Source organism: Bradyrhizobium valentinum (genome assembly GCF_001440405.1).
In the GTDB taxonomy this organism is placed as follows: domain Bacteria; phylum Pseudomonadota; class Alphaproteobacteria; order Rhizobiales; family Xanthobacteraceae; genus Bradyrhizobium; species Bradyrhizobium valentinum.
Window position 1 is genome coordinate 1 of record NZ_LLXX01000182.1, and the last position, 57,671, is coordinate 57,671.

Below are 57,671 nucleotides of genomic sequence, written 5' to 3' on the forward strand. Positions count from 1 at the left end.
GCCGGTCTCCTCCAGCACGGGAGAGAACTGATCGAGCAGCGTCCGTTGCGTCAGCATCAGCGCCGAACCGCTGTCACGCAGCATGTGCGCCAGCCGCTCCGGCGGGTAATCCGGATCGAGCGGCAGATACGCCGCGCCCGCCTTCAACACCGCCAGCAGCGCAACCATCATCTCGACACTGCGGTCGAGCGCCAGCCCGACTACCACATCGGTTCCGACACCACGATCACGCAGCCGCCGCGCCAGCCGATTGGACTGAGCGTTCAGCGCGGCGTAGCTCAGCTTCTCCTCGCCGAACACCAGCGCGACCGCGTCAGGTGATTGACCGGCCTGCGTCTCGAACTGCGCGATGAATGAGCGATCTCGTCGATATCGAGACTGCGTTCGATTCCACGTCTCCAGCAAAAGCTGGCGCTCGTCGTCAGGCAAAACATCCAACTGCCGCACCGGAGAACGAGGCGCGCGCTCCAGGGCCTCGGCCAGTTGATCGAGCGCCTGCTCCATCAAGGCGCACACGCGATCAGGTGAAACCGGGTGCACCACTTGCACCGTCAACCCGAGTGCCTGACCGTAGTCCTCGATCGCCAGCATCAGGGGATAGTTGGTCCGCTCTTCACCACCCAGCCACTCGATGCCGCTCAAACCTGCGCTGTTCTCATCTGCGGTCGAGTTATCCGGCATCGCATTGTGACGGTAGTTCAGGATCGAACTGAATAAAGGCGCCGGCGCCGCGACACCACTGCATCGTTGCGCGAGCGCCAGCGAAGCATGCTCATGCGCCATCAGTTCGGCCAGCTGGGCATGCGCATGGCGAACGCTGTCTTCGATCGCGGTGTCATCAAGATCGAGCCGCAACGGCAATGTATTGATGAACAATCCCATAGTGCGATCGCCACCAGCGCCGGCATGCATGCGGCCGAACAGGACGGTGCCGAACACGACGCGCTCGCGACCGCTGCTTCGGGCCACCACCTGGCCCCACGCGAGGTGGCAGAGGCTGGCAAGGCTTACGCCGATGTGCCGCGCTACAACGCGGAGCCGCGCGTTAAGCTGTTCCGGCAGCGTTCGCCGGGCTTCCGCCACGCCGCCACCATCACCGTGCACCCGGTCCAGGCCAAACGGCGTGGTCGGCTCATCGATGTCAGACAGCATGCTTCGGAAAAAGCGCTCGTGCTCCGCCGTCGCTGCCGATGCGCGCGACTGCGCCACCAGGCTTCGGAACGGATATGAAGCCGCCAGCTCGTGACCGCGCCCGGACAATATCTTTCGGACCTCGTCGTGCATCACCTCCAGGGTGGAGTGATCGCCGATCAAATGATGCAGCAATACCAGCAGCAGCCAGCGCTCCTTGCCGGGATCGTGGGCGACCGCAAATCGCAATAGCGGCGCCTGGCCGAGATCGATCCGGTTGCGGCGCGGGTCGAAACGCCGCGCGAGCTGTTCATGCGCCGGGCTGTCACGATCCAGCACGATTTCGGTAACGACCAAGGAAGCCCGCCGCCAAACCACCTGCGCCGGAGTGGACAGGCCATCCCACGCAATGGACGTGCGGAGAATGTCGTGACGATCGATCACGCGCTGGACGGCGGCGAGATAGCGGTCGAGCAAGTCGCGGCTTGCAAACGCCATCTGGCCGACCAGCAAATAGGGATCACCCTGCGCCGACAACAGATGGTGAAACAGGATACCATCCTGAAGCGGCGACAGCCCGTAGATGTCCTGGATGTTGGCAACGCCACCGGGCACCCTGGCCACGATGCTATCGATGTCGGATTGCTTCAATGCAATCAGCGGCAACAGCTCGGGCACAATCGCCGTCGTTTGCGGCGTGATCAGATTGGCCGGAACATCGGCTTCTTCGCCGCCACTGAGGCTGACAGCGAAATCTGCCAGCACGGGCTTTGCGAACAGCGAGCGCACATCCGCGCGGAGCGAATGCCGCTGCAGCCGTTCCAGCATGCGAACCGCGAGCAGCGAATGGCCACCCAGCTCAAAAAAATGATCGTTGCGTCCAATCCGATCGATCCCCAGCAACTCGGTCCAGACCTTCGCAACGACCTCCTCGATCTCGCCCCGGGGCGGCTCAAAGCTACGTCGTGCGAAGGCATCATCCTCTGGCGCAGACAATGCCTTGCGATCGACCTTGCCGTTCGGCGTCAGCGGCAATGCATCCAGGCGCACGAAAGCTGACGGCACCATGTATTCCGGCAAGCGTGCACGGAGGTGGCTGCGCATCGCAGCCGCGAATTCACTGGCATCGAGTCTCGCGTTGTCGTCCTTCGCGGCCACATACGCGACCAGCCGCGGGTCGCCACCGTCCTGACGCACCAGCACCACTGCATCGGCCACGCCGGAATGCTCATTGAGACGGAATTCAATCTCGCCGAGTTCGATGCGGAAGCCGCGGATTTTGACCTGATGATCATTGCGACCGAGGAATTCGATATTGCCATCCGGCAGGTAACGTCCGAGATCGCCGGTGCGATACATGCGTGCGACAGCGTCGCCATTGAAGGGATCGCACACGAAGCGCTCCGCGGTCAGATCGGCGCGATTGAGATACCCGCGAGCGACCCCTGCCCCGCCAATGTAGATTTCGCCGACCGCCCCGCGCGGAACGGGCGCGCCGAACCTGTCGAGCAGATAGATCCGAGTATTGGGAAGCGGCCGGCCGATCGGGACGACATCGCCATCAAAGCCCGCCTGCCGCAGCCAGGTGGTGGCGCAGACCGTTGCTTCCGTCGGCCCGTAGCCGTTGAAGACGGCCACGCCCGAAGGCAGCCCCTTAACTAGTTCGGCCTTGGGTAATTCACCAGCGAGGACCAGCACCCGCAGCGAAGCCAGCCTGTCGAGATCGGTGCGTCCCTGCAACATGGCCGGCGGCAAGGTCGCGTGCGTGATGGCGTTGTCCGCGAGATAGCCGAGCAGTTCCGATGTATTGCGGTGCTGTTGCGGACCGATGAGAAACAGCTCAGCCCCCGAGCACAGGGCCATGACGATTTCCCAGGTACTGGCGTCGAAGCTGAACGACGCAAACTGCACAACGCGGCTGCGTGGGGAGACTTCAAACAGCGCTCTCTGGGCCAGCGCCAGATTCACCAGGCCGCGATGCTCGACCATCACCCCCTTCGGCCTGCCGGTAGAGCCGGAGGTGTAGATGATGTAGGCGAGATGCCGTGATGTAAGGCCCGCGACGAGATCACCCGGATCTGATGTCGCCAGACTGGCGATGACCGACGCGCTTGCCTCCAGATCGACAAGCTCGCACGTCGTATTCGCGAATGTCGCGCGTGCGACATTATTGGCGATCAACAATCCCGGTTTTGCGTCATCGACGATCTCGCGCAACCGCTCCGCCGGATAGGCCGGATCCAGTGGCAGATAAGCGCCACCTGCCTTGAGCACGGCCAGCAGGCTGACGACCATAGCGACGCCGCGCTCCAGGCAGATTGCGACCGGCTGGTCCGGACCGACGCCCAAAGCGATCAGGTGCCATGCGAGCTGGTTGGCCTTCGCATCAAGTTCGCCATAACTCAGGCGAGCGCCCTCATGAACCAATGCGATGGCTTCGGGCGCTGTACGGACCTGTTCTGCAAACAGCTCGTGGATGCAGCGCTCGGACGGGAACGGCACAGCCGTCTCGTTCCATGTGTCCAGAAGCAGCTTGCGTTCTTCGACGCCTGTCACATCGATCCGGTCGACGATTTGATCCGCGTCGGTGACCATGGCCCGCAACATGGCGAGCAGGTAGCCCCGGTGACGCTTGATCGTCGTTTCGTCAAACAGCGCCGTTGCATAGTTCAAGGCGCCGACGATGCGGCCACCGGCCTCGCCTAAATTGAGCTCGAGGTCGAACTTGACCTGCTGCAGCGGGATATCGGTAATCTCGGCCCGGAGGCCGGGCAGCTCAAGCGTTGCCGTTTCGTTGCTCTGCCAGGCGAACACGACCTGAAAGACCGGCGTATGGTCCAGTCGCCGCGGTGGCTGAATGATCTCGACGAGTTGCTCGAACGGCAGATCTTGATGATCCTGAGCCTTGAGCGCCGCACCGCGTGTGCGGCTGAGCAGCTCCGCCACATCAGGCTCTTCCGACAGGTCCACGCGGAGCGCCAGCATATTGACGAAGAAGCCGACCAGACCCTCGGTTTCACGCCTGTTGCGGTTGGCCGTCGGTGTACCGATCACAAGATCGGTCTGGCCCGAAAGTTTTGACAACACCGCCGCCCATGCCGCCAGCACCGTCATGAATGCCGTCGCGCGATGCGATTGGCTGAGCCGCCTGATGCCGAGCGCAAGATCGGCGTCGATCTCGATCGGCAACGATGCGCCGGCGAGAGACCTAACCGTCGGCCGCGGCCGGTCTGTCGGCAGTTCGAGCACCGCGGGCGCGTCGGCGAGCGCCTGCCGCCAATAGTCGACCTGCCGCTGCAATCGTTCGCCCGCCAGCCACTGCCGTTGCCAGGCGGCGTAGTCCGGGTACTGAATTGCCAGCGGTGGCAGCGGATCGTCCTGGCCGGCCACAAATGTCCGGTATAACGCACCTAGCTCGCGCACAAGCACACTCATCGACCAGCCATCGGATACGATGTGATGCTGGGTGAGCAGGAACAGATAATTCCTCTCCGCGACCCGGATCAGGCGGCCGCGGATCAATGGCCCCGTGGTGAGATCGAACGGCGTACCGGCCTCCTCGCGGCACAAGCGCGCGAGTTCCTGTTCAGCATCTTCCCGTAGCCGCAAATCATGTTCGAGCACCGGCAGGTGTTCGTCGGCAGGCAACAATTCAACGCTCGGCTGCCCATCGACCACGCGAAAGATGCTGCGCAGCGCTTCGTGACGCGCAAACAACCGGTTCAGGCTACGACGCCATGCACCGACGTCGAGATTGCCCGATAGGCGAAGTGCGCCACGGATGTGATAGTTGGAATTGACGCCATCAAGCTGCGCCAGCAGCCAAAGACGCTGCTGTGCAAAGGACAATTCCAGCGGCTCGTCGCGGAGGACCGCCGGAATCGAGGCGGGTCCGCTCCTGTTGGCGTTTCGGCCGCGGTCCCTGGCCAACGACAGGAGCTTTCTCACCTCCGCTGGATCCAGATCCTGCAAATTTGGCTTTGATGAAGCCATCATGTTCACCGCCCCGCCGCGATCAGATCCTGGAGTTCTTCTGCATCGAACTCCTGCTCGATCAGCCTGATCGACACGACGCGCGCGAATGACGCGAGTTCGGGATGAACGAACAGATCTGAAACCGGAATGGACACGCCGATCTCCTGCGACACCCGGCTGAGCACCCGTACGGCAAGCAGTGAATGTCCGCCAAGCTCGAAGAAGTGATCGTTGCGCCCGACTTGGCCGACACTCAGCAGCTCGGCCCAGATCTTCGCCAGCGCAATCTCGATTTCGTCCTCGGGCGTCTCGTAGCCACGGCGGGCCTGCGCGTCCTCGTGCGGTGACGGCAACGCCCGCCGGTCGATCTTGCCGTTGGGGGTGAGCGGCAATTGCTCGAGCACCACGACCGTCGATGGCACCATGTAATCCGGCAGAACGACCGATAGCGCATCTCGCAAGGCGCGGCCGTCGAGTGTCGGCTCACCACTGGCATAGGCAATCAACTGGCACCCGGTCCTGCTCTCGCGCGCCACCACGGCCGCGGCGCGCACGCCGCGCTGCTCGAGCAGGCGCGCCTCGATCTCTCCCAACTCGATGCGGAAGCCGCGGATCTTCACCTGCTGATCCGCGCGGGCGACATATTCGATCACGCCATCCGCCCGCCACCGCGCGAGATCGCCGGTACGGTAGAGGCGATCGCCGTTGCCGCTGAACGGATCCGGGATAAACCGTTCCGCCGTCAGTGCGCCCCGCCTCAGATAGCCCCGAGCCAGCCCAACACCGCCGATGAACAGTTCGCCGGTGACACCAACCGGCACCATGTTGAGGTCAGCATCGAGGATGTGAGCGGACCTGACACCAACGGGTCGTCCGATCGGCGCGGGCTGCCCCGGCACCAACGCGGCGTCGTCGACCAGCCACGCCGTCGGCGCGATCACCGTCTCGGTCGGGCCGTAGGCGTTAACCAGAAGATCGACATCGGCGGCCTGGCGAAGCGCCTGGATTCCGGTATCCGACCAGGCTTCGCCGCCCACAATGCAGGCCCTGATCGAGAGCCTGCGTCCGCTCTGCCGCAGCGCCGCACTCAATTGATCCGTATAGGCCGGCGGCAGAAAGATCGTCGAGACCGAATTTCTCTCAATCTCGCCGACGAGGTCGTCGATCAGCAGACCTGGCTTCGACGGCAGGACGAGCGCTCCGCCCGTCATCAGCGGCACCAGCCATCGCTCGTGGGCGATGTCGAAATTGATCGAGGCCGACTGAAATTCCCGGTCGCGCGACGTCATGCGGTACAGCCGGCCGATCGCCTCGCAATGCATGGCGAGCGGCCCGTGCGTTACAGCCACGCCCTTCGGCATTCCGGTCGATCCCGACGTGTAGATCACGTAGGCAAGGCTGTCCGGATGGATTTCGACATTCAGGTTGCCGGTGTCTTCGCCAACGATCTGCTGCGGTTCGTCGATGCACCAGGCCTCGGCCCCGGTCTCGCGCAGCACCGGTGCGAGCGGTTCGAGCAGCGCGCTTTGCGTCAATACCAGGGTCGCCGCGCTGTCGCGCAGCATGTGGGCGAGCCGCTCGGCCGGATAGTCCGGATCGAGCGGGAGATAGGCGCCGCCTGCTTTCAGCACAGCCAGCAGCGCCACCATCATTTCCGGGCTGCGCGCCAAGGCGATGCCGATCAGGCGATCCGGACCGACGTCCCAGAGACGAAGCCGTCGCGCAAGCTGGTTCGCCCGGGCGTTCAACTCGCCATAGCTGATGCGCTGGTCACCCCACACAATCGCAACGGCAGAAGGCGCCTGCGCGGCTTGCGCCTCGATATACGTGACGACGCCGCCATGGGAAGCAGGCGACGAAGGCGCTGCACCGCTCCAGTCCAGGATTCGCCGGGCTTCGTCATCGGCGGCTGATCCGAGAGCGCCGAGCGGACGGTCCGCATTGGCTGTAATCCGCTCCAGCATTCCGTGCAGCAGATGCCGAAGACGCAGTACTGCTGCCTCGTCGAACCGGGCCCGGTCGTAATTGAACTCCAGGTCGAGCCCGTCGCTTCCGGCGAACACGGCAACCCCCAACGCATAGTTCGTCGGCGTCACATGGTCCACGCGTCCCAGGCGCGGGCCGCTCTCGCCGGCCCGCCGCAGCGCTTCGTCGATCGGATAGTTTTCGAACACCAGAATGCTGTCGAACAGCGTCTGCCCGGCTTGGCCAGCGAGGCGCTGGATTTCGTAGAGCGGCGTCCAGCCATGCTCGCGCAAAGCCAGGTTCTGCTCCTGCAACTGACGCAGCCACTCGCCGACACCCGCTTGCGGATTTGGCGCGTCGACGATCGGCAATGTGTTGATGAAGAGCCCCACCATCTCCTCGGAGCCCGCCAGTTCCTCCGGCCGGCCCGATACGGTCACCCCGAAACAGACGGCGGCCTGCCCCGAATGCCGCCGCAGCAACTGCGCCCACGCGCCCTGTATGAGCGTATTGAGCGTCACCCGCTCGCGCTTCGCAAAGACCATCATCCGTTCGGTCAGCTCCGCATTCACCGCAAGCGCAATGCTGGCGTGCCCGTTGGCCTCCGATGCCTTGTCGTTCGCTACCAGCGCATTCGCCAGCAGGGTCGGCGCCTCCACCCCTGCCAACGCATCGCGCCAGAATTTGTCGGCCGCTGCGTGATCGCGGCCCTGCAGCCATGCGATGTAGTCGCGATAGCTGCCCTGCACCGCGGGCAGCGCGCCACCGTTAACATGCTGCAGCACCTCTGCAACCAAGCGGGCCGAACTCCAGCCGTCGACAAAAATGTGGTGATGGGTCCAGATCAACCAGTGACGCTTGTCGTCGAGCCGGATCAAGCGCACCCGCTGCAACGGCGGCTGCGAGACATCAAAGCCGGACTCGCGTTCCCGCCGGGATACTTCCGCCCGCGCGGCATCCAGTTCCGCGCGTCCGCTGTTGCGTTCGAGCGCTGCCGTCCGGTTGCACCAATCCTCTTCGACGAACGGTACCTTCACATGACGGTGCACCACCTGCTGCGCTGTGCCCGACAGATTCTGCCAGACAAAGCCGGTCCGCAACGCGGCGTGCCGGTCACTCACCGCCTGCCACGCCATACGAAGCTCTTCGGCATCGAAGCCGAACAGCTCGAGCCCGACCTGGTTCACATAGGCGTCGTTGTCGCCATCGCGGAGCGCGTGGAACAGCATGCCCTGCTGCATCGGCGAAAGTGGATAGATGTCCTCGATGCCGCGGAGATCCAACGTCGTTCCCAGCCGATCGAGATCAACCTGACCGAGCCCGGACAGCGCAACGTCCGACGGCGTGAGACCAAATGCTCCGCTGCAGCAATGCGCCACCAAGCCGTGCAGGGCCGCCTCGTAAAGCCCTGCCAGCCGCTCGATCGCCTCGCGTCGATAGCGCTTGCGTCCATATCCGAAGGACAATTGCAGACGCCCTTCACGCACCAGACCGTTGATGTTCAGCCGCCCACGCAAGGGAGCGGTGGCGCTGCGAGACGGACCTGCGCTCTCGGGCGCAAAGGCGAAGCGCTGGGAAGCGCCAACGCTGCCATCGAACCGGCCGAGATAGTTGAAAACAATCTGCGGCTCGGCCAGTTGCGCCAGCGCATGGCGCTGATCCTCGGAGCCGAGATAGCGCAACACGCCATAGCCAAGCCCGCGGTTGGGGATCGCGCGAAGCTTTTCCTTGACCGCCTTGATGAGAGACGCGTCGTCGCCCGCGCCGCCCTGTAGCCGCACCGGGAAGGCCGTCGTGAACCAGCCCACGGTGCGAGAGATATCCGCCCCGGGAAATATGTCCTCGCGGCCGTGGCCTTCGAGCTCGATCGTCACATCGTTGCATCGGCTCCAGCGCGAGACGGCGCGCGCCAGGCTCGCCAGCAAGAGATCGTTGACCTGCGTCCGATAGGCGGAAGGCGCCTCTTCAAGCAGCCTCGACGTCAATTGGGCATCGAATACCAGCGACACATCCTCGACGTCACCGACGAGATCGACGCCGCCATGGTCGTGGTCGTGTGGCAGGCTCGGGCCCGCCCCGCAATCGAGCCAGAAGGGCAGTTCGTCCGCGAGCGACGGGGTCGTCGCGTAAGAATGCAACCGCGCGCCCCAGGACGCAAAGGATTCGCTCTTTGGCGGTAGCGTGACGGCGGTGCCGCCTTCCTTCAACTGATCGTAAGCCGAGACCAGGTCTTCCAGCAGGATGCGCCAGGATACGCCATCGACAATCAAATGATGGATCGCGACCAGCAGCCGCTGGCTGCCATCCGCAAGGTCCATCCCGACCGCACGCAGTAAAGGCCCGGAAGATAGCGACAGGCTTTGCTGTGCGGCAGAGGCAAGCGCGGTAACCTCCGTGGCGTCGGCGACATCGGTACGAATCCACAGCAGTTCTGACAGCGCCGGCGGACCGCCCCGCTCTGCCCGCCACGCGCCGTCCACCTGCTTGAACCGCAGGCGCAGCGCATCGTGGTGCTCCACGATTGCGTTAAGCGCGCCTCGCAGTGTCTCCCAGTCCATCCGCGTTTGCGGGACCAGCAGCACAGCCTGGTTCCAGTGATTCCGATTGCCGATATCCTCCCCGAAAAAGCGAGCCTGGATCGGCAGCAAATGACGCATGCCGGTAGCCGGATCGCCGCCGGCCGACGTCTTCGTGTCCGGCTCCTCTTTCCTTGCCGCGGGTGCTGCTGTGATAGCGGCAACGGTAGCCAACCCGGCGATGCTTTGCTGTCCGAACACCTGCTTCGGCGTCAGGCGAATGCCGCGCTTGCGCAAACGGGCGATGATTTGCAGGCTGAGAATGGAATCGCCGCCGAGCTCGAAGAAGTTGTCGTTGCGGCCGATGCACTCGCGGCCGAGCACCTCACGCCACACCGCGGCGATAGCCTCCTCGGCGTCGCCCACAGGCGCGGCATAGCTCGACGCAACCGCCTGTTCGGCGAGCGCCGGCAACGCCTTGCGGTCGATCTTGCCATTGGGTGTGAGGGGCAGTCGCTCCAACATAATAATGTGTGACGGCACCATATATTCCGGTACCACCGCAGCCAGTTGCTGCTTGATCAGGTCCGGTTTCGGCGTGGCGTCGTTGCCGGGCAGACAGTAAGCTACGAGTTCCTGCCGCTCGGCGCTCGCACCGATCGCGCGCGCGACAACCACCGCGTCATCGATCCCCCGCAGCGCCTTGATGGCGCGCCCGACTTCGCCGAGCTCGATGCGATAGCCACGTAGCTTGATCTGGTCGTCGGCGCGGCCAAGGAATAGCAGTCGGCCTGCCCGATCGCAGCGAACACGATCACCGGTCCGGTACAGCCGCTCTCCGGCCGACCCGAACGGATCAGGAATAAAGCGCTCGGCGGTCAAGCCGGCCGCGCCACGATACCCCCGCGCGACACCGGCGCCCCCGATATAGAGTTCGCCCGTGACGCCGATCGGGACTTCGTTGAGCGCATCATCCAGAACGTAGACGCGTAGATTAGCAAGCGGCAGGCCAATCGGAACCGGTCCCGCCTCGCTTGTGGGCTCGCATTCATAGGTCACCGCACCAACCGTCGTTTCCGTCGGCCCGTAGTGATTCAAAATTCGACATTGCGGCCGCAACTGCCGGATCCCGTCCAATAGTGCGGCGTCGCAGGCCTCGCCACCCAGGATGAGCGCATCGCGTGGCAGGAGATCGGCCGAGCGCGATGCCTGCAGCAGGCCGCGCAGATGGCTGGGCACGATCTTGAGAATGCCGACGTCGCCGTCCCGCATGGCCTTTGCGAACGCATCCGCATCGAACACGGTTTCCGGAGACAGCAGATGCAGCGTCACGCCGGAGGCGAGCGCGCCGAACAGGACAGTGTGCCCGAGATCGGCTGCCACGGTCGAGACCATCGCCATGTTCGATAATGGCTGCGGCTGCAGGCGTTGCAACAAGGCCTGCACGTAATTGGCCAATGCGCCGTGCGAGACGGCGACGCCCTTGGGCGCCCCGGTCGATCCGGAGGTGTATATGACGTAAGCGGTCTGCGCCGGGTGGATGGAATTGTCGGGCGACGCACTCGACGTTTGCTCGTGCGCCGCTTCGGCGTCAGCATCGAGCACAAGGCAATCGAGTGCAAGCGCTTCCGCCAACTTCTCGCCCGCGGCCAGCACGATATCGATGCCGCCATCCTCCAGGATGCGCTTGATGCGCTTCAGCGGCCATTTCGGATCGAGCGGCACATAGGCACCGCCGGCCTTCAGCACCCCAAGCAGCGCAACGACAAAAGCCGGCGAGCGCTCGATCCACAGCGCAACCGGAGCCTCGCGTGTCACGCCCTTGCCTGCGAGCATATGGGCAATGCGGTTTGACCTTTGCTCGAGGTCTGCAAAGGTCAATGTCTCATTGCCGCAACGGATGGCAATCGCTGCCTGCCTACCGACTGTCACCGCGCGATAAAGACTGACCACATCGGTGAATCCAAACACGGCGGTCTGGCTCGGCACGACCTGCCGGTTCGCATCGTCAATGACGAAGTCCGATATCCGCCGCTCCGCATTATCAGCGATCTGGCGCAGCATCGAACCGAATTGTGCCGCCAGCCGCGCGATCGTCGGGGAGTCGAAGAGATCGGTGGCGTAGTTGAAGGTCGCCTTCATGCCGCCCGCGCCATCGACGATATCAAGCGCGAGGTCAAAATGCGAACCGGCGAGGTCCATGATATCGATCTCGGCGGTGAGCCCTTCGACACCATCGAACCCGCGTGGCGCCGTCATGTAGTTGAACTTGGCCTGGAACAGCGGATTGTGACCGCCGCTTCGTTCGGGCCGCAGGCCGTCGACCAGCATTTCGAAGGGCAGATCCTGGTGCGACAGCGCATCGATCACCGCTTCCTTGACCTGTCGGAGCAGATCCGGGAAGGTCGCTTCATTTGCGATCTCCGCACGCAGCACCAGCGTGTTGACGAAACATCCGATCAGCCGTTCGAGCTGCGCATGCCGACGTCCCGCGACTGGCACGCCGACGCGCAAATCGCTCTGTCCGGAATAGCGAAAGAGCAGCGCCTGGTACGCGCCGAGCAGCAGCATGAAGACGCTTGCACGATGTTTCGCAGCAACCTCCCGCAGCCGCGCGGCAAGCGCAGCGTCGATCGCAAGGCCGATCGTATCCCCGGCATGACTTTGCGTTGCCGGACGCAGCCGATCATGGGGCAGAGCCAGCACCGGATGCGCATCGCCCAGCTTTGCGCGCCAATACGCGAACTGCCGGTCTCCCTCACCGCCCGCGAGCCAGTTTCGGTGCCAGGCTCCGAAATCCGCATACTGAATCATCGGTATCGGCGGCGCACCCGCGCTCTGCCCGATGCCGCCCCGATAGAGCCCAGCCAGCTCTTCGAGCATCACATCGAGTGACCAGCCATCGACGACGATGTGATGGGCGAGCAGCAGCAGTTCGTGCGCGTCATCTGCGAACTGAAGCAAAACTGCCCGGAACAGCGGCCCGTTCACGAGGTCGAAGGGCCTCGCGAGTTCGGATCGCCTGAGCTCAGCGGCATGCTCAGCGCGGTCACGCGCGGAATATGAACGGAGATCCTGGTGCCTGATACCAACGCTCACGGCGTCGTGAATGATCTGCCTTGCGCGACCGTCGGCGGCGACGAACGTGGTGCGCAGCGCCTCGTGGCGCCGGACGACCTCTCCGATCGCGCGCGACAAGGCGGCATGATCCAGCTTTCCTTTCAGGCGGATCGTGCTGGCAACGGTATAGGCCGTCCCAGTGGGGTCGATATTCCAGAGGAACCACAGCCGTTCCTGCGCATGCGACAAGGTCGCGCGATCGGTCGCCGGTGCCCGCGGAATCGGCGGCAGCGCCCGCTCCGCGCCGGTCTGCGCCAGGCCATCGACATGGCTCGCGAACGCTGTGAGCGTCGGCGCGTCGAAGAAGCTGCGCAGTTCCAGCTCGACGCCGAAGCGCTCGCGGAGCGCGGCTGTGACCTGTCCGGCCGCGATCGAGTTTCCGCCCAGCACGAAGAACTCGTCCTCGCGATGCACGGCCCTGACGCCGAGCGCATCGCGCCAGATCGATGCCACCGTACGCTCGGTATCGCTAACCGGAGCCGTCAATACGGCCCCGTCGCGGCGGCGCCCTCTTTCGAAGACCATAAAACTGTCGAGCGTATTGTCAGCCCAGCGCGCGGCGCAGGCCGAACGCTGCAGTTTTCCGCTGGTTGTCAGCGGCATCGCTTGCGGATTCAACAGGACGATCACGGCCGGATATTCCTGCGCCTGCCGCAGCACCGCCTCGCCGATCGCATGGGCGAGCGCTTCGGGATCGCTGCGCTTGAGAACAGTGCGGCTGAACTCCGCCGCCACGCCAATGCTTTCCCGCCCGTCCATCTCAACCGCAAAGGCGGCAACCCGCCCGCTGCGGACCAGCCCGACATCGGCCTCAATCGCCTGTTCGACGTCCGTCGGATAGACGTTCTGCCCGCGAACGATCAGGAGATCCTTGAGCCGGCCGGTGACGACGAGCGCACCGTCCCGGATAAAGCCAATGTCTCCGGTACGCAGCCAGCGCACGTCGTCGCGCTCGACGAAGGCCTTTTGCGTGGCCTCGGCGTTGTTCCAGTATCCAAGCGCAACGCTGGGACCGGCGACCCAGATCTCGCCGATTTCGTCCACCTCGGCCTCCGCCGATCCATCGGTCCACATGATGCGCGTGGCATGATCGGCGACCGTTTGGCCGCACGCCACCAGGTCGGTGCCTTCGTCCGCGGTTGCAACGCGGCCTGCGGCAAGCGCCGGCGTGTCGAGCGTGTAGCAGACGGTCTCAGCGGTGATTTCACCTGCCGTCACCAACAACGTCGCCTCGGCCAGGCCGTAGCAGGCGGTTAGCGCACGCCGGTCGAACCCGGCCCGTTCGAAGCGTTCGCCGAATCTCCTCAGTGTGCTCTTGCGGACAAATTCCGAGCCGGAGAATGCGAACTTCCAGCGGCTCAGGTCGAGCCGACCGATCGTTTCATCGGAAATGCGGTCGGTGCACAGTGCGTAAGCGAAATCAGGTCCGCCGCTCAACGTTCCGCCGTGACGATCGATCGCCTCAAGCCAGCGTCGCGGCCGCTCGAGAAAATTGCGTGGTGACATCAGGACGGCGGTAAATCCAGTGAACAGCGGATTGAGCAATCCACCGATCAATCCCATGTCGTGATAGAGCGGCAGCCAGCTTACGAAAACATCGTCAAGCGTTCCGCCGGCCGCGGCCTGGATGGCTTTCTCATTGGCCGTCAGATTTCCGTGCGAGACGCAGACGCCTTTCGGCTGCGACGTCGATCCCGACGTGTACTGCAGGAAGGCGATCGCATCCGCCGCAGGCCTCGTCTCTCGCCATTCCGCAGCGAGGTCGGGCGGGATCGTATCCACCGCAATAATTTGGGCGTTGGCCAGTTCGGGAAACGCTGCTTCCACAAGAGAACGCTGGGCCGTTTCCACCAGGATGAAGCGCGGCGCTGCGTCGCGCAGAATGCCGTTAAGACGTGCCGCATAGCGCTCGGGGCCGCCTTCCGGCGGATACGCCGGAACCGCGATCACGCCCGAATACAGGCACGCGTAGAAGGCGACGGCATAGTTGATCCCGCTCGGCAGCAGGATGACCGCCCGCTCGCCCGCACCGCCCAACCGCTGCAACCGGGCCGCAACGGACCTTACCCGGGCGTCGAGCGCGGCGAATGTCAACTCGTCGGCGACATCGTCCCCTTCCAGGAAGCGCAACGCCGCTTTGTTCGGACGGAGCGTGGCGTGTTCGCGCAATCGTTCGACAAGGCTGTCTCTATACATCTTTTCGAAATCCTGTCCGGACGCCAATCGAAACCCCTCACCTTCCAGGTGACAGACGCCGATCAACTCTGCCGATGGGCTTCCGCCATCGCGACGATCACCTTGCGCGGCCCCTTGAACGGTGCGCGCGCATGTGCGGTGAGCATGTTATCGAGCATCACCACGTCGCCGGCCTGCCAGGGGAAGCTGATCTTATGCTTTTCGAGAACGCTGCGAACCGTGGACAACGTTTCATCGTCGATCGGCGAACCGTCGCCGTAGAGGACGTTGCGCGGCAGATCGACCTCGTCACCGACCACATCGAGCAGGCTCTCGCGCACCTCCGGCTCGAGATTGGAGACATGAAACAAATGGGCCTGATTGAACCAGACCCATTCTCCCGTCACCGGGTGGCGCGCCGTGCCCTGGCAGATCTGGCGCGTGCGAAGCTCGCCGTCTTCCTTCCACTCGCATTCGATGTCATGCGCGGCGCAGTAGGCCTCGACCTCCGACCTGGAGTCGGTACCGAACACCTGCTGCCAATCGACGTCGAGACCGTTGCCGTAGTTCCGCACATACATCACGCCCTTCTCGGCGAAACGCTCGCGTATCGCCGGCGGCATGTCGCGATGGATGGCGCGGCTGTCGGCAATCGGCGTCTCGCCGCCCTCCAGCGCCGGCTGCATGCAATAGAACCAGATCTTCATCGGCCAATCGCGCGTATAGGCCTGCTCGTTGTGCAGCGGGATATGCTGGTGCGGCGGATATTCGGTGGACGTGTAGACCCCGGAGGTGACCTGCGAGCGCGGCGTCGATCCAAACTCGTAGGTGAGCAGCGGATGACCGAAATCGGCTGCGAACGCGCGGAACGCGTCAGGACCGTCGAGTGAGAAATCGCGAAAGACGATGCCGCCACAATCCGTCAGATGCCGGTCGATGGTGTCGCGCAGCGTGGGAAGCGCTTCGCCAAGCGGCTGCCCAACTGTGCCGGCCTTGAGCAACAACGGAAGGCGCTGGCCCTCAATGAGTGGCTGGACGGAGAACACGCTCATGATCCTCGCTCCGATGCAAACCAATCGATCGCCCCGATTGCCGGGCCATGGCCGCTCCGATCAAGTCGATCAGTTCAGCCTGCTGGGTGTGAATGAAGAAGTGATGCCCCGGCAACATGTGAAGCGTGAATGATGCCGAGGTCTCCTGCCGCCAGGCCTGGAGCGATTCACGGCCGGTGTCGTCGTCGACACCGCCAAAGACGTGCACGGGGTACGGCAACGGATGCCGCGGCCGGTAGACATAAGCGCCGCACATCAGGAAGTCGGCACGGAGCACCGGAAGCGCCGATCGCATCAACTCTGCATTCAACAACGCTTCGTCCGGCGTGCCCTGAAGATCGCGCAATTCCCTGAGCAACTCTTCGTCGCTCAATGGCAGGCGCCATTTGCTGCCATCGCGAACGGCTGGGGCCTCCGCCCCTGAGGCAAAGAGCATGGCCGGTGCTGGCGCGCCGCGATCGAGCAGGCTATGCGCGAGCTCGAACGCGATCAGCGCACCAAGGCTGTGCCCGAACAATGCGTACGGCGCGTCAAGTTGCGCGCCAAGCTCGCGAGCGAGCTGCGATGCGAGCGCGCCGGGATCGGTCGCGAGCGGCTCGTTCATGCGCGCGCCGCGCCCGGGCCACTCCACCGGGTAGACATCGATCCATGACGGCAGCAGCCTGCGCCACCGCGCATAGAACATGGCGCTGCCGCCGGAGTAAGGCAGACAAAGAAGCCGCATCGGAAGACAAGGCTCCGTTTGCTAGGCCGACTGCTGCGGCGCTGTTTCGTCCATGAATTTTCGGAGCGTCAGCGGGCGCATGTCGGTCCACACCTGTTCGATGTGATCGAGGCATTCCTTCTTGCTGCCGCTCTTGCCTACCGCTTTCCAGCCGTTCGGAATTTCCTTGAACGTCGGCCAGATGGAGTATTGCTCTTCGTGATTGATAACGACGGTGAAGGTGACGTCGTCTCTGTCGAACACCATCATTGGCTCGGCCCCTTCTTAGAAAACGAAAGCAATGGCGTTTGAGTAGGTCAGAAGCAAATGATGGTCAAAGCAATATCGGCGCCGAAGTTTTTAATAGCTCCAAGGTGGCGATACCGTGACACAATGCAACCTCCGCGCTTGCGGGCAACATGCATGACAAGTCACTGATTTGCAAAACGATACGCAGTTTCTTGCAATTCTAGTTTGTGAGGTCGGAACAATTTTCGAGATTCGAAAATCGCAGCAGTGTTCGGAAGATTCTTTTCATCACATTGTCATCAGTTTCGATAAGCGAACCTTTGCTGACAATGCAGGTCAAAGAAAAACCGCCGCGGACGAGATCCGCGGCGGCGCGTATTGCAGGCGACCAGATTGGCGCTGCGTTCAGAAGTTGAACGTCGTCGACAAGAGATAGGTGCGCGGGGCGGCAAGCGTGATCACACCGCTGTAGGCCGACGCCCAATAGGCTTCGTTGAAGACGTTCTCGATATTGGCGCGGATCACGATCGGCTTGCCGTTCCAGGGCGACGTAAAGGTATACCGCGCTCCGATGTCGACCCGCGTCCACTCAGGCAGCGTGAGGGTATTTCCGACGTTGGCATATTGAGAAGAGGTATAGATCACCCTACCGGAGAGTGTAAGGCCACGCACGAACGGGGTATCCCACTCCGCGCCGATATTAGCTGTGACTGCTGGAACGCCGGGCGCCTTCTTGCCGTCGTTGGTCCCATTTTGAGTCTGTTCCTGTACACCATCGATTAGGGCCAGGCCCCCAAGAAGGCGGATGTCGGGCGTGATCTCGCCGAACACATTGACCTCGGCGCCGCGATTGCGCTGCCTGCCGTTGAGTAGTTGGGAATTCCCGGTCGCCCCCGCGACCGTAATGATGCTCGGCTGCGTGATTTCAAACAGACTCAACGTCGTGGTAAAGCGGCCAGTATCTATTTTCACGCCGGTCTCTGCCTGTGTTGTTCTGCTGGGTGGAAACACCGTGCCGACGTTGATGAAGTTTCCAGTCACCACATGCGGCGTCTGAAAACCTTCGATGTAGTTTGCATAAAGCGAGATATTTTCAACCGGCTTCACCACGATAGCGTAGGCAGGAGTTACCGCCGAAGCCTCTCTCTCCGGCCTGCTGTTACCGGGCGCGAAATAATTCGTAACCTGGCTTCCCGCCGTCTGATGACGAACGCCAACCGTCAACTGAACGCGCTTGTTCCAGAACGACATCGTATCAGAAACGCCGACGCTTTCGAGATTGACGTTGGTTAGTTGATTGGCCGCAATAGTATTGAGAGTGGGGCTCGGAATATTGGTCGGCTCGTTGTAGAGGTTCCAGAAGATCAAGTTGTTGGCAGGCAGGGCCGTACGAGCCCAAACCTGCTGCCTATAGGTTCGATCGTTAATAGAGTAATTGACGTTCACCGCGTGATTGATGGGGCCGGTATCAACTGTTGCACGGACGCCGGCCTCACCTGCGAGCGTCTCATACGTCTCCTTGCCGCGTATTGGTTGTGACGACAGGCCTCCCAACTGGAATACGCTGCCGGGTGGGGCAGTCATGTTCGTAAGGATGGGTGAAGGGTAGGTATAATTGATATTACTATCATGATAACCAAACGCGGCATAGGCCGTCACCCAGTCGGTAACATCAACCTCGCCTTTTACGGTCGAGAAGAAGTCCGTCGGCGCGTAATACGCCCACGGCACCTGAAAATTCGTTCCGGGTTTCGGTGGCGGAGGAATGATGGTTGCCGTCGGGCCGAGCGTAAAGAAGCGCAGCGGCGGCTTCAGAACGTCAGCCTGATAGCCGACGTCGACGGCCAGACGTGCATTCTCGCCGAGATAATCAAGCGCCAGGACCGCATTTCCAAACTCGTCGGTCTGACGATTCCAAGGAGTATTGCCGTTAGAGTAAGTGCTGTTTAGTCGGACGCCCCACTCCTTGCGTTCGCCGTACCGCCGACTGACGTCGATGTGCTCGCCAAATTGCGATTTGGACACGTAAAATCCCGTCAGTCGCGTAATATCAACGTCGGGAGCATGCTTGGTGATAAGGTTGATGCTGCCGCCAACGGCACCGCCGCTCGCTACACCCTGGCCGCCAGTGGTCATGCCGTTGAGCACGGCGCTCGGGCCCTTCAATACCTCGACGCGCTCGATGAAGTTTGCCCCGATGGAATAGTACGGCGCGATTCCGTAAAGACCGTTCAGCCCAAAATCGCCGCTGTCATAATAGAAGCCGCGGATGAACAGACTATCGGCGCCGCCACCCGCCGCCTGCACCACTCTCACAGAAGGATCGTTCGCCAGCACGTCACGGATCGTTCGAGCCTGCTGATTCGCGATCAACTCCGCCGTGTAGCTGGTCTGGTTGAACGGGGTATCCATCACGCCGCGATTGCCGAGAATGCCCAAGCTCCCGCCCGTCGCCACCTGTCCGCCAGCATAGGGCGCGGGCGGCGCGCCGACCGTTCCAGTCGAAGGCGTCACATACGGAACCGGCTCCACCCGACGCGGCGCCGGCGCGGCGACGCGCCGCTGCACGCGCGACGTGGACGTTTGCGTTCTCCGTGCTGCTGCAGGGCGCGCTCGTTGCTGGGTTGGAGCATCGACGGTGACGGGCGGCAAATTCTGCGCAAACGCCTTCTGAGCGCCACTCGAAAAATCCAGCGAAAGCGCGAGATAGCTCACCGCTCCCAGCGAAACAGCGCGCACAACATTTCTCGCAGCGACTTGATATGTCATACTTCCACCCCAAAGCCCACAAGCAGGTCTGGGTGCTCGTTCTAACTTCCGAAGTGGAAACAGCGAGTAGAAGCCATCTAAGGTGATGGTGTGCGCGCGCAACAGATTGCGTCAGTGGCGATAGAGCAACACCACGCACTTTCTAATTGTTCAGAATTGTAGCACCAGGATTTTTAAGCGTTCAAACACGCGCTCAAGCGAATCAGTTTCGTTTCGCGAGATTCCACGCGCCACGACGTTTTGAATCTTTCTAGTTTTTATCCGTTCTAATCTTCTGCATGAGCATCAAGCGCGGCAACAGATGGAATCATCATTGCGCCCTTGCACGCGTTCAAATCTTTTCAATCCAGCAGATTGCGCAGAGCCCGCATGAAAACTTTCGCACCAATTTCAATGAGTTCATCGGGAAAATCATAGTTCGGCTCGTGCAAGCCGGGATGCTGCTCCCCTGCGCCAAGGAAGAACATCGCGGCCCTGGATCGGGCGTTGAATCGTCCAAAATCCTCCGAACCCCGCATCGGAAGGCCTTGCGTAGAATGACGCACACCTTCTGCATCGAGCGCGGCTTTCAGATGGGCAACGGCCTCCGCATTGTTCAAGCAGTGACTGAACACGTCGCGGTAGGTGATTCCGACCTGCAGCCCTTCGCTCGCCGCCACGCGTTGTACCAGATCTTCCGCCTGCAATTGAATCCGTTCCATCGTCGAATCGGTCAGCGTCCTCAGCGTCACCCAAAGCTCGGCCTGACCGGGCGAGATGCCGAACGCCGGCTCGCCGAGCCTTGCATGGGTGACCGTCACCATCGAGAACGCTTCATCCAGCGCGCCGCCCCGTCCCAATGCGGTGATTTCGTTTAGCAACGTTGCTATGGCTCGTTGCGGCGAAACACCGAACTCAGGGCTGGAGGCGTGTGCGGTTCGTCCGGTCAAAGCGATCTGCATCCCGCGCGACGCGCAATTGACCAAACCTTCGGCAATTGAAGCGTGCCCGAGCGGAAGTCCCGGCAAGTTATGCAACGAGAAAACAAAATCGGGCCGCACCTCTTCGAACTTCGCATCGGCAAGCACCGCTGCCGCGCCGAAGCCGTCCTCTTCAGCCGGCTGGAACAGGAGCACAGCCCGCCCCCGCTTTGGGCGTTGCCGCCCCAAGCCGCGCGCGATCGCTGCCAGAATTGTCATGTGACCGTCATGACCGCAGAGATGCGCTTTTCCTAGCATGAGTGACCGGTACGCCAGTTCCGAGGTCTCCTGTATAGGCAATCCATCCAGCTCGGCCCGAAGCATGATGGTCAGGCCGGGCGTGTCCCCTTCATAGATTCCGAGCACGCCATGACCGCCAAGCCCCGTAACGACCTTGTCGGCGCCGGATGCATGAAGAAGCGCCTGCACGGCTTGCGCGGTCTTCTCCTCCTGTCCTGACAACTCAGGCTTGCTGTGGAGCTCGCGGCGCCACGCAATCAGTTCAGTCCATTCGTGCTCGGCCAGGAACATGAGATCGCTCATACATTCGGGTAAATGGGCCAGACTTCGGCTCGACGGATTGGTCAGGGAGCTCGACGACCTGAAGAACGCCGTGAAACGTGCGACCGAGGAAGCCCGCGCCTTGTTCTAACGGCGCAGCTTGTATCCCGCGGCATCGCGGTCCCATGCATCGGCTGTCCTTCCGGCCTCGCGCAGCGCGACCTTCCGGATCTTGCCGTTCTCGGTCAACGGCATTTCGGCGACGATCCGGACAAAGCGCGGGACCGCGAAATAGGCCATGTTACCCTCGCAATGCCTGACGATCTCGACGGGGTCGAGCGCGTGGCCGGGCTCGAGTTGAACGGCGGCCGCAACTTCATCCTCGCCGAGTTCGGACGGCAGCGGATAGACGGCGCAGGCAGCGATTGCCGGATGCTTCAGCAGCACCTGCTCCACCTCCCAGGATGAAACATTCTCGCCGCGCCGCCGGATCGAATCCTTCATCCGGTCGACAAAGCGGTAGTGGCCGTCTGCGTCGCGCACCACCCGATCGCCGGTGTGAAACCAGAGATCTCGCCAGGCTTCGGCCGTCTTATCAGGCATTCCAAAATAGCCCGTCGAGAATGCCAGCGGCTCGCGCGAGCGTAGCAGCAGCTCGCCGGCCTCACCGTCAGGGAGAGGCGCGTCGTCGGGGCCGACGATGCTGGCCTCCACGCCCTCCACGAGATGGCCCATGGTGCCGGGACTATCGGACGGGACCGTGCTCGCAAACACGAAGTTCGTTTCGGTCGAACCGTAACCATCGAGCAACGGCACGCCGAAGCGCTCGAGAAACGGACCGTGAAACTGGCCGGGCACTCCGCCGCCGAGCGCGACGCGCAGAAAATGCGCGGTGTCGTTCGCCGACGGCGGCTGCGCCAGCAGCATCACGGCCATCGCACCAAGGAGATAGCTGACCGTTGCCTGATGCCGGCGCGCCGCCACCCAGAAACCGGAGGCAGAGAATTTCGGCTCGAGCACGTAGGTGCAGCCGTTGAGGAGCGCCTGATAGAACGCGTTCAGAGCATTGGTGTGGAATAGCGGGAGTGTCGTGAACAGGACATCGCCCTCAAGGATACCGAGCGCACGCGCCGAATAGACGCCCCACCAGAACATCTGCGCCTGCGGGCAGCAGACGCCCTTGGCAGGACCTGTCGTGCCCGACGTATAGAGGATCGCGACCGTGTCGTCCGGCCGCACGGACCCGGGCGAGGCTCCCTCGCCAAGCGCAGGCAGCGGCGAGATCGATTCCCGCTCGACCGGAGACGCCGCGCCCTCTCCGATCGTCCAGATAATGTCCGGCAGCGTAACGTCGCGTTCCAGCGTTTCGATCGCCGGCATGAAGCCTGACTCGATTACCAGCAGCTTCGGCGTGGAGTTGCGCAGGATGTGGCTGAGCTGGATGCCGCGCAGAGCCGTGTTGATCGGCACGGTCACGGCGCCCATCCAGGCGCAGCCGAGATAGACTTCCAAAAACTCAGGCCGGTTCGAGCACATCAGCGCGACGCGGTCACCGGCACGGATTCCCGCCTGCATCAAACGGCCGGCTGATGCCGCCGCGATCGCGGCCGTCTCGGCATAGCTCCATCGTGTTTCGCCGAAGACAAACAGCGTGCGATCGCGGTATTGCGCGGCCTGCCGCGTCAGAATAGTCGGGAGAACCCGGTCCGCCGGCGGGAAACGTTCAGCCGCCTGCGACCAGATCGGCGTACCCCGCCGGTGCCTGGCCGCGCTGCTCTCACCTATCTGCATACACGCCTCCTGAAGCTCGCCGGGCTGGTCTGCGATAGATCGCACTTGGCCGAGGAGATAGTTTAGGCTTAAAGTATTCACGAAAGCTGCCACCGCAGCAAGGGCTGCGCGCGGGTTCCGGCTGCTATCCCTTGCGGCGGCTGGAGGCATGAACAGGAGCTGTGTCCGCAATGAGCCTCGACACTCCGTATCGATCGCCATCAGATGCCTTCGCGGCCACGGCCGCAAGGCGGCCGGACGCGCCGTTCCTGCTCGCCCCTGCAAGCGCGCAACTTCCCTACGCGCCGGAGGGATTCAACATCGCCTACGGGGCGCTCAAGAGCGAGGTTGACCGGCTGCGCGCGGAATACGCATCCGCAGGCTATGGACGCGGGGTGCGGGTTGCCCTGCTGCTCGAAAATCGCCCGGTCTTCTTCCTGCATTGGCTCGCGCTCAATGCCCTCGGGGTTTCGATCGTTCCGATCAACCCCGATGTTCGCTCCGACGAATTGTCCTTCCAGCTCGAGCTGTCGCAGGCTGAGCTGCTGGTGGCGACGCCGGATCGCATTCACATGACCAAGGATGCCGTGCTCAGGCGCGCCCGCCTGATCGATACCGACAGCCGAATCCCGCCATGCCACGCGGACGTCGCCGCCCAAGATTCCGATTTCAACGGCGAATGCGCGCTGCTGTTCACCTCAGGCAGCACCGGCAAGCCGAAGGGCTGCATGTTGTCAAACCGCTATTTCCTTCAGGTCGCCGACTGGTACCTCGCGCAGGGTGGCGTGGCCGAACTGCAGCCGGAGCGCGAGATCAACCTGACGCCGTTGCCGATGTTTCACATGAACGCGCTCGGCTGCAGCGCGGTCGGCATGATGGTGCTCGGCGGCGCGGTGGTTCCGCTCGATCGCTTTCATGCCAACCGCTGGTGGCAGTGCGTGGCCGACAGTGGCGCCACCGTCGTACATTGCCTGGGCGTTATCCCCGCCATTCTGCTTCAACTGCCGGTAACCGAGGTTGAAAGGCAGCATCGCGTGCGTTTCGCCTTCGCGCCCGGCGTCGACGTCCGCCACCGCGCCACGTTCGAGGAGCGTTACCGCATCCCGATCGTCGAGGCCTGGGCCATGACCGAGACCGGAGGTGCGGCGGCAACAACCACCGCGCGCGAACCGGCGGGGTTTGGCGCACGCTGCGTCGGGCGGCCATCTGAAGGCATGGAGTATCGCCTCGTTGACGATCAGGGCGTCGGCGTCGCGCCTGGCAAACCCGGCGAATTGCTGGTGCGCGCGAAAGGCAAAGATGCCCGCGCCGGATTCTTCAGCGGTTACCTAAAAGACGAGGAAGCCACCGAAGCGGCATGGCAGGACGGCTGGTTCCACACCGGAGACCTCGTCTTCGCCGATGAGGACGGGCTTCTTTATTTCTTCGATCGCAAGAAGACCATCGTGCGGCGCAGCGGCGAGAATATCGGCGTGCTCGAGGTCGAAAGCGCGCTTTACATGGATACGCGCATCGGCGGCTGCGCGGTGACGCCCGTTCCCGACGACATCCGCGGCGAGGAAGTTTTTGCCTTCATCGTGCCGAACGCCGGGGTCGATGACGCCGCTGCGCTCGCGGCCTCGATCGTCAAGACCTGCGCCGAACGGCTCGCCTATCACAAGGTGCCGGGCTACATCGCCATCGTCGACGAACTGCCGCTGTCGTCGACGCGCAAGCTTGCCCGGGGCGAGATCAAGGCGCTTGCGGCCACTTCCGTCACCGGCAACCGCGCGATCGACATGCGCGCGATCAAGGCGAAGCTGCGCCACGCCTGAGCCGCGGGCGCCGGCGCTCTAGAGCGTTTTCAAGCGAAGTGGATACCGGTTCGCGTCAAGAAAACGCGTCAAAACAAAGGATCTAGAGGCTGGTTCTGATGCAATCAGAACCGGGCTCTAGGGCAGCAGCTTGTATTTTCCGTTTTCGATCTGAACCAGGATGCGCGCGCGGCTGTCGACGCCATGACGGTCGGCCGGCGTATACGTGTAGATGCCGTGCGCGCCGACGACATCCTTGGTCGTGAACAAAGCCTCGCGCAGCGCGTTGCGGAACGCCGGCGTTCCCGATGCCGCGCCGGATGCCTTTGCGCGTTTGGCAGCATCCGTGAATACCAGCCAGCCATCGAACGCATAGGGCGAAAACGCGTCGGCCGGCGCCTCGCCATTGGCCTTCTCATAGGCCGCGCGGAACGCAAGCGCGACCTTGCGGATCGGATTGCTCTCGGGAAGCTGTTCGGCCGCCGTCACCGGCCCGGTCGGACAGATGATGCCCTCGGCGGATTTGCCGGCAAGCCGCAGGAAGTCCGCGCTGATCATGCCGTGGTTGCCGTAAAGCGGGCCCTTATAGCCACGCTCGGCCAACGCGATCACTGGCAGTGCGCCTGGCGTTCCGGTGCCGCCCAGCATGATCGCATCGGGGCGCGCGGAAATCGCGCGCAGCAGCTGCGCGGTCACTGAGTTGTCGGAGCGCGCATAGCGTTCGTTCGCGATCACCTTGATGCCAGCCGGATCAGCGCTTTGCAGCAGCGAGTTGTACATCAGGTCGCCGAAGGCGTCGGAGAAGCCGATGAACGCCACCGTCTTCACGTTGCGGTTCTTCATGTGATCGACGATACCCTGAACGAGAAGCGGCGTCGGCTGCGGCGTTTGCACCACCCACGGCCCGCCCTCCCCGGCCGGCACGGGTGCGATCGGCGAGACCGCCACCATCGGCACCTTCATCTCGATGGCCGCGGTGGCCATCGCCAGCGTCTGTGGTGCGCCTGACGTGCCGATCAGGAAGTCGACCTTTTCCTGCTCGACCAGCTTGCGGGCGTTGCGTGTCGACGCAGCCGGGTCCGAGCCGTCATCGAGCTGGATGACGCGGACTTTCTCGCCATCGATCTCGCCGACATAGGCCTGGCCCGCGGCCAATCCCTTGGCGTTCGGCACGCCGATCGAGGACACCGGTCCGCTCAGGCCGGTGACGAAGCCGACGAGGATGTCGGCACGCGCCGGCGCCAGGGCGCCGAGCAGGAGCGCGACGCCGATCAATGTGGCTTTCTTGTTTTTCATGATCTCACTCAATGTGGGAGAAGAGGCTCAACCTTGCCCTGGTACCAGCGCAAGCACACGCAGCGGACTGCCGGAGCCATTCTGGATCTTGAGCGGCGCAGCGAAGATCACTGCGCCGGTCGGCGGAAGCTGATCGAGATTGCACAGGCATTGCAGGCCGTAACGTCCGCCACCGTGAAGGAAATGGTGCGCCGGATAGGGCGGATCGAGATGACCGGCTTGGCCGGCATCCGTTCCGATCGTTTCGGTGCCGAAGCCGATAACGCTGCGCTCCTCGACGAGCCAGCGCATCACGGCGGCATCCGGCCCGGGCGTATGCGCGCCGTCATCCTTCAGGTTGGCGTAGTCGCGCCAGCCCTTCTTCGACCAGTCGGTGCGCAGCAGCACCCAGTGCCGTTCCGGAATCCGCCCGTGGTTTTTTTCCCAGGCCTCAATGACCGGAATCGTCAAAAGGAAATCCGCATCCTGCGCGGCCTGCGCCGAGCAATCGATGACGCAGGCCGGCGCGATCATATCGCGCACCGGCAGCGTATCGACCGCGTTGTTCGGCAGGTCCTTGCCGGTGAACCAGTGGATCGGTGCGTCGAAATGCGTACCGGTATGCTCACCGAACGTCAGGTTGTTCCAGTACCAGGCAGGACCACTCGCGTCGTAGCGCGAAATCTGCTGGATGCGCACCGGCGCGGCCTGGCCAAACTCGGGCGGCAGCACAATGACGGGGAAATCCGGGCTGAGCGTGAAGGTCAGATCGACGACGCGCACTGCGCCGGATGCGACTGCGCCGGCAAATTGCATGAGACCATTGCTGTCCATTGCACCTCTCCCGTTTTCAACAAACCCGCCTATGCCCCAAGCTCGCGCTCGACCGCCTTGGGATTGGCGATAAGGCGCTGGCGAATGTCCTCGGCGACGTCGCCCACGAACACGTCTTCGAGCCCGCGCTTGAGTGCAGATACGATCGCGGCCGCGACCGCGCGGGGCGCGACCTTCGGCGGCGGCACCGTCTGGAACCACTCGATGTCGAGTGGCCCCGTAAACACGTTCACCACCTTGACGCCGCCGGGCCGAAGCTCCGCCCGAAGCGAGTGGGACAATGAAAGACAGGCGGCCTGCGACGCCGAATACGCGCCGAACACCGGCCAGTTCGCCAGCGCATAGACCGACAGGATATTGACCCAGGCAGCCGCACTGTTGACGCCGTCAGATCCCCGCATCCGCATCGCCGGCCCGAACGCCTGCGCCAGATGCACGAAGCCGAGATAGGCCTGGTCGATCTCGTCGCGCACGATGCTGGTGCCTTGGCGATCGAGCAGCCCGCCGGCGCGAACATGCTCGGTGGTGTTGACGAGGATATCGACCTTGCCGCCGATATCGGCCGCCAGATCGGCGACGGACTTCTCGTCACCGATATCGAGCGGTACGATCTCGACGCCCTCCATCGCCCGCAGCGTATCCTCGCCCTGGAATGGCTTCCACGGCTCGGCGACGCCGACGAACACGATCGACGCGCCGGCTGCCTTCAGCGCGGTCACTGTCTCCTGGCCAACGATGCTCCGCCCGTTCGTCACCAGAACGCGCCGGAATTTCGGATCGGCCGTCATCTCACGCCACTGCCTGTCGTCCGTCATGTTGGGGGTCTCACGTTCGGGATGCGCGAAGGCTACCGCCTGCCCGCTCTTGTCCAGTTGAAACGACATCACGACCGGACCGCCCTCTTCGCAGTCCGCATGCAGGTGCGCCACCAGCCTTGGCCCGCATTCCATCGCGACCAGGCCGACGCGCCATGGCGCGCGCTCGCGGAAGTACACGTCGGCCGGGACGTGCAGCGTGGTTTCGCACAACAGCTTGCTGCGCCGCGGCGCGTCCGCAAAGACGAGATCGGCGGAAAGACACGTAGGGCACGCATCCCGCGCCGGATAACAGAAGGTCCCGCAGGCGCCGCAGCGCTGCAGCATGAAGCGGCCTTCGGCGGCGGCCCGCGTAAATCCGTGCGACGCGCGGCTGCGCGCGCGTGGCGGCGACGTCGGCAGCCGCGTCCGCTTTAGCGGATTCTTTCGGCGCGGCTTTACGATCGGTTCGATCATGCGCCTGGTCCCGCGAGGATCGCCGCGCCCGAGGCGAGGCCGCGATCATAGTTGATCATTCCAAAGCCCGACGCCAACCCGATGCGCGCATCCCTAACCTGCGTCGGACCGGCCAGCCCGAGGACCTGGCGCAGCGCCTCGACCACGCCGAGATAGGCGCCGCCAGCGCCCGCCTGCCCGACCGAGAGCTGGCCGCCGGAGGTGTTGTGCGGGAACGTGCCATCGATTGTGAGATCATGCTGCCGTACGAAGTCGGGCCCTTCGCCCTTCTGGCAGAAGCCAAGATCCTCGAACTGCATCATCGAGATGACGGGATAATCATCGTACGTCTCGACGAAATCGAGATCATCGGGCTTGACGCCAGCCATCGCGTAGAGCTCATCGATATCCATTGCCCATCCGCCCCGCACCTGAACGGGATCGTCGCCGAACGCATTGTGGCGCTCGATCGTGGCGAGAATTTTGGCCGCAGGCAGATTCAGCGATGCGGCGACATCCTCGCTCATTACGAGGAACGCCTCCGCACCGGCACACGGCATCACACAGTCGAACAGATGGATCGGGTCGGCGATCGGCCGCGCCGACATATACTGCTCGATCGTCAGCGGCGATTTCATCAAGGCATTGGGATTGCGCAGCGCGTTGCTGCGCTGGGTAACAGCGATCTTGCCGAAGTCCTCGCGCCGCGCGCCGAACGTCCGCATGTAATTGCGCGCGATCAGCGCAAAGCTCGCATTGGCGCCGCCGGCCCCATAGGGATAGACCGCATCCTGATTGAAGCGCGAGAAACTTTCGAGCGTAGCGCGGAAGGAATCGACGTGGTTGGTATCGCCGGCGACGCAAGCCACGATGCGGGCATCGCCCGCCTGCACCGCACGCGCGGCACGGCGCAGCGCGGCAATGGCGCTCGCGCCCCCGAGCGGAATGGTGTCGATCCATCGCACGCATAGGCCGAAATGCTGGGTGAGACCAATCCCGCTATCGAGCCCCGCCGTGAAGCTCGACACACAGAACCCGTCGATATCGCGCGGCATGATCCCGGCACCATCCACCAGCGCCTTCAGCGCGCGACCGATCCACCACTGCGCGCTCTCGATCGAGTAGCGCACATAGGGTATCGTCACCGGCACCGCCATCACGACCCGGTCATAAGGTGTTCGGATGGAGCTCTGCATCGGACTGCCGGGTTCCTGTGGGCCGTTCAGAGCACGGTCAATTTGACGTCGATATTGCCGCGCGTTGCGTTGGAATAAGGGCAGCGCTCGTGAGCGCCGGCAACGACTTCCTCGGCGGCGGATTTCGCTACGCCGGGAAGCTGAACCTTGAGTTCGACGGTGAGTGCATACCCAACCGCGACCGGCCCCATGCCGACCTTGGCAGTGACAGTCGGCTCCTCCGATGGCGTGATCTTGCGCGTGCGTGCGACGAGTTTTACTGCGCCGAGAAAGCACGCCGCATAGCCGGCGGCAAAAAGCTGTTCCGGATTGGTTCCGGGCCCGCCAGGACCGCCCAGCGATTTCGGCAGCGACAGCGACACCGACAAAAGACCGTCGTCGCTCGCGGCCTTGCCGTCGCGCCCGCCGGTCGCCGTCACTTCGGCTTCATACAGAATCTTGTCTGGCTGCAGCATGTCTTGTCCTCAGGGTTTGTCGGCTTGCGTGCGCGCCACCAGCGCACGGAAATCCTGGCGGGCTCGGTCGTTGGCCAGCGCGAAGCTCGGCCCCCGGCTCGGCTCAGTGCCGTTGAGGCGCTGCAACTGCACCCACATCTCGGCGCTCTTCAGCGCAACCGCCGCGCAGTTCACCACCGGCGCATAACCGATCTTGAAGCCGTGCTCGCTCGCAATGAGCAGACCCGGCAGCACGCCGGCCGGAATGATGACGTCAGCGCCGCGATCGACGAGCGGCTGCGCGCAGGCCGCAAAGTCTCTCAGCATGCGCGCCCTCGCCGTCGTATCGCCTGCAAATGCGGCGCTGAAATCCTCGGGACGGCAGCCCATGCCGGTGACGTGCACCACGCGGCCGGAAAGTCCGTAACGATCGGCCTGCTCGTAATGCCAGACCTCGAACGCTGAATCGAGTGTGACCAGGCCGAGGCGTCGCCCGAGCTGCGAGGCCGCAAGCAGCGTGGCCTCGCCGGCGCCGATCACCGGAATCGTAAGCGCCGAACGCAGTTCGTACAATCCGGGATCCTGGAAGTGGCCCATGACATAGGCGTCGAAACCGTTCTCCTGAGCCGCGAGCCCGTTATCGACCGCCTGGATTGCACAACGGAATTCGCTGAGGCGACCGAAGTCGCGGTCGGCCGGCGTGATGCCCTCGACGTGGACGCTGGTGCCGGGCGCCGCGATCTCGTTCAGATAGGCCGCAAGCCGCGCCATGTAGGGCGCGCTCGTAGCCCGGTCGACGAAGCTCTGCCAGAAGATGCGCACAGCGGACATCCTGTTCACAGGCGAAGCGTGCCGATCTTTGAGCCTCCGCAGAAGGCTGACGACACGCACAAGCCGTTCGTAGTGAGGGCGCGCCGAAGCGTAACGCCATTCCATCGACCGAAATATTTCAACCACAAAATAATTTTGACGTCAATTGAACCGCGCGTCGCTCCCCGCTGCACACGACAAGATCGCATTGCCGAAAGCACAGGCAAATTGCGCCTCACCCTTTTGCACAGGCGAATTCAGCTTTCGCGGCCGCACGCGCCGCCGCAAACTTTTCCGCAGGGCGCGAAACTGGCGTATTGACGTTCCGCCGACAAATACTTTAGGCTTTAAACAATTGGCAGGCACCGGAGCCTGTGCAGGCGCATGTCGCACTGGTAGTTGCGTTGATAAAGGCTCATCAATCGTGGCTGAGATTATCGACCTTGGAACAGCACGGGCTCCAGGCAGATTCGCATTCGCCGCGATTGGGCCGTGCGTTGCATCTGCCGTTTCAGCTCCTGGCCACCTGCGCAGCGACGAAGTCGCGGACGAGGCCGGCGAAGGCCTCCGGCATCTGATCGGGAAGCGGCACCATGCCTCCTGATAGCTCGCGCAAGATACCGCCCTCGATCGCTCCAGCGACTTTTGGAGCCACCGGATGAACATGCGGATCGCCCGTCGGAGCAATGACCAGCGTGGGACAATGGATGTTTCCCAGACGGTCTTCCATCCGATAGCGATTCACCACCCGATGGCCTTCCGCCGCCATCTCGCCGGCCCGCAGCGCATCGATCATGAAGCGCTGCAGCAAATCGATATCATCAGCGGGATAGAACGGCTGCCGGCGCGCCCAGAGCTCGGTCAGATGGGAGCCGTCAGCACGTGCCTCCACATCGTCGATGACGCGCATGCCCTCATGTTTGGCCCGGCGCGCCGCATCGACAAAGGGACAGGCCGAGAGCACCAGCGCGCTTACCCGCGAAGGCGACGAAGCGGCCATTTCGACCGCGATCACCGCGCCGGTGTGATGACCGGCGATCGCGGCGCGCGGCTCCTCCAGCGCATCGAGCAGCGCGAACGCCCCTTGTGCCCACAGTTCGATCGAAGGATCGCCGGCGGGGGAATCGGAATCCCCAAAACCGAGCGTGTCCATCGCGATCGCGCGGAAATCGCGGCCGAGCAGCGGCAGCACGTCGCGATATTCGTCCCACGAGCGCGGCGTCTGATGCAGCAGGAGAACGGGAAAACCGGTTCCCGCCATGGCGACATGGATGCGCCCAAGACGCGTCGTAACAAAGCGGCGCTCGACGTCGGAACCGGCTCTGGTGGCGCTCATTTCATCACTCCATGCGGACGCGAGCACCATGCCCGCGCGGGCTTTCGGCGGCAATTGCGGCATCGATCGTGCTGGTCCGACCTCGATCCATGCTGACATCTCGCTCAGGTCGCGGCTGTTTTCAACCAAGGGGAATGCAATGCGCAAGATGTTGAGTTTGACTGCACTCATCGGCAGCCTCGTGGCGGCCTCGACCGCGCAGGCCGACATTACGGTCGGATTCGTAACGTCCCTCAGTGGACCCGGCTCCTCGATCGGCATCCCGTACGGGCGCGGCATCCAGGCCGCCATGGAATACAAGAGCGAAGTCAACGGTGAGAAAATCCGCCTGATCCAGCTCGACGACGGCTCCGATCCCTCGGCCGCAACCCGCAACGCGCGCAAGCTGATCGAGGAAGAGAAGGTCGATCTCCTGATCGGCACCGCAACCGCCCCATCGACCATCGCGATGATGGCGGTCGCGACCGAACTGAAGGTGCCAATGATCGCCGTCTCCCCGGTGATCGGACAGCCCAACCCGGCGGACCAGTGGGGCATTTCCGTTCCGCAGCCGGCCTCGCTGCTGGTCAAGGTCGTGGCCGACCGCATGAAGCGCGATGCGATGAAGAACATCGGCTATATCGGCTTCTCCGACGCCTGGGGCGATCTCGTCTACAACGGCGCCAAGGCGGTGGAAGCCGAGGACGGCATCAAGGTACTGACCAATGAGCGCTATGCGCGCGTCGATACGTCGGTCACAGGCCAGATCCTCAAGGTCCTTGCGGTGCGCCCCGATGCCGTACTGATCGGCGGATCGGGCACGCAGGGCGCGCTGCCGCTGCTCGCGCTCGGCGAACGTGGCTTCAAGGGCAAGACCTACGGCACGGTCGCGCTGGTCAATCCCGATTTCGTGCGCGTCGGCGGCAAGTCCGCAGAAGGCATTCAGGTTTCGGCCGGCCCGGTCATCGTGGCCGAGCAGCTTCCCGACAGCCATTTCGCCAAGAAGCTCGCGCTCGAATTCCGCACCGCCTTCCAGAAGGCCAACAACCTCCCGACCACGGACGGCTTCTCGGCCTACTCCTTCGACGGCTGGATGATCTTCACGTCAGCCGCGGCGCGCGCGCTGAAGACCGCGAAACCCGGCAGCACCGAATTCCGCAAGTCGCTGCGCGACGAGATCCTCAACACCAAGGAGCTATCGGGCGTGCACGCGGTCTACAACTTCAAGGCCGGCGCCTATCACGGCGTCGACGAGCGCGCGCTGGTGATCGTCCGCCTGAACAACGGCGCCTGGACCTACCAACCCTGAGCGAACCCAAAGGGTAACATGGAAGGACGACTGAGGGCATGACGGCAGACATCGCAGCGATCCTTGCGATCGACGGAATAGCGACCGGGGCGGTCTACGCCCTGGTCGCGATCGGGACCGTGCTGATCTTCACTGTGACACGGGTGATCTTCATTCCGTTCGGCGACATCGCCGCCTTCACGGCGCTGACGCTGGCAGCACTCGATGCCAAACAGCTTCCCGGCACAGCGGGGCTGGTTGTCGTGCTGGCATGCATGGCCTGCGTGATGGAAGTCGCCTCGCTGGCGCGTGCTCGCGAGCTTCGCGCCGTGCCGAAGGCCGTCCTCGGCTATCTCGTGTTGCCCCTGATCGTCGTCGGGATCGTCTGGCTGACGATGCGCTTCAATCCGCCGATGCCGGTCAGGATCGTGCTGGCGCTGCTTTTGATCATGCCGATCTCGCCGCTCCTGGACCGCATCGTGTTCCGCCCGATCGCGGATGCCTCGGTTCTGCTGTTGCTGACCGTCTCGGTCGCGCTTCATTTCGCGCTAGTCGGGCTTGGCCTGTTGTTCTTCGGCCCCGAAGGCGTCCGGACCGAACCGCTGACGTCGATGGCGATCGAGATCGCCGGCGTGCACGTTTCCGGACAGACGGTGCTGATCCTCACCGCGGCGCTGGTGTTCAGCGGCCTATTGTTTCTGTTCTTCGACTTCACGCTGATCGGCAAGGCGCTGCGCGCGACCGCGCTGAACCGGACCGGCGCCCGGCTGATGGGCATCAGGCCCGCGCGCGCCGGAACCGTCGCCTATCTCCTGGGATCGCTGATGGCGGGCGTCTCCGGCATCCTGATCGCTCCGGTCAACACGATCTTCTACGATTCCGGATTCCTGCTCGGCCTAAAAGCTTTCGTCGGCGCCATCGTGGGCGGCATGGCCAGCTATCCCGGCGCGGCGCTCGGCGCGTTCGGCGTCGGCATTATCGAGAGCTTCGCTTCGTTCCAGAGCAGCACCTTGAAGGACGTCATCGTGTTCTCGCTGCTGATCCCCATCCTGCTCTGGCGCTCGCTCGCCTCGCAGCATTCCGAAGAGGAAGTCGAGGAATGACACCGCAGCAGATCCGTCTCATCATTGCCGCGGCGATCGCCTGCCTGGTGGCGGCTCCCTTCGTGCTCAATCCGTTCAGCATTACATTGCTGAACTACATCGGCATCTACGCGCTTGCGGCCATCGGGCTGGCGCTGCTGACCGGGGTCGGCGGCATCGTATCGTTCGGCCAGGCGGCCTTCGTCGGCGTCGCGGCTTACGCGACGGCGTGGGTGACGGCACTGAACGGCTACTCGCCGTGGCTCGGACTGGTGCTCGCCGTCATCCTGACCTGCAGCATCGCCGCGATCCTGGGCTTCGTGACGCTGCGCCTGCAGGGCCACTTCCTGTCGCTGAGCACGGTCGCCTGGGGACTGGCGATCGCGTTCCTGTTCGGCAATATCGATGGCCTCGGTCAGCACAACGGCATCTCGGGAATTCCGCCGATCTCGATCGGCCCGGTCGCCCTGGTCGAGAGCCGGCAGATCTATTTCCTGATCTGGGCCATCGTCGCGGCGGTCCTGCTTGTCTGCTACAACCTGCTCGACTCGCGGATCGGCCGCGCGATGCGCGCGCTCCGCGGCGGCAATACCCTGGTCGAAAGCCTCGGCATCAGCGCGTTCCAGATCAAGCTGGTGACCTTCGTCATCGCCGCCTTCCTCGGCGCGCTATCCGGATGGCTCTATGCCCATCTCGGCCGTTTCGTCAGTCCCGGGCCGTTCGAAGCCGGCATGGGCATCGAATATCTGATGATGGCGATGGTCGGCGGCGCCGGCAGCATTTTGGGCGGCGTGGTTGGTGCTGCGATCGTCACGCTTCTGAAGAATTCCGTGCAGGACTACCTGCCGCTGATCGCCAAGGGCGCCTCGGGCCAACTTGAGATCGTGGCGTTCTCGGCGTTGTTCATTCTGTTCCTGCAACGGGCCCGTCAGGGCATCGTCCCGTTCCTCGCAGGTTTTCTCCCGGACCTCAAGCTGTCCCGCCCGCAACCGGCGGCCCCGTTGCCGCGCCGCGAGCAACCGCCGCCAGGCACGCTGCTTCTTAAAGTGAGCGAGGCGCAGCGGCGATTTGGCGGCCTGGTCGCCGTCAACAATGTCAGCTTCGACGTGAAGTCCGGCGAAATCCTCGGCCTGATCGGGCCGAACGGCGCCGGCAAGACCACGATGTTCAACCTGCTCACGGGCGCGCTGCGCGCCAACAGCGGCGAGATCGCGTTCGCGGGACGGTCGATTACCCGCGACCAGCAATTCCACATCGCTCGCGCCGGGATCTCCCGCACCTTCCAGCACGTCAAGCTGCGCCCGCGCATGACGCTGCTCGACAATGTTCTGCTCGGCACCTATTCGCGCACCAGTACCGGCCTGCTCGCTGGCGCCCTGCGCCTCAACCAGGCAGAAGAGGCCAGCGCGCGCTACGAGGCGCTGCAGCAGCTCGAACGGGTCGGGCTCGGCGACAAGCCGTTCGAGCTCGCCGGCAACCTGCCGCTCGGTAATCAGCGCGTGCTCGAGATCGCCCGCGCGCTCGCGGCCGATCCGACGCTGCTCGTGCTCGATGAGCCGGCGGCCGGCCTGCGTCGCCAGGAAAAGCTCAGGCTTGCCGAACTGTTGCGGTCGCTGCGCGCCGATCACCTGACCATTCTCCTCGTCGAACACGACATGGAGTTCGTGATGTCGCTGGTCGACCGCATCGTCGTGCTCGATTTCGGCTCAAAACTCTGCGAAGGCGAACCGGCGGCGATACGTAGCGACGCCCGCGTCCAAGAGGCTTACCTTGGAGGTGTCGCGTGACGCAGATGTTCTCGATCGAGAATGTGTCGGTCGCCTACGGCAAGGTGGAAGCTGTGCGGAACGTCTCGCTTTCCGTCGAGCAGGGGCAGATCGTTACCGTGATCGGGCCGAACGGCGCTGGCAAGACGACCCTCCTGATGGCGGCGATCGGGCTGCTGAAGTCCACGGGGCGCATGGTCTTTCAGGGGACCGATCTTGCGCGGATCGATGTCGAGGGCCGCGTCGAACGCGGTCTCTGCCTCGTGCCCGAAAAGCGCGAGCTATTCGCCGACATGTCAGTCGCCGACAATCTGTTGCTGGGCACCTACAGCCTGCGCGATCGCTCGACCACGCGGAAGAGCCTAGACGATGTGTTCGACCGTTTCCCGCGGCTGAAAGAACGCAGCAGGCAGGCCGCCGGCACGCTGTCGGGCGGCGAGCGGCAAATGCTGGCGCTGGGCCGCGCGCTGATGGCGAAGCCGAAACTCCTCGTGCTCGATGAACCCAGCCTCGGCCTTGCGCCGCTCATCGTCCGAGAAATCTTCCGCACCATCGCCTCGCTGCGGAGCCTCGGCGTTTCGGTCCTTCTCGTCGAGCAGAACGCCCGGGCCGCGCTGGAGACCGCAGATTTCGGCTATGTGCTGGAGACCGGCGAGATCATCCAGTCCGGGCCGGCGGACACGCTGATCCACGATCCGAAACTGATCGCGGCCTATCTCGGCGGGCATTAGAGCGACCAAGCGCGGGACCAAAAACTACGAGAACAACCCCATGCAAAGTAAAGATGGGGCCTCGCATCATCCGAACACACCAAATCTAGCTAGGACAGCGCGCGCTACGCTACGGGTTCGCGGGCGAGCCCCATGGCCCGCAGCGCCGCAGCAAAGGCCGCAAGTCGCTGCTCGCGGTAGGCGGCCTGGTCGACGCCTTCATAGTTCATGAATCCCTGCCCGGTCTTCATGCCGATGCGTCCTTCGCGCATGTTTGCCTCTATGATCGGCGGCGCGGCGTAACGGCTGTCGCCGAGTGCCTCGACCAGATAGCGGCTGGCGTGATGCAGGATATCTCCGCCGCCCCAGTCGATGAACTCGAGCAGGCCAAGAACCGCGAAGCGGAATCCGAAGCCATAGATCACGGCCTTGTCGATATCCTCCGCCGAGGCAACCCCCTCCTCCACCATACGGGCGGCTTCGTTCATCGCCAGCGCCTGGATTCTGGGAACGATGAAGCCCGGCCGCGCCGCGCAGACGACCGGCACTTTGCCGATGCCTTCGAGCAACGTCTTCATCCGCACTGTGACTTCCGGCGCGGTGAGCCGCCCCGGAGACAATTCGACCAGCGGCACGAGATAGGCCGGATTGAGCCAGTGCGCATTGAGGAAACGGCCGGGATGCTCGATCGATCCGGCGAGGTCGTCGACCAGGATCGTCGAGGTGGTCGAGGCGATGATCGGGCCCCCGCCCGCCAGCCGCGAGGCCTCGGCCAGCGCCGCTTGCTTCAGCGAAAGAATCTCTGGCATCCCCTCGAAGATGACGTCGCAGCGCGGCAACACCGCAGCCGCCTCCTGCCGGGACACGATCGTGATCCGCTCGGCAATCGTGGCCACATGCTCTACCGAGAGCAGGCCGATGCGCGAGAGAATCTCGAGCGTCGAGCGGATTTCAGCCCTCGCCTCGGCCGCAAGCGCCTCAAAAGCCGGTGCGTCCCGCTCCTTGAAGTCGACGACGACAACCTGATGACCGGCGAACGCGAATACAACCGCGATGCCGCGGCCCATTCGGCCGGCGCCTAGACATCCGATAACTGGCATCATCGAAAACCCTCGGCGAGATGATTTTGCAAGGCTGCCCGGTCGAGATCGCCGAGGCCGAGCGAGGACAAGGTCCGCCCCGTCACCGCAAAATCCTTGCCAGTGATGGCGGAGCCGATCGCCAGGAACGCCTTGGCGAGCGGCGTTTGCACGCCCGCGAGGCCCGCCACCGATGCCAGGAACGACAGGCCGAGCCGCACATCCTCCAGCATGTAGCGGTGCTCCGCGAGAATGAGGCGTTCCGACCAATCGCCTGATTCCGTGAGCTCGTCATGCGCATCGCGCGCATACATCCAGGGCTCGCCGTCCTTCGAATAATGGTCGGCAAGCGGAAAATGCGGCTTTCCATAACCGAGCGCCTCGCGGATGGCGATACGTTCGGCATCGAGGGCGTCCGTCACGCGGCGTATCGCCGGCTGCGTTCCTTCCTTGTGGATGTCCCATTTATCGAAATGCTCGATCGGACCGGCGTTCATGGTGATCAGCGGCGGATGAATGATCGGACCGGCATTCATCAGCGCGGCCGAAAGCGCATCACCGCATGGCTCGATGGCGTTCGGAAACGCACGTTCGATCACGCCAAGCGCGTGCGGGGCACGACGTAATGGAAACACGCCGGTCGGCAACCGCGCGCCCCTGCCCGAGATGCGGACGGCGTAAGGCCTCTGTTTGCGCGCCAGCCAAGGCAGGGTCCCGGTCTCAGCGGTTGCGATCTCGGCGCGGTTACCAGCATCCCGCGCGGCGCGGGCGAAGATGTAGGAGCCGAACGTGCCGGGAGGCAGGAACACGACCTGCCCGTCGCGCAAATGCGGCGCAGCCAGTTCGGCGATCGCAGCCTGCGCGAAGGCCGGCGCCGGACACAGGACAAGATCGGCCGCGTCGATGGCCTCTGCGATCGAGGACGTGATTGTCGCGAGCCTGATATCGCGTCGTCCCGACCGATCGATGACCGTTATCGTGCCGCCCTGCGCGCGATGCCCCTCGACGTCTTTGGGATTTCGCCGCCACAGCCGAATTTCATGACCGGCTAGCGCAAGATCGCCGGCGGCCGCGAACGAACCGTTTCCTCCACCCAACACTGCGATCTTCAAGCTGTCCTCCGCTTCATTGCCGATCGGCGCTGTTCGATCTGTCGCCAATGCACAAACGATGCCGGTCCGAGCGAGGCTCGGCGCGCAGAGAGCGCTACGCCGTTTCCGCCTTGACGTTCTTTTCCTGCCACGCCGCCCAGCTCGGCCGATCGATCTGGAACAGATCGCTGGAGCGTGCATACCAGCCGCTTCCATGCATGCGGGCGATCAGACGCAGCGCCTGTGTATCGATGTGGCAGCGCTCCTTGTCCAAAATCACAGCGTCATCGACATGGGCGCGAACGACACGGCCGATCACGGCGGTCTGCCGCGGCCCCGTCACCAGCGAAGTGAGGACCCGGCATTCGAACGACACCGGCGATTCCGCAATGCGCGGCGGACGCACCGCATTCGAGGCAACCGGCGTCAGTCCGGCCAGCGCCAGTTCGTCGACATCGGGCGGCGCGTCGATGCAGGTGACATTCATGGCCTCAGCATTGCGCTCGGCGACAAGGTTCACGACGAACTCGCCGGTATCGAGAATATTTGCCGCCGTGTCCTTGAAGCGTCCCGAACCGGCCAGAAGCCCGATCGCGACGGTCGGCGGCTCATGCCCTATCACGTTGAAGAAGCTGAAGGGCGCGGCATTGATCACGCCGCTCGCGGAGAGCGTGGTGACCCAGGCGATCGGCCGCGGTGTCACCGTGGCCGTCAGGATCTTGTAGCGGTTCTGCGCCTCCAGCGTCTCCATGTCGAAGATCATGTCGGCCCCTCAGATCGCCACCACCGGGTGGCGCAGCCGGCCGATGCCGACCACTTCCGCTTCCACCACGTCGCCCGGCCACAGCCACTCCTGCGGCGAGCGCCCGGCGCCGACACCTTCGGGCGTGCCCGTCGCAATGATGTCTCCCGGTTCCAGCGTCATCGCCGCCGAAATATCAGCGATCAGGAGCGGCACCTTGAACAGCATATGGCGCGTGTTGGAGCGTTGCTTTTCGACGCCGTTCACCGTCAGCCAGAGATCGAGCGCATGCGGATCGGTGATTTCGTCTGCCGTGACGATACACGGCCCGAACGGCGCGTAGGTGTCCTGCCCCTTGGAGTAGATCCATTGGCCGGCGCGGCGATTGTCGCGGGCGCTGACGTCGATCATCACGCTGTAGCCGAACACGAAGCCGAGCGCATCCGCCTCCGATACCCGCCGCGCGGTTCGTCCCATCACGACGGCAAGCTCGACTTCCCAGTCGAGCTGCTGCGTGATCGCCTTGTTGTGTTGGATGGCTTCGTCCGGCCCGATGACGCTGGTTGGCGGCTTCGAGAAGATGATGGGCTGCTTGGGCAGGTCCTTTGCCGTGTCGAGGGCGCGGGACGATTCCGCGACATGCTCGACATAATTGAGGCCGATGCCAAAAATGTTCTTGCGCGGACGCGGGATCGGCGCGAGCAGCCTGACATTCGCCAGCGGCAATGCGGCGCCCACAGGCCAATGGTCCTTGCCCTCGTTCAATATCTTCTTGAGCGCCGCCAACGCCGGCGGCCCGAGATCGATGAAATCGAGCATCGATGACGGAAGGGAAGCTCCTGCATGCAGGCCCGCCTTCTCGACGTCGACAACGAGGTCGTCAACAACCGCGCCAAGACGAGCGGCAGCCTCAACGGTGCTGCGGTAAGTCACTAGACGCACTGGTTTCTCTCCTAGGATACGAGGGGCTGCCGGCCGCCATTGTCGCCAAAGGCTTCCTCGCGGTAGAGCCCGAGCGCGTGCATGACCGGCAGGTCGTTGAAGGTGAAGAGGCAAGCGTCCTCGCTGGAGGAGGCGTTGACGTGCTCATGCCAGGCCCAGGACGGAACGCAGAAGATGTCGCGCTCCTTCCAGTCGAAGCGCTTGCCGTCGATGATCGATTGGCCGCGTCCCTTTGCGACCTGATAGATGAAGCTGCCAGTGTGACGATGCGCGCGCGTGCTCTCGCCCGGCCGCAGCATCTGCATCGACGCGCCGATCGTCTGCATCACCGGCCCGCCAGTCACCGGATTCACATAGTTCATGAGAACGCCGTCATACGGCGAGCCGTCGGTCGCCTTGGCGTAACGCTGCAGCGCCTCGTAGGTCGGCCCCCACTCATATTTCAGTAGCGGCGAATATCCTTTGGACCATTCGGCGCCCGCCGGACGCAGGCCGGGGCTTCCCCAGGTGTGCGTCATGTCGTCGACGGGATAGCCGACGCTCTGCTGCAGGTCGGGATGAACCATGTAGAAGTTGGCTTCGAGCGCGTTGACCAGGGGAATGTCGAGGCCGTCCTGCCAGATGCAGGGCGTGCCGTCGCTGGAGACGCCGTGTTCGTGCCAGGTGCCGTTCGGCGTCAGCACGAAGTCGTTGGCGCCGAGGGTCATCTTGTGGCCGTCGACGATGGTGTAGGCGCCCTCGCCTTCCATGATGAAGCGAAGCGCCGACGCCGAATGAGCGTGGGCGGATGCGACCTCGCCCGGATGCATGACCTGCAGGCCCGAATACAGCCAGCCGACCGCGGCGGCGTGCTCGCGCCGGCCCGGATTGTTCAAATAGATAACGCGCCGGCCGGCCTTTTCGGGCGAGACCAGTTCAACAGAGCGCAACACATGCGCGCGGAGGTCCTCGTAGCGCCACAAGACTGGAACAGAAGACGATTTGGGCTGCCAGGGCTCGATCTTGTTCGCCACCGTCCAGAGTGCGCCGGCCTCCAGCCTTTCAAGCTGGTCGTAATAGGCGAGCAATTCCGGCGTGTCCTCGACATTGGCCCGTCCGGCCACGTCCTCCCGATGGTTTTCGCGCGCTTTCGTTGCCATCTCGCCCTCCTGTGGGTTGGCGCCGTCTTCGGCGTTGTGTCGTCAGTTCATTGGTCAGGTACCATCGCGATCGCCTGGATTTCGACCTTGGCGCGATCCTCGACCAACCCCGAGACCTGTAGCGCCGTCATCGCCGGAAAGTGTCGGCCCATGACGCCGCGATAGACCACGCCGATCTCCTTCAGGCGCGCCGAATATTCCTTGCGGTCGAGCAGGAACCAGGTCATCGACACGACGTGCTCGGATGCGGCGCCGCCGGCGCGCAAGACGTCTGCGACGTTTCTCAACGTCTGGCCGATCTGTTCCACCAGGTCATCCGACTCGAACTTGCATTGTTCGTTCCAACCGATCTGGCCTGCGACGAAGATCATCTTGCCGCGGCCGGCGACGCCGTTCGCGTAACCGCTCGGCTTGGCCCAACCGGGCGGCTGCAAGACTTCGAACATTACATGCTCCCGTAGCAGGACACGACTGGGCGCCCACGCGGCTAGGCCTTCAGGACGTCGCGTCCGATGATGAGTTTCTGAACTTCGGTGGCGCCTTCATAGATGCGCAACGCGCGTATCTCGCGGTAGAGATGCTCGACGATTTCGCCCGAACGGACGCCGCGGCCGCCGAACATCTGCACGGCGCGGTCGATCACTTTTTGCGCGGTTTCGGTGGCGACCATCTTCGCCATCGCCGCTTCGCGCGTCGTGGAAGCTTTCTGCACGTCGCGCCGCCAGGCTGCGCGATAGGTGAGAAGCGCGCTGGCATCGACGCCCGCAGCCATGTCGCCGAGGGCCGCCTGCGTCAATTGCTGGTCGGCCAGCACGCCGCCGAACATCCGCCTGCTACGTGCATGCACTGTTGCCTCATCCAGCGCGCGGCGGGCAAACCCCAGCGCGGCGGCTGCGACCGAGGCGCGGAAGATATCGAGAGTGCGCATCGCGATCTTGAAACCTTCACCCGGCGAACCCAGCAGCCGCGCGGCCGGAATCCGGCAGCCGTCGAAACGTAGCGTCGCCAGCGGATGCGGCGCCATCACATTGATACGATCGGCAATTGAAAAGCCGGGATCGTCCGGAAGCACCACGAAAGCCGAAATGCCCCGCGCCCCCGGCGCCTCGCCGGTCCGCGCGAACAGCGTGTAGACGTCGGCGATGCCGCCGTTTGAAATCCAGGTCTTCTCGCCATCCAGAATATAATGATCGCCTTCGCGCCGGGCGGTGCACCCCATCGCGGCGACGTCTGAACCCGCTTCCTTTTCCGACAGCGCGAAGGCGGCGACCCACTCGCCACGCCGCGCCTTCGGCAGCACCAGCGCGCGCATTTCGGGTGAACCGGCAATCGCCACCGCGCCGGTGCCAAGCCCCTGCATCGCAAAGGCGAAATCGGCGAGCCCGCTGTGCCAGGCCAGCGTCTCGCGGGCCAGACAAATCAGCCGGGAATCGATCACCGCATCGGGCCGATCGCCCGCGACCGATGCCTCCAGCAATCCCGCGGCGCCAAGCCTGCGAACCAGCGAACGGCAGGTCTCGTCGACGTCACCGCCGTGCGTATCGCCAAGATCGGCTGCAAATGCATCGAGCGCAGCTACGTATTCGCCGTGGCGGGAATCGAAGAACGGCCACCCGAGATGTTCGCGCGACGGCCCGCGCAATGGCGAAATCGGGGTCATGCTCAGTCTCCCGCAAAGGCCGCTTTTGCGCGCGCCGCCAAATGCAACGCGCATCAATAATGTTTCATGGCTAAAATATCCTGTCAAGCGAGCCAGCCCTCGCCCGGAACGCGGCTTCTGTGCATGAAGCCTACGAAATAGGCTGCAAAATGCATGGCAATGCGCGCACGGTGTTTTGCTGCGCGCAGTCCTGCAAGTTCGATTGACATCATTTTTGTTTGATGTCTAAAATTATATTCGGTCGCCCAGAGTTCCCCGCAAAGCCGAGGAGACGAGCATGGCAGAACGCTCTTTCGCGCGCGAGGTGGAAGACTTAAAGCTCGGCGCCGGCCAGGAGTTTCGCGGCGAGGGTATCCTCGCGATCACCAAGGCATTGCTCGAATGTGGCGTCAGCTATGTCGCCGGCTACCAGGGCGCGCCGATCTCGCATTTGATGGACGTGCTGTCGGACGCCCAGGATATTCTCTCCGACCTCGGCGTGCATTTCGAATCAAGCGCCAGCGAAGCAACCGCAGCCGCGACGCTTGCGGCTTCCGTGATGTACCCGATCCGCGGCGCGGTCACCTTCAAGGCGCCGGTCGGTATCAACGTCGCGTCCGACGCCCTCGCCAACCTGTCCTCGGGCGGCGTGACCGGCGGCGCACTCGTCATCATCGGCGAAGATTACGGCGAAGGCTCCTCCATCATGCAGGAGCGTTCGCATGCCTTTGCAATGAAGTCGCAGCTCTGGCTGGTCGATCCGCGGCCCAACGTGGCGTCCATCGTCAAAGCCGTGCACGATTCCTTCGAGCTGTCCGAGGCGTCGAATACGCCCGTGATGCTGGAGGTGCGGATCCGCGCCTGCCATGTCCATGGCCGCTTCGCTACCCGCGACAATGTCCGCCCCACCTTTCCGCTGGCCCGCGCGCTTGATCAGCCGTCGCGTGACACCAACCGGATCGTGCTGCCCCCCGCCTCGTTCCTGCACGAGAAGGAGAAGGTCGAGCGCCGCTGGCCCGCGGCGGTCGAATTCATCCACGCGCGCGGCATGAACGAGACGTTCGACGGCGATATCGACGATATCGCCATCATCATGCAGGGCGGCATGTATAACGGCGTTATCACCGCGCTGCGCGAGGCCGGGCTTGCCGATATCTGGGGCGAGACGCGCGTGCCGCTCTATGTGATGAACGTGACCTACCCGATCGTCGACCGCGAGGTGATCGACTTCTGCCGGGCTAAGAAAGCGGTGTTGATGGTCGAGGAGGGACAGCCCGAATTCATCGAGCAGGCGCTGCACAAGGTCCTGCGCAACGCCGATATTCCGGCCAAGCTGCACGGCAAGGACCTGTTCCCGATGGCCGGCGAGTACACCGCGCAAGTCATGGGGGAAGCGATCGGCGCCTTCATCCGCCGCTGGCGACCCGACGCGCTGCCCGATGCCGCCCGCGCGCCGAACATCGATCGCGTCGAGGTCGACGACAAGATCCGCGCATTGGCCGACGTCGTGCCGCCGCGCCCGCCCGGTTTCTGCACCGGCTGTCCGGAACGGCCGATTTTTTCCGCGATGAAGCTGGTGGAGAAGGAGCTCGGCCCGCATCACATCGCGGCCGATATCGGCTGCCATCTGTTCTCGATTCTGCCGCCATTCAATATCGGCGCCACCACCATGGGTTACGGTCTCGGCCCGGCATCGGCTTCGGCTTTCAACGTTCCTGCGGGAAAGCGCTCGATCTCGATGATGGGCGACGGCGGCTTCTGGCATAACGGGCTGACCAGCGGCATCGGCAACGCCGTGTTCAACCAGCACGACGGGGTGATCGTCGTCGTCGACAATTATTATTCCGCCGCCACCGGCGGCCAGGACATCCCCTCTTCCCGCGCCGACAATCGTTCGCGTTCGACCAAGCATCCGATCGTCGAGGCGGTCAAGGGCGTCGGCGCCAAATGGGTGCGCCAGATCGATCGCACCTACGACGTCACGCGCATGCGCGACACGCTGCGCGAGGCGCTGACGACGGAGGAGAAGGGCCCGAAGATCATCGTCGCCTCGTCGGAATGCATGCTGAACAAGCAGCGGCGTGTGAAGCCGCAGGTCGCGGCCGCCGCCAAGCGCGGCGAGCGCATCGTGCGCGAGCGCTTCGGCGTGGACGAAGACGTCTGCTCCGGCGACCATGCCTGCATCCGCCTGTCGGGTTGCCCGTCACTGTCGGTGAAGCCGACCAGCGATCCCCTAAAGGACAATCCCGTCGCCGCCGTCGACAATAGTTGCGTCGGCTGCGGCCATTGCGGCGAGGTCGCCGATGCCGCCGTCTTGTGTCCCTCCTTCTATCGCGCCGACATCGTTTCCAATCCGAGCGCGTTCGAAGCGCGGCTCGACCGCATCTGGCGGCGGCTGGTCGGCGCGTTGCAGCGTTGGCGCGCGGGACGGCGGATCATGTTCGAGCAGGAGGCGGCATGAACGTCTCGCTCGCGCCCTCCTCCATAGGCCTCAGTCAGGCACGCCCGATCACCGTCGCAGTACTGGCGATGGGCGGCCAGGGCGGCGGCGTGCTGGTCGACTGGATCGTGGCGCTGGCCGAGCGGCGCGGCTGGTTCGCGCAATCGACCTCGGTGCCCGGTGTCGCCCAGCGCACCGGTGCCACGATCTACTACATCGAGATGATTGCGCCCGACGCCGGCAAGCCCGGCCGCCACCCCGTGCTTTCGTTGATGCCGGCGCCGGGCAAGGTCGACATCGTGATTGGCGCCGAATTGATGGAGGCCGGCCGCGCCATCCTGCGCGGACTGGTCTCGCCCGACCGCACGCTGCTGATCGGCTCCTCGCACCGCTCGCTGGCCGTGATCGAGAAGACCGCGCCGGGCGACGGCACCGCCGACGCGGGGCAGGTCTTTGATGCTGCCAATGTCGCGGCCAACCGCTTCATCGCGTTCGACATGGCCGAGATTGCGGATGCCACCGGCAGCGTGGTCTCCGCTGTCCTGTTCGGTGCGCTGGCGGGCTCCGGCGCCCTACCCTTCACAACAGAGGATTTTGAAGCGACGATCCGGGCTGCGGGCATCGGCGTTGACGCCAGCCTGCGCGCCTTCACCGCCGGCCGCGAGCGGGCCGTCGCGGAGCTCAAGCAGTATCCAAAGATCAAACCTGCTGCGAAACCGCCGCTTGCCAAACGCTTTCCGCGCCTCAAGCCGATCGGCCACGCCGACTACGACGCACTGGTCGCACGGGCTCGGCTATTGCCGGAAGAACTGCACGGCATCATCGCCGCCGGCCTGCAGCGCGTCGTCGATTTTCAGGACGTCACCTACGGCAGCGAATATCTCGACCGGCTGGAAGCGATGCCGCGCGACGCGACCGGGCTGCTGCATTCCTTTGCCAAATATCTTGCGGTCGCGATGGCCTATGACGATGTGATCCGCGTGGCGGACCTCAAGACCCGCGCGGGGCGATTCGACCGGGTGCGCCGCGAGGTGCGGGCCGGTGACGAACAGGTTCTCGCGATCACCGAATTTTTCCATCCGCGGATCGAGGAAATGGCGGGGCTCTTGCCGCCGCGTCTCGGTGAAAAGGTCGAGCGCAGCGAGCGGCTCGCCCGGCTCATTGATCGCGGGCGGAAACTGCGCACCACCGCGCCGTCGTCGTTCCTGCTGCTGTACTGCGTGGCAGGCCTGCGGCGATTCCGCCGCGGCACGCTGCGGCACGCCCGCGAGATGCGCCATCTCGACGATTGGGCGCAACGTGTCAGAAAATTCGCCGCCAATGAGCCTGCGCTCGCGACCGCCGTGTGCGAGGCCCGCCGTCTCGTCGGCGGTTACTCGGACACGCATTCCCGCGGCGAATCGAAGTTCGACAAGGTCATGCAGGCGTCCGAGCGCCTGGCCGGCCGGCCTGATGCCGCCGAATGGGTGCAGCGGCTGACAAAGGTAGCGCTGAAGGACGCCGACGGCGCCGAGCTCGCCGGCGCGCTGCGCACCGTCGAGACCCTGTTCGAGGACGCCTGAGGATGGATCAATTCGAAGTCGTCGTGTCGAAGGCCGAGGCGCTCACGCCGCGCATCCGCGAATTCGTGCTTGCGCGCCCCAACGCCGCACCGATGCCGGGCTGGGCCGCGGGCGCCCATATCGACGTCCATCTGCCCGACGTCGGTCGGCGCTCCTATTCGCTGATCGAGACGGCTTCGCCGCGCGCGGCCGCCGAACATCCGACCGCCTATCGCATCGCCGTGCTGCAGGAAAGTAAGAGCGGCGGCGGCTCGACCTATATGCACGGCCTCAAGACCGGCGATCGCCTGACGATCTCGCCGCCGGCGAACAATTTTCCGCTTCGCGCCGGCGCAAGCGAAATCGCGCTCGTCGCGGGCGGCATCGGCGTGACGCCGCTGCTCGCGATGGCCTGCGAACTCTGCGCGGCGAAGCGGCCGTTCTCGTTCTACTACGCCGGCCGCAGCCGCAGCGAACTCGCTTTCCTCGGCGACATCGAGCGGCTAACCAGCGCAAGCGCGGCCATCCACGCCGACGACGAGGTCGGCCGCTTCTTCGACCTTGAGGGCCTGATGACGCGTCTCTCGCCCGACGTGCCGCTCTATCTCTGCGGACCACTACCGATGATCGAAGCCGCTATCGCGCTGGCGAAGCGGCTGAACTGGCCGCAGGGACGGCTGCATTTCGAGATATTCAGCGCCCCCGACGAGAAGTCGGGAGACTCCGCCTTCGAGGTCGAACTCAGGAGCAGCGGGCGCATTTATGAAATTCCCGCCGGCAAGACCATCCTCGATGTGCTGCTCGAGGCCGGCGAAGACCCAATGCACGACTGCAAGCGAGGCGATTGCGGCATCTGCCAGACCACGGTGATCTCGGGCATTCCCGATCATCGCGACTACATCTTGAGCGAAAGCGAGAAGGCGTCGAACAAGGTGATGCAGATCTGTGTTTCGCGCGCGAGAACCGAGAGACTCGTGCTCGACCTGTGATGGAGGAACGCATGACCCGATATGCCGGCAACGTCGCGGCCATTCGCGCCCTGGTCCGCGACCAGGAGGTTCACCGGGACGTCTATGTCAGCGAGGAAGTTTTCCAGCTCGAGATGGCGCACATGTTCCCGAATAGCTGGGTCTATGTCGGCCACGACAGTCAGGTGCCCAATGCCGGCGACTATTTCAGCACCACGATCGGCACGCAGCCGGTCCTGCTCGTCCGCCATACCGACGGCACGGTAAAGGTGCTGCACAACCGTTGCCCCCACAAGGGCACGCGCATCACGTCCGAGACCTGCGGCAACACCGGAAAGTTCTTCCGCTGCCCCTACCATGCCTGGAGTTTCAGGACCGACGGCTCGCTGCTCGCTATCCCCTTGAAGAAGGGCTACGAAAACACCGGCTTCGAGCAGAGTCACGCAGCGAGCGGCATGGCGCCTGTGCGCCATGTCAGAAACTATCGCGGCTTCGTGTTCGCCAAGATTAACGACGGCGGCCTCGACTTCGAGGAGTTCTTCGGTGAAAGCCTGTCGAGCTTCGACAACATGATCGATCGCTCACCGGTCGGCCAGCTCAAGGTCGCCGGCGGCGTGCTGCGCTACATGCACAGCTGCAATTGGAAGATGCTGGTCGAGAACCAGACCGACACCTGCCATCCGATGGTGGCGCACGAATCCTCCGCCGGCACCGTGGTCGAAGTCTGGAAGAAAGCGCCGCCCGGCACCAAGAAGCCGATGGCCGTCGAGATCATCGCCCCCTTCATGAGCCCATACGAGTTCTTCGAGAACATGGGTATCCGGATCTGGGACAACGGCCACGGCCACACCGGCGTGCACCACTCGATCCACTCGGACTATTCGGCAGTGCCTGGCTATTTCGAGAAGATGACGGCGGCCTATGGCGAGGACCGCGCCAAGGCGATCCTGGGCGAGAACCGGCATAACACGGTTTATTTCCCCAATATCATGATCAAGGGACCGATCCAATTGTTGCGGCACTTCAAGCCGATCGCGGCGAACAAGACGCTGGTCGAGTCCTGGACGTTCCAGCTCGTCGATGCACCCGACATGCTGCTCGAGCGCACGCTGATGTACAACAGGCTGATCAATGCACCGACCTCCATCGTCGGACACGACGACCTCGAAATGTATGAACGCGCGCAGGAGGGTCTGCACTCGAACGGCAACGAATGGGTGAACCTCCAGCGCCTCTACAGCCCCGACGAAGCCGAACAGACCAACGTGGCGATCAACGGGACCAGCGAGTGGCCGATGCGCCACCAGTTCCGGGCGTGGGCCAAGTTCATGACGATGAGGATGTGACATGAGCATGCTCGCCGAGGCTCCCCTCAAGAGCGCCGTTCCGACCGACCAGGAATTGATCGATTTCGTCGTCCGCGAAGCCCGCCTAATCGACCAGCAGCGTTTCGACGAATGGCTCGAACTGTACGCCGACGACGCCTTCTACTGGATGCCGCTGGAATGGAATCAGACCGATCCACGGCTGACGTGCTCGCTGATGTACGAGGACAAGCTGCTGCTCTCGATCCGGGTCGAGCGGCTCAAGGGCGCGCGGACCTTCAGCCAGAAGCCGAAGAGCCGCTGCCATCACGTCCTGCAGACGCCGCAGGTGGATTCGCGCGACACCGCCGCCAACCGCTACGTCACCTGGACCCCGATACATTATGTGGAGACCCGACTGGACGAGCAGGCGCTCTATGCGGCCTGGGTGACGCATCATCTGGGCGTCGAAGACGGCAAGCTGCGCATCAAGCTCAAGCGCGTCGACCTGATCAATTGCGATGCTGCCTTCGGCAACATCCAGCTCTTTATGTGACGGAGAATGAGCGTGGGCCATCACACGGCGATCGTGAGCGGCGGTAATACCGGCATTGGCGCGGCGATCGCGCGCGGCCTCCTCGCCGAGGGATATGACGTGATCTCGCTGTCGCGGCGCAAGCCCGACTGGAGCCATCCAAAGCTTTCCTCGCGCGAGGTCGACCTGCTCGACGCGGCTGCGACGCGAGAGGTGGCGTCTGAGATCGCCGCGAAGGTTGCGATCACCCACGTCGTTCACAATGCCGGCGCGATCCGCCCCAAGCCGCTGGAAGAAGTCGCCGACGAGGATGTCGGCGCATTGGCCCAGTTGCATTTCGGCGCCGCGATTGCGCTGGCGCAGGCGGCGCTGCCGGGCATGAAGCACGCGCGCTTCGGCCGCATCGTGCTGCTGTCCTCCCGCGCCGCGCTGGGAGCTGCCACACGCACGGTCTATTCGGCAACCAAGGCCGGCATCATCGGCATGGCGCGGACCTGGGCGCTGGAGCTTGCGCCCTTCGGCATCACCGTCAATGTCGTAGCCCCTGGCCCGATCGGAGATACCGAGATGTTCGAGAGCGTGATGTCGCCGGAATCCGAACGCGCGAAGAAGCTGGCGCAGTTGATTCCCCTCGGCCGCCTCGGTAAATCCACTGACGTCGCGCGCGCGGTCAGTTTCTTCTGTTCACCGGATGCCGACTTCATCACCGGGCAGACGCTGTATGTCTGCGGCGGAGCCAGCATCGGATCGATTTCCATTTAGCCCGGTGAGATCCCAGCCATGGATGCCACAGTCAAACGAAAGGCCAGATCCCCGAAGGGGGGGCGCGCGCAACCGTCGCGGCCGGCCGAGCCGGCGCACGAATCCGACGGCGCGCATCTCGAACTCCGCATCTGGCTGCGGCTGCTCTCCTGCGCCACCCGGATCGAAAAGGCGCTGAACGCGCGGCTGCGCAAGGAGTTCAACACCACGCTGGCCCGCTTCGATCTGCTGGCGCAACTCGCGCGTAAACCGGCAGGCGCGACCATGTCCGAGGTCTCGGAACTCCTGATGGTCTCAAACGGCGCGATCACTGCGCTGGTGCAGAAGCTGGAAGCCGACGGCTTTATCCATCGCGAGGTCGATTCCGAGGACCGCCGCACGTTCCGTCTGCGCCTGTCGCAGGAAGGCGCCAAGGAATTCGGCCGCATGGCGCGCCGGCATGAGGAATGGGTGATCGCCCTGATCGGCGAACTGTCACACGTCGCGCAGTCGGATCTGCTGCAACATCTGACCCTGCTCAAGCGCCGCCTCGACAAGCACGCCTGATGCGCATGCCGGGCGTGTGATCACCTGCGCCCACTAACAGGCGCCCCCTTTCATTCGTGAGCTAACGAGGGGCAACAGCAGGCGTAAGCTCGCGCGCTATGGACTGCCGTTTCCGACCAGCACAAAGGGAGCCCAGACACTGGGATGCGCATTCTCGCTGCCCTTAGCCGTCAAGGCCGAGATCGAGCGGCGAAGCGCCTCGGCGGGGCCTATACCGGGATGTGCCGTCATCGCACTGGTTGCACCAGTGGTGATAGTGACGGCGGCTTCCGAATTGACCGGCCAGTGGGAGACCAGCAGGGCGCGCGTGCCTGCGTAGAAAAACGCTCTTGCAAGGCCGGAGAATGCCTCTGAATTTGATGCCTCGCTGCCCGCCGTGTTGCAGGCTGAAAGCACGACCCAGTCGGCGTTGAGCTTGAGTCCCGAAATCTCCGATGAGGAGAGGTAGCCGTCATCGGTCGGCGTGGCGGTAGCCGGTGGTGTCAGGACCAGTCCTGGCTCGATAGAGCCACGCGCCTGACCCGAAAGCGCTCCGTGTGTTGCAAAGTGGAGCATACGATATTGTTCCAGTCGGCCGCTTTCGCTGAGCGATTTTATCGCGGCTTCGGTCGCCTCCTTGCCGAGATAAACATCACCCTTGATGGGCGAAAAACTGTTCGCCACCAGGCATAGTTCGATAGCGGTTTCGGGCAACGGCGCAAGGTGCCTGAGTTGCTCAATGTCCGTCGTGCCGCCTGAAAGGGCAACGATCGAACGTCGCCCTCTTTGAGCTGATTGGCTCATTCGCGGCTCCGGGCCTAGTCCGCAACTCTGACGAAGGCGGGCCTGCGCGGCGCGGTCGACATCGAAAGCGTTCCGGGCATTTCCGCTCAGCAGCGGGTTTCCAAAGCCAATAAACGGCTTCGGCGCCCTGCTCCTTTGAGCGACCTGACGTAGCGCCTTGAGGCTGGAGACGGATGGCAATACGGTCGTTGCAAAGCGTTTGACCAGCCAGGGTGCTTTGGCAAGATCCTGCCGGCCGGTGTTCGGCGCCGGCCTCTCGGTCAGCAGAACCTGGAAAGGCAGCGTCGCCAGCGGGCCAGATGGAACAAGAATAAGCTCCTTGCCTTCAATGTCCGTTGCGACCGGTTCAAGAAGCGCCTGATAAAGCCCGAACGCCCGGTCCAGGTCGAACGGCAATTGATCACCGGCAGCCGGCGGACGATCGCGGCCGAGCTTTTCGGCACAAGCGTGGGACGTTTCGGTCCACGCTTCCGCGTCAAGACCACAGCGCAGAATATTGATCGTTTCTGCCAGTTGCTTGGCGCCGATCGACGCGGCGTGCCAACGGACGCCTGCGCGCGTGACTGTCCAGACGAAGGTGGAGCGTGAGGTCGTGGCAAACAGCAACAAGGCCTCATTCGGGTTCAGCCGCCTTTGAACCTCTTCGATGGAAACGGGCATCTTGGCAACGAGCCCGGCGTAATCAGGGAATTGGGTAGCGATCAAGCGATCAAGCTCTCTTATCTGGTTCGCAACGTCAGATGCCTGGGTCCGAAGCGCCTGCTCCGTCTGCTGGTTGCGCACGGCATTCGGCTGTGAAATGACCGAGATGAGCAATCTATCGATGGCAAGCGCCTGTTCGCTTAGGTCCTGCCGCTCACGAACACGTGCCGATAGATCGCCGCTGCCCGCCGCAATCCGGGCGGACATTCCCGTAATGGCGCGTGCCGCCTGTTCGTCACTAATCCACTGCGCAGCTTCGAAAGCCTGGGATCGCAACGCGATCGCTTTTTGGCTGTCGGACGTCTCTGCTAGCTGGTAGGCGGCAACGATGGCTCCGGGGAATGGATTCGTGGCGCCATGGACCTTGAGATCCGCTGCTGTCTGTCCCTCGCTTGATTCCTTGGTATTGCGGCCTATCAAAATCGATGAAGCGCGAGCAAACGCGTCGTGGGCTTGCTGCCAATCCTTTGAATCCAGATAATGTGCGCCGAGATTGTTGAAACTGTTGGCGACGTCCGGGTGCACTTCGCCAAGCGCACTTACGCGAATGTCCAGCGCTCGTTTCAGGAGCGGTTCAGCGTCCTTTGGTCGTCCGACGCTGTCCAGGACAACAGCGAGATTGTTGAGGCTGCTTGCCACCAACGGGTGGAGCTTACCGAGCGCTTCCTCGCGTATGGTCAGAGAGCGGCGAGCCAGCCCTTCGGCTTCGCTGTAATGCTCATCGTCGCCGAGCAGCACCACAAGATTGTCGAGAGAGACGGCGACATCAAGGTGGTTCGGACCTAGGCTTTTTTCGCGAATGGCCAGCGACCTGCGAAACAGCCCTTCGGCTTCTTTCTTTCGGCCGGAGTGAGCCTTTGCATCAGCGAGGTTGTTTAACGCAATCGCTATATTGGGGTGATCCGGTCCGAAAGCCTTTTCCTGGATGGCAAGCGCACGGACAAGCAGACCATCGGCTTCCGGAGCTCGACCCTGCCTTGAGAAAACGAGCGCAAGGTTGTTAAGGCTGGCGGCGACATCGGCATGATCGGGCCCCAGTGCTTTTTCTCTGATAACCAACGTCCGCCGCGCCAACTGCTCGGCCTCCTGGAGCCGTCCCTGCAGGCGCCTGAGCTCTCCAAGATTGTTCAGCGTTGCAGTCAGATAGAGATTATCGCGGCCATGGCGCTTTTCCTGAAGACCAAGCGCTTCAAGGAATCGCTCCTCGGCGAGTTGCAGTCGGCCTTGCGTCTTATGGATTTCTGCGATGTTGTTGAGGGCAACCGGGACCATGATATCTGCTTGGCCCGGTGCATTTTTGAAGACTTCCAGTGTGCGGCTAAAGATATCGAGCGCCTCCGCTTCTCTCAATTGACGGTGGCGAAGATTGCCGAGCTGCATGCGCGCCAACGCGGTATTTAGGTTGTCGGGGCCGAGAGCGCTTTCATCGATAGCTATCGCGCGTAAAGTATCGCGTTCGGCGTCTTTCAACCGGTTTTGACTAAGCGCTATCTGGCCAAGCGTAGATAATACAGCGGCAACGTCGGGGTGATTGGGGCCAAGCGCCTTCTCGCGGATGGCAAGGGCTCTTCTTAACACCCTTTCGGCTTCGGCCATTTCGCCTTGGGCCTGTAGAGTCTGAGCAAGCACAACAAGGGTCGTTGCCGTTAAAACTGACTGCCGACCCGAGGTTCTTTCAGCTTCAGTTGCAAGCTTTCTTGCCAAGGCTATCGCCTCGCCGTATCGCCCTTCCTGAGCGAGCGCCGTAATCCGGCGCATCAGTGGCAACATTTCCTGGGGATTGGCTTGGCAAGGCGACGCAACGATGCACGCGAACAGTGCGATAACGATAAACTGTGCAATAGATTTTTGCCGGAAAGCTCGCATATCCTGATAGCCTCGATCCGCTTTTCAATGCGTTTGCTATCGCTGCTCTCTAGGGCCGCAGCAAGGCGAAACCGACTTCAGCCCGCTGCGGACATTCAAGCGGTCAGCTCGGCACGAAAAGTCGGCTTTCGAGATTTTTCTGGACCTCTCGGTTCACCCGCCGTTCTGCTATCGTTCGCGAAATGCGCGGGCAACCTGGTCGAATAGCGGCTTGGTCAGGTAGGAACCAACCGTCCGATCTGCCGTCTTGATAAACACTTCGACCGGCATGCCGGGCACAAGCCTGACATCGCCGAGGCGAGCGAGTTCGTCGGGCCCGATAGCAATGCGCGCCGTGTAATAGGTCAGGCCGGTGCGCTGCTCGGTCGTCACGTCGGCCGCAACCCGGCTGACGACTCCGTTGATTTCCGGGGTCGTGCGTTGGCTAAAGGCGGAAAATCGCAACGCGGAAGCCTGGCCGACCCGCACCTGATCGATGTCTTGCGGCGTCACCCTCGCCTCGACCGTCAAGCGATCGGATGCAGGCACGATCAGCATCAATTGCTCGCCAGCGCTAACCACGCCGCCGACCGTGTGGACATTCATTTCGTGGACGGTGCCCGAAATCGGGGCCCGGATGTCGATTCGCCGCAATTGGTCTTCGGCCGCCACTTTCCGCTCGGCGTATTCACCTGCCTTGCCGTCGATCTCACGCATTTCGCGGCCGACTTCGCTCGCCAACTCGCGATCGATCTGGGTAATCTGAAGTTCGATCTCGGATATTTTGCCTCGCCCCTGCGCCGCCGCCGCAATTAGCTGCGCCCGCTCGCCATCAAGCCGCGCTGCTTCGCGCTCGAGCGCCGTTAGCCGGTTCATCTGGATCAGTTGCTTGGACCAGAGTTGCCGCACGCCTTCCAGTTCATTATTGACCAGAACAAGCTCCTGGGATTTCGCGGCCTGTTGGGCAATGATCCCGTTGGCTTCCTCGTTGAGCTGGGCGATCCGCTCGCGCAACTGTCGTTTTTGCCCGAGCCGCGTCGTATTGCGCAGTTCGAAAAGGCGCTGCTCGTCGGCCATCAGCTCGACAACACTTTCTTCGTGCTGTCTGCTCCTGAACGCAGAGGGCCATGGCACCTCCGATGCGCCATCACGTTCGGCCCGCAACCGCGCGCGCCGCGCCGTCACCTCGTCCAGGGTCTTTGATACGATCTGCAGATTGGCCCGCGTCATCGTTTGGTCGAGACGGACCAGGATATCCCCGGCCGTCACGTTCATCCCATTGGTCACCGCGATTTCGCCGACGACGCCGCCGGTTGGATGTTGAACCTTCTTGGCATTCGACTCGACGACAACGCTCCCCGCAGCGATCAAGGCGCCCGAAATTTCGGTGGTTGCCGCCCATCCGCCAATTCCGCCGGCAATGAGCATGATGGCAGCCAAGCCCGCCACGATATGCCGCCTGATCGACGGGCGCGCGTCAATTAAATCCGTATCGGGCATCGCTTTACCCTTGAGCGGTCGCGACAACTTTGGGTGCGCTGACGACGCTGTCGCGCCGCAGCACCTTTGCCAGCACCTCGTCTTTGGGGCCGAAGGCTTGCTGGCGCCCGCCATTCAGCGCGAGCACGTGATCGACCCCGGACAACGCACTCGGCCGGTGCGCCACCACGACGACAATCGCCCCCCGCGCCCGCGCGCCGAGAATGGCCTTTGTCAATGCCTCGTCGCCTTCGACGTCAAGGTTGGAATTCGGCTCGTCGAGCACCACCAGAAACGGATCGCCATAAAGCGCACGTGCCAGCGCGATGCGCTGTTGCTGGCCGGCCGATAGTAAGGAGCCCTGTTCGCCGATCTCGGTGTCATAGCCTTGCGGCAGCGAAAGCACGAGCTCGTTGACGCCCGCAGCTTTCGCCGCAGCGATGATCGCCTCCGACGAGGCGTTAGGGTCGAATCGTGAAATGTTTTCCGCAACTGTCCCTTCGATCAGTTCGACGTCCTGCGGCAGATAACCGACGTGGCGCCCGAGTTCGTCGGGAACCCACTGGTCGAGCGTCGCGCCGTCAAGCCGGACGGCGCCGCGCGCCGGCGTCCACAGACCCACCAGAACCCGCGCAAGCGACGATTTTCCCGATGCGCTCGGACCGATCACACCGAGCCCGTTGCCGGCCTTCAGGGAGAAGGTCACCTCGTGCACGACCGCCCGCTGGACGTCGGGCGGCGCCGCACTGACGTTATCGACAGTGAGTCCGCGTTGCGGCTTTGGCAGAGACGTCGGGTTTCTCTGTTCGGGCAGTAGCACGAGCAGCTTGTTCAGACGCGCGCGAGCCTGCCTGGCGCCGACAAAGCTGCGCCAGTGGGAAATCGCAAGATCGACAGGTGCGAGCGCCCGCGCCGATAGAATCGACGACGCAATAATGACGCCGGCGGTGGCCTGCTGGTTGATCACAAGATAGGCGCCGACGGCAAGCACGCCGGACTGCAGCATCATTCGGAACGTCCGTCCCATGGCGCCAAGGCCCGCGGCGAGATCGCTCGAATCGGCGTGGCCCGTGAGGAATTGCCGGTTCAATGACTGCCAGCGGCGGGAATTCCATCTGACCATGCCGAGCGCAGTCAAAGCCTCGGCGTTTCGACGGCTCGTCTCCGCCAAGCGTGCGCGTTGGTTGCCGATACGATTGGCGTCCAGCGTCGACTGCCTTCCAAGCAGCTCCGACAGCAGCGTGAGCGAAACCAGTATCAACGCGCCCGCCAGCACCGTGACGCCAATCCAGAAATGGAAGGCAAAACAGATCGCGAGATAGAGAGGCACCCAGGGCAGATCGAAGAACGCAGTTGGTCCAGGGCCCGACAGATAGGCGCGCACTGAATCCAGATCGCGCAGCGGCTGGATCGACTCGCCGCGCTTTGGCGCCTGGATCGGCAAACGCATCACTGTCGCATAGACGCGATCCGACATGGCCTGATCGACGCGGATG

At 63.4% G+C, this 57,671-nt stretch carries 37 protein-coding genes and 2 pseudogenes (1 of these 39 running past the window's edge); 12 read left to right on the forward strand and 27 right to left on the reverse strand.

Going from position 1 to position 57,671, the window contains the following annotated elements; genetic code table 11:
• From CP49_RS49495 to CP49_RS33315, 10 genes and pseudogenes are all read right to left on the reverse strand, one after another.
• On the reverse strand, positions 1–2,409 hold a 2,409-nt coding region (locus tag CP49_RS49495; protein WP_420807668.1), incomplete at its 3' end, for a condensation domain-containing protein.
• Positions 2,392–3,687: pseudogene (locus CP49_RS49500) on the reverse strand (non-ribosomal peptide synthetase); the annotation flags it as partial. The pseudogene CP49_RS49500 and the gene CP49_RS49495, both read right to left, overlap by 18 nt.
• Positions 3,670–5,127: pseudogene (locus CP49_RS49505) on the reverse strand (condensation domain-containing protein); the annotation flags it as partial. The pseudogenes CP49_RS49500 and CP49_RS49505, both read right to left, overlap by 18 nt.
• 2 nt (positions 5,128–5,129) lie before the next feature.
• A complete protein-coding gene (locus CP49_RS33285) occupies positions 5,130–14,903 on the reverse strand; it encodes a non-ribosomal peptide synthetase (protein ID WP_057854403.1) in 9,774 nt (3,257 codons plus the stop codon).
• Between the two features lie 62 nt (positions 14,904–14,965).
• Positions 14,966–15,934 carry a TauD/TfdA family dioxygenase gene (locus tag CP49_RS33290; RefSeq protein WP_057854362.1) on the reverse strand — a complete coding sequence of 323 codons (969 nt, stop codon included), beginning with the start codon at positions 15,932–15,934 and terminating at the stop codon, positions 14,966–14,968.
• Positions 15,903–16,658: a thioesterase II family protein gene (locus tag CP49_RS33295; protein ID WP_082646370.1), complete on the reverse strand. Its 756-nt coding sequence runs from the start codon at positions 16,656–16,658 to the stop codon at positions 15,903–15,905. Before CP49_RS33295 ends, CP49_RS33290 begins: the two co-directional genes overlap by 32 nt.
• A 21-nt stretch (positions 16,659–16,679) precedes the next feature.
• On the reverse strand, positions 16,680–16,907 hold the full coding sequence (locus CP49_RS33300) for an MbtH family protein (RefSeq protein WP_057854363.1): 228 nt from the start codon (positions 16,905–16,907) through the stop codon (positions 16,680–16,682).
• A 384-nt stretch (positions 16,908–17,291) separates the two neighbouring features.
• Entirely contained in the window at positions 17,292–19,655 is a 2,364-nt protein-coding gene (locus CP49_RS33305) for a TonB-dependent receptor (protein WP_057854364.1), read from the reverse strand.
• 341 nt (positions 19,656–19,996) lie between these two features.
• Complete coding sequence (locus tag CP49_RS33310; RefSeq protein ID WP_057854365.1) at positions 19,997–21,145, reverse strand: amidohydrolase; 1,149 nt, start codon at positions 21,143–21,145, stop codon at positions 19,997–19,999.
• A gap of 117 nt (positions 21,146–21,262) precedes the next feature.
• Positions 21,263–22,906: an ATP-dependent acyl-CoA ligase gene (locus CP49_RS33315; RefSeq protein WP_057854366.1), complete on the reverse strand. Its 1,644-nt coding sequence runs from the start codon at positions 22,904–22,906 to the stop codon at positions 21,263–21,265.
• 170 nt (positions 22,907–23,076) lie between these two features.
• On the opposite strand from CP49_RS33315, the gene CP49_RS33320 reads away from it, so the two are divergent.
• Positions 23,077–24,699, forward strand: a complete 1,623-nt coding sequence (locus CP49_RS33320; protein ID WP_057854367.1) for an AMP-binding protein — start codon at positions 23,077–23,079, stop codon at positions 24,697–24,699.
• 117 nt (positions 24,700–24,816) lie between these two features.
• Here the strand turns inward: CP49_RS33320 and CP49_RS33325 are convergent, their stop codons facing one another.
• The 7 genes from CP49_RS33325 to CP49_RS33355 all read right to left on the reverse strand — a co-directional run bounded on the left by CP49_RS33325 (position 24,817) and on the right by CP49_RS33355 (position 31,984).
• Positions 24,817–25,974, reverse strand: a complete 1,158-nt coding sequence (locus CP49_RS33325) for an ABC transporter substrate-binding protein (protein WP_057854368.1) — start codon at positions 25,972–25,974, stop codon at positions 24,817–24,819.
• Between the two features lie 27 nt (positions 25,975–26,001).
• Entirely contained in the window at positions 26,002–26,787 is a 786-nt protein-coding gene (locus CP49_RS33330) for a cyclase family protein (RefSeq protein WP_057854369.1), read from the reverse strand.
• 29 nt (positions 26,788–26,816) lie between these two features.
• Entirely contained in the window at positions 26,817–28,058 is a 1,242-nt protein-coding gene (locus CP49_RS33335; protein ID WP_057854370.1) for an SDR family NAD(P)-dependent oxidoreductase, read from the reverse strand.
• Positions 28,055–29,233 carry a thiolase family protein gene (locus tag CP49_RS33340; protein ID WP_057854371.1) on the reverse strand — a complete coding sequence of 393 codons (1,179 nt, stop codon included), beginning with the start codon at positions 29,231–29,233 and terminating at the stop codon, positions 28,055–28,057. Before CP49_RS33340 ends, CP49_RS33335 begins: the two co-directional genes overlap by 4 nt.
• A 26-nt stretch (positions 29,234–29,259) precedes the next feature.
• Positions 29,260–29,688: an organic hydroperoxide resistance protein gene (locus CP49_RS33345; RefSeq protein ID WP_057854372.1), complete on the reverse strand. Its 429-nt coding sequence runs from the start codon at positions 29,686–29,688 to the stop codon at positions 29,260–29,262.
• 9 nt (positions 29,689–29,697) lie between these two features.
• Positions 29,698–30,489, reverse strand: a complete 792-nt coding sequence (locus tag CP49_RS33350) for an aspartate/glutamate racemase family protein (RefSeq protein WP_057854405.1) — start codon at positions 30,487–30,489, stop codon at positions 29,698–29,700.
• 499 nt (positions 30,490–30,988) lie between these two features.
• Positions 30,989–31,984, reverse strand: coding sequence for an alpha/beta fold hydrolase (locus CP49_RS33355; protein WP_197423309.1), 996 nt, complete (start codon positions 31,982–31,984; stop codon positions 30,989–30,991).
• On the opposite strand from CP49_RS33355, the gene CP49_RS33360 reads away from it, so the two are divergent.
• Genes CP49_RS33360 through CP49_RS33375 form a run of 4 tightly spaced genes read left to right on the forward strand, consistent with a single transcriptional unit; the run spans position 31,953 to position 36,659 of the window.
• A complete protein-coding gene (locus CP49_RS33360; protein WP_057854407.1) occupies positions 31,953–33,101 on the forward strand; it encodes an ABC transporter substrate-binding protein in 1,149 nt (382 codons plus the stop codon). The two genes, CP49_RS33355 and CP49_RS33360, sit on opposite strands and share 32 nt — an antisense overlap.
• Before the next feature lie 38 nt (positions 33,102–33,139).
• Entirely contained in the window at positions 33,140–34,183 is a 1,044-nt protein-coding gene (locus tag CP49_RS33365) for a branched-chain amino acid ABC transporter permease (protein ID WP_057854373.1), read from the forward strand.
• On the forward strand, positions 34,180–35,949 hold the full coding sequence (locus CP49_RS33370; RefSeq protein WP_057854374.1) for a branched-chain amino acid ABC transporter ATP-binding protein/permease: 1,770 nt from the start codon (positions 34,180–34,182) through the stop codon (positions 35,947–35,949). Before CP49_RS33365 ends, CP49_RS33370 begins: the two co-directional genes overlap by 4 nt.
• Positions 35,950–35,954: 5 nt before the next feature.
• Positions 35,955–36,659 (forward strand): ABC transporter ATP-binding protein, encoded by a 705-nt coding sequence (locus tag CP49_RS33375; protein WP_420807669.1) that lies wholly within the window; start codon positions 35,955–35,957, stop codon positions 36,657–36,659.
• Between the two features lie 104 nt (positions 36,660–36,763).
• Here the strand turns inward: CP49_RS33375 and CP49_RS33380 are convergent, their stop codons facing one another.
• From CP49_RS33380 to CP49_RS33410, 7 genes are all read right to left on the reverse strand, one after another.
• Entirely contained in the window at positions 36,764–37,741 is a 978-nt protein-coding gene (locus CP49_RS33380) for a 3-hydroxybutyryl-CoA dehydrogenase (protein ID WP_082646371.1), read from the reverse strand.
• On the reverse strand, positions 37,738–38,829 hold the full coding sequence (locus CP49_RS33385) for an NAD/NADP octopine/nopaline dehydrogenase family protein (protein ID WP_057854408.1): 1,092 nt from the start codon (positions 38,827–38,829) through the stop codon (positions 37,738–37,740). The genes CP49_RS33380 and CP49_RS33385 overlap by 4 nt, the downstream gene beginning before the upstream one ends.
• A 94-nt stretch (positions 38,830–38,923) precedes the next feature.
• Positions 38,924–39,571, reverse strand: coding sequence for a flavin reductase family protein (locus CP49_RS33390; RefSeq protein ID WP_057854377.1), 648 nt, complete (start codon positions 39,569–39,571; stop codon positions 38,924–38,926).
• Between the two features lie 9 nt (positions 39,572–39,580).
• Positions 39,581–40,492 carry a fumarylacetoacetate hydrolase family protein gene (locus CP49_RS33395; protein ID WP_057854378.1) on the reverse strand — a complete coding sequence of 304 codons (912 nt, stop codon included), beginning with the start codon at positions 40,490–40,492 and terminating at the stop codon, positions 39,581–39,583.
• A gap of 11 nt (positions 40,493–40,503) precedes the next feature.
• Positions 40,504–41,631 carry a cupin domain-containing protein gene (locus CP49_RS33400; protein ID WP_057854379.1) on the reverse strand — a complete coding sequence of 376 codons (1,128 nt, stop codon included), beginning with the start codon at positions 41,629–41,631 and terminating at the stop codon, positions 40,504–40,506.
• Positions 41,632–41,678: 47 nt separating this feature from the next.
• Positions 41,679–42,077, reverse strand: a complete 399-nt coding sequence (locus CP49_RS33405; RefSeq protein WP_057854380.1) for a RidA family protein — start codon at positions 42,075–42,077, stop codon at positions 41,679–41,681.
• A gap of 41 nt (positions 42,078–42,118) precedes the next feature.
• Positions 42,119–43,291 carry an acyl-CoA dehydrogenase family protein gene (locus tag CP49_RS33410; RefSeq protein ID WP_057854409.1) on the reverse strand — a complete coding sequence of 391 codons (1,173 nt, stop codon included), beginning with the start codon at positions 43,289–43,291 and terminating at the stop codon, positions 42,119–42,121.
• A 277-nt stretch (positions 43,292–43,568) separates the two neighbouring features.
• Here CP49_RS33410 and CP49_RS33415 point away from each other — a divergent pair, with 277 nt between their 5' ends.
• From CP49_RS33415 to CP49_RS33445, 7 genes are read left to right on the forward strand one after another with little or no spacing between them, the layout of a single operon-like run.
• The gene (locus CP49_RS33415) at positions 43,569–45,731 is read left to right on the forward strand and encodes a thiamine pyrophosphate-dependent enzyme (protein ID WP_057854381.1); all 2,163 of its coding nucleotides are present in this window, start codon (positions 43,569–43,571) and stop codon (positions 45,729–45,731) included.
• Positions 45,728–47,272 (forward strand): indolepyruvate oxidoreductase subunit beta family protein, encoded by a 1,545-nt coding sequence (locus CP49_RS33420; RefSeq protein WP_057854382.1) that lies wholly within the window; start codon positions 45,728–45,730, stop codon positions 47,270–47,272. The genes CP49_RS33415 and CP49_RS33420 overlap by 4 nt, the downstream gene beginning before the upstream one ends.
• A gap of 2 nt (positions 47,273–47,274) precedes the next feature.
• Complete coding sequence (locus CP49_RS33425) at positions 47,275–48,240, forward strand: PDR/VanB family oxidoreductase (RefSeq protein WP_057854383.1); 966 nt, start codon at positions 47,275–47,277, stop codon at positions 48,238–48,240.
• Between the two features lie 11 nt (positions 48,241–48,251).
• Entirely contained in the window at positions 48,252–49,565 is a 1,314-nt protein-coding gene (locus tag CP49_RS33430; protein ID WP_057854410.1) for an aromatic ring-hydroxylating dioxygenase subunit alpha, read from the forward strand.
• Position 49,566: 1 nt separating this feature from the next.
• Positions 49,567–50,079 (forward strand): aromatic-ring-hydroxylating dioxygenase subunit beta, encoded by a 513-nt coding sequence (locus CP49_RS33435; protein ID WP_245310992.1) that lies wholly within the window; start codon positions 49,567–49,569, stop codon positions 50,077–50,079.
• A 6-nt stretch (positions 50,080–50,085) separates the two neighbouring features.
• On the forward strand, positions 50,086–50,820 hold the full coding sequence (locus CP49_RS33440) for an SDR family NAD(P)-dependent oxidoreductase (protein WP_057854384.1): 735 nt from the start codon (positions 50,086–50,088) through the stop codon (positions 50,818–50,820).
• 18 nt (positions 50,821–50,838) lie between these two features.
• Entirely contained in the window at positions 50,839–51,366 is a 528-nt protein-coding gene (locus CP49_RS33445; protein ID WP_057854385.1) for a MarR family winged helix-turn-helix transcriptional regulator, read from the forward strand.
• Between the two features lie 96 nt (positions 51,367–51,462).
• Here CP49_RS33445 and CP49_RS43720 read toward each other — a convergent pair whose 3' ends face one another.
• The 3 genes from CP49_RS43720 to CP49_RS33470 all read right to left on the reverse strand — a co-directional run.
• Positions 51,463–54,717 carry a CHAT domain-containing tetratricopeptide repeat protein gene (locus tag CP49_RS43720; protein ID WP_082646372.1) on the reverse strand — a complete coding sequence of 1,085 codons (3,255 nt, stop codon included), beginning with the start codon at positions 54,715–54,717 and terminating at the stop codon, positions 51,463–51,465.
• Positions 54,718–54,885: 168 nt separating this feature from the next.
• Positions 54,886–56,196: an HlyD family type I secretion periplasmic adaptor subunit gene (locus tag CP49_RS33465; protein ID WP_057854389.1), complete on the reverse strand. Its 1,311-nt coding sequence runs from the start codon at positions 56,194–56,196 to the stop codon at positions 54,886–54,888.
• Positions 56,197–56,200: 4 nt separating this feature from the next.
• Positions 56,201–57,671, reverse strand: the 3' portion of a protein-coding gene (locus tag CP49_RS33470) for a type I secretion system permease/ATPase (protein ID WP_057854390.1). 275 nt of this gene lie beyond the right edge of the window; only the last 1,471 of its 1,746 coding nucleotides appear in the window; its start codon lies off the right edge, out of view; its stop codon occupies positions 56,201–56,203.

Excerpts from the sequence above, each read along its gene's own strand:
- CP49_RS33285 (WP_057854403.1), bottom strand. The coding sequence starts at position 14,903 with ATGTATAGAGACAGCCTTGTCGAACGATTGCGCGAACACGCCACGCTC.
- CP49_RS33290 (WP_057854362.1), bottom strand. The coding sequence starts at position 15,934 with ATGAGCGTGTTCTCCGTCCAGCCACTCATTGAGGGCCAGCGCCTTCCG.
- CP49_RS33295 (WP_082646370.1), bottom strand. The coding sequence starts at position 16,658 with ATGCGGCTTCTTTGTCTGCCTTACTCCGGCGGCAGCGCCATGTTCTAT.
- CP49_RS33300 (WP_057854363.1), bottom strand. The coding sequence starts at position 16,907 with ATGATGGTGTTCGACAGAGACGACGTCACCTTCACCGTCGTTATCAAT.
- CP49_RS33305 (WP_057854364.1), bottom strand. The coding sequence starts at position 19,655 with ATGACATATCAAGTCGCTGCGAGAAATGTTGTGCGCGCTGTTTCGCTG.
- CP49_RS33310 (WP_057854365.1), bottom strand. The coding sequence starts at position 21,145 with ATGTTCCTGGCCGAGCACGAATGGACTGAACTGATTGCGTGGCGCCGC.
- CP49_RS33315 (WP_057854366.1), bottom strand. The coding sequence starts at position 22,906 with ATGCAGATAGGTGAGAGCAGCGCGGCCAGGCACCGGCGGGGTACGCCG.
- CP49_RS33320 (WP_057854367.1), top strand. The coding sequence starts at position 23,077 with ATGAGCCTCGACACTCCGTATCGATCGCCATCAGATGCCTTCGCGGCC.
- CP49_RS33325 (WP_057854368.1), bottom strand. The coding sequence starts at position 25,974 with ATGAAAAACAAGAAAGCCACATTGATCGGCGTCGCGCTCCTGCTCGGC.
- CP49_RS33330 (WP_057854369.1), bottom strand. The coding sequence starts at position 26,787 with ATGGACAGCAATGGTCTCATGCAATTTGCCGGCGCAGTCGCATCCGGC.
- CP49_RS33335 (WP_057854370.1), bottom strand. The coding sequence starts at position 28,058 with ATGATCGAACCGATCGTAAAGCCGCGCCGAAAGAATCCGCTAAAGCGG.
- CP49_RS33340 (WP_057854371.1), bottom strand. The coding sequence starts at position 29,233 with ATGCAGAGCTCCATCCGAACACCTTATGACCGGGTCGTGATGGCGGTG.
- CP49_RS33345 (WP_057854372.1), bottom strand. The coding sequence starts at position 29,688 with ATGCTGCAGCCAGACAAGATTCTGTATGAAGCCGAAGTGACGGCGACC.
- CP49_RS33360 (WP_057854407.1), top strand. The coding sequence starts at position 31,953 with ATGCGCAAGATGTTGAGTTTGACTGCACTCATCGGCAGCCTCGTGGCG.
- CP49_RS33355 (WP_197423309.1), bottom strand. The coding sequence starts at position 31,984 with ATGAGTGCAGTCAAACTCAACATCTTGCGCATTGCATTCCCCTTGGTT.
- CP49_RS33365 (WP_057854373.1), top strand. The coding sequence starts at position 33,140 with ATGACGGCAGACATCGCAGCGATCCTTGCGATCGACGGAATAGCGACC.
- CP49_RS33370 (WP_057854374.1), top strand. The coding sequence starts at position 34,180 with ATGACACCGCAGCAGATCCGTCTCATCATTGCCGCGGCGATCGCCTGC.
- CP49_RS33375 (WP_420807669.1), top strand. The coding sequence starts at position 35,955 with ATGTTCTCGATCGAGAATGTGTCGGTCGCCTACGGCAAGGTGGAAGCT.
- CP49_RS33380 (WP_082646371.1), bottom strand. The coding sequence starts at position 37,741 with ATGATGCCAGTTATCGGATGTCTAGGCGCCGGCCGAATGGGCCGCGGC.
- CP49_RS33390 (WP_057854377.1), bottom strand. The coding sequence starts at position 39,571 with ATGATCTTCGACATGGAGACGCTGGAGGCGCAGAACCGCTACAAGATC.
- CP49_RS33400 (WP_057854379.1), bottom strand. The coding sequence starts at position 41,631 with ATGGCAACGAAAGCGCGCGAAAACCATCGGGAGGACGTGGCCGGACGG.
- CP49_RS33405 (WP_057854380.1), bottom strand. The coding sequence starts at position 42,077 with ATGTTCGAAGTCTTGCAGCCGCCCGGTTGGGCCAAGCCGAGCGGTTAC.
- CP49_RS33410 (WP_057854409.1), bottom strand. The coding sequence starts at position 43,291 with ATGACCCCGATTTCGCCATTGCGCGGGCCGTCGCGCGAACATCTCGGG.
- CP49_RS33415 (WP_057854381.1), top strand. The coding sequence starts at position 43,569 with ATGGCAGAACGCTCTTTCGCGCGCGAGGTGGAAGACTTAAAGCTCGGC.
- CP49_RS33420 (WP_057854382.1), top strand. The coding sequence starts at position 45,728 with ATGAACGTCTCGCTCGCGCCCTCCTCCATAGGCCTCAGTCAGGCACGC.
- CP49_RS33425 (WP_057854383.1), top strand. The coding sequence starts at position 47,275 with ATGGATCAATTCGAAGTCGTCGTGTCGAAGGCCGAGGCGCTCACGCCG.
- CP49_RS33430 (WP_057854410.1), top strand. The coding sequence starts at position 48,252 with ATGACCCGATATGCCGGCAACGTCGCGGCCATTCGCGCCCTGGTCCGC.
- CP49_RS33435 (WP_245310992.1), top strand. The coding sequence starts at position 49,567 with ATGAGCATGCTCGCCGAGGCTCCCCTCAAGAGCGCCGTTCCGACCGAC.
- CP49_RS33440 (WP_057854384.1), top strand. The coding sequence starts at position 50,086 with ATGAGCGTGGGCCATCACACGGCGATCGTGAGCGGCGGTAATACCGGC.
- CP49_RS33445 (WP_057854385.1), top strand. The coding sequence starts at position 50,839 with ATGGATGCCACAGTCAAACGAAAGGCCAGATCCCCGAAGGGGGGGCGC.
- CP49_RS43720 (WP_082646372.1), bottom strand. The coding sequence starts at position 54,717 with ATGCGAGCTTTCCGGCAAAAATCTATTGCACAGTTTATCGTTATCGCA.
- CP49_RS33465 (WP_057854389.1), bottom strand. The coding sequence starts at position 56,196 with ATGCCCGATACGGATTTAATTGACGCGCGCCCGTCGATCAGGCGGCAT.